This is a genomic window from Microbacterium daqui, assembly GCF_050408675.1.
Taxonomy (GTDB): Bacteria; Actinomycetota; Actinomycetes; order Actinomycetales; family Microbacteriaceae; genus Microbacterium.
Map to the genome: position 1 here is coordinate 1 of NZ_JBNTKF010000014.1, position 57671 is coordinate 57671.

The following is a 57671-nucleotide window of genomic DNA, read 5'->3' on the forward strand; positions in this document are numbered from 1 at the left end:
GCGGCTCGAGCACCTCCGCGGCTCCGCACTCGGCTTCCGCAACCTCACGAACTATGTCGCCAGATCACTACTCGAAGCCGGAGGCTTCAGACCCCAACTACACCCTCGTTCGTGAAGAGCCGCTTTGGCGTGAAACCCGTATGTTTTGGCGCGATTGACACGGGTACCGCGTTGTTTTACGGGTTTCACGACGTGGCGGCGCGAGCCGCAGCCGCGCCCCACACCCGCACAACGAAGGGCCCACCGCGTCGAAACGCGATGGGCCCCGAGCGCGAGCGAATCAGCCCGCAACGAACTCAGCTGAACTGGTTCATCGTGTTTTCTTTGCCGCCTGCCTTGAGGGCGGCGTCGCCGGCGAAGTACTCCTTGTGGTTGTCGCCGATGTCACTACCAGCCATGTTCTGGTGCTTGACCGTCGCGATGCCCTCGCGGATTTCGCGGCGCTGAACGTCGCGAACGTAGGTGAGCATGCCTTCGTCGCCGAAGTAGCCCTTCGCGAGGTTGTCGGTCGACAGCGCAGCCGTGTGGTACGTCGGCAGCGTGATGAGGTGGTGGAAGATTCCGGCGCGGGCGGAACCATCGCGCTGGAACGAGCGGATCATCTCGTCGGCCTTGGCAGCGAGCTCGGTGTTGTCGTACTCGACGCTCATGAGTGCCGCGCGGTCGTATGCCGAGACGTCCTGACCCTGCTCTGCGAGCAGGTCGTAGGCCTGCTGGCGGAAGTTGAGGGTCCAGTTGAACGACGGGCTGTTGTTGTAAACGAGCTTGGCGTTCGGGATGACCTCGCGAATGCGGTCAACCATGCCAGCGATCTGCTCGACGTGCGGCTTCTCGGTCTCAATCCAGAGCAGGTCGGCGCCGTTCTGCAGCGACGTGATGCAGTCGAGCACGCAGCGGTCTTCACCCGTTCCCTGACGGAACTGGTAGAGGTTGCTGGCGAGGCGACGCGGACGCAGCAGCTTGCCGTCGCGCTTGATGATGACGTCGCCGTTGCCGAGCTCGGCCTCAGAAATCTCTTCAACGTCGAGGAACGAGTTGTACTGGTCGCCCAGGTCGCCGGGGGTGTTGCTGACGGCGAGCTTCTGCGTGAGGCCGGCTCCGAGCGAGTCGGTGCGGGCGACGATGATGCCGTTGTCGATGCCCAGCTCAAGGAAGGCGTAGCGCACAGCGTTGATCTTCGCGATGAAGTCTTCGTGCGGAACCGTAACCTTGCCGTCCTGGTGACCGCACTGCTTCTCGTCAGAAACCTGGTTCTCGATCTGGATCGCGCAGGCACCCGCCTCGATCATCTTCTTGGCGAGCAGGTAGGTTGCCTCGGGGTTACCGAAACCAGCGTCGATGTCGGCGATGATCGGAACCACGTGGGTTTCGTAGTTGTCGATCTGCGACTGAACGAATTCGATTGCGGTCTCGTCGCCGGCGGCGCGTGCGTTGTCAAGCTGCGTGAAGAGCAGGTCGAGCTCACGGGCGTCTGCCTGGCGGAGGAACGTGTAGAGCTCTTCGATGAGCGCCGGAACCGAGGTCTTCTCGTGCATCGACTGGTCGGGCAGCGGGCCGAACTCGGAGCGGAGTGCGGCAACCATCCAGCCGGAAAGGTAGAGGTAACGCTTGTTCGTCGTCTTAAGGTGCTTCTTGATCGAGATCAGCTTCTGCTGACCGATGAAGCCGTGCCAAACACCGAGCGACTGCGTGTAGACCGAGGAGTCGTTGTCGTACTCGGCCATGTCACGGCGCATGATGTCTGCGGTGTACTGGGCAATCTCCAGACCCGTCTTGAAACGGTTCTGGGCACGCATGCGGGCGACGTATTCCGGGTTAATGCTGTCCCAGCTGGAACCGTTCTGCTGCTTGAGCGAATCCACGGCTTCTTTGTCGTTCTGGAATGCAGTCACGATGACTCCTTCGGCGGGTGGTGACTCAGTCACTCATTGGCGTTTGCTTATTCTCACAATGGGGCTGTGAGAAGGCTTCTTCTGGCCAATCCGGGGGAGAAGTTTCGCGAAATTTTTACTGTTGTGCAGAATCCGGTGCTCGGAGGGCACAAATGCGCCCGGAGGCGCGATTCAAGCACACAGAGATTTTACGGGCGACCGGAGCGCTTCACGACGTCATATGCCGCCAACGCCGCCTTGCGCGTGAGCCCGAGATCAACGATCTGCAATGGAGACGCGTCGGCGGCCCACTGCTGCACATACACGCCGTGCGGGTCGAACTTCTTCGCCTGCAATTCGGGGTTGAAGATGCGGAAGTAGGGGGCGGCGTCTGCTCCGGAACCAGCAACCCACTGCCAGCTGAAGGGGTTGCTGGCAGCGTCGGCATCGACGAGCGTGTCCCAGAACCACTGCTCGCCGATGCGCCAATCGATCATCAGGTTCTTGATGAGAAACGACGCCGTGATCATGCGCACCCGGTTGTGCATATGGCCGGTGTGCCAGAGCTCGCGCATACCGGCGTCGACGATGCCGAAGCCGGTGTTGCCCTTGCGCCATGCGGCCAACGCGCCGTCGTCAACATCGGGCCACGGAAACGCGTCGAACTCTGGCCGCAGGTTCTTCGTCGCAAGGTTGGGAAAGTGAAACAGCGTATGCCACGCGAATTCGCGCCAGCCCAGCTCAGTCAAGAATCGCGCGGATTCACCCGCATCAACCGCCGCATGCCACGCCGTGAACGGACTGATCTCACCCCAACGCAACCGCGGCGACAGCATCGATGTCGCTCCAGCTGATGGTTCATCACGCGCCCGGTCGTAGTCGGCTAAGTCTCCCGAGACGAACTGGTGCAACCGCGCGAGACCGGCCGGTTCGCCCGGTTCCCACGTCTCCCGCAATCCCGCAGCCCAATCTGGCGATGTCGGTAGCAGGTTCCACTCGCTCAATTCATCAGAGGGGAGAGCGGAACCACCGTGCAGGTTTTCGGGTTCGGGGAGCGGCTGGCGCGGGGCGGGCAGTGACTGGCACGCGCGCCAAAACGGCGTGAACACGGAGTAGTGGGTGCCCGACCCGGTCTGTACCGTCCAGGGCTCGAAGAGGAGTGACGCCGCAAACGACTGCACCTCGATTTCGGCCGCTCGCAGGCCCGACTTGAGTTCTGTATCAACCGCACGTTCTGCACTCGCGTAGCGACGGTTCCACATCACCGCACCGGCTCCCAGCGAAGCCGCGATCTCACGCACCACGGCTCCGGCAGCCCCGCGCCGCAACACGAGCGGCACCCCGTGCGCCGCGAGCCGGGCCTGTAGTGACGCCAGCGAGTGGTGCAGCCACCACCGCGCCGCACCGCCCAGCGGGCGGATGCCGGGCGACTCTTCATCGAGCACAAACAACGCCACGACCGGCCCCCGCGCGGCGGCAGCCGTCAGCGCCGGGTTGTCGGCAAGGCGCAGGTCATCGCGGAACCATACAACCGTTGGTGAGGCGTCTGAAGTCATCCCCTCCAGGGTAAGTGAGGGCCACGCCATGGTGCCCTTACCCGGCGATGGCAACCCCGATCGGGCACACGAGGGAGCCGAAGAATACGGCCGCACTGAATATTGCGTGAAACGTGATGAGCGGGGGCAGTTGGCCGGCGAAAGCACTACGAATCGCCAGTCCGTACGCCGCCATGCCGGTCGCGTTGCTGTGACGGGCTCGTCGAGCGCGGGCGACCATTTGCGTTTCACCGAGCGGAATGCCGAGCGCGAGTACGACCCATGCCAGCCAGCCCCAGAGGATGGCGTCCGTGAAAACGAACACGGTCCATGAGGCCAGGTGGAACCATGGGCAATCGTCGGTCGACGCTCAGCGGCGCTACAGGGTCTTAAAGCTCCTGGGGGAGTAATGCACCCTGCTCCTCGCCATCAGCCGCTTCCGCTCCTCCCAACAGCTAGTCCGCTCAACGGAAGGAATCCGCGTGCCCGCGCGCGCGAGAACGCGCCCGCGTAAATATCACCCGCCCGAGGGAATCTCAAGGATGGCGGTAGGTTTACCGCATTATGGAATCGCTTTGACGCATCGTGGAATGCAGAAGTAGAAAGGAGCCAACCTACACACAGCGCGGCGAGGCGATTCAGGAGGAATCACTTGGGGTACTACATCGGGAGAAGGCTCCTTGAAGTCATTCCGACCCTCTTCCTGATCGTGACGATCGTGTTCTTCCTCGTCTACATCGTGGGTGACCCTGTCACGCTCATGCTCGGCGAGAACGCGACGCCGGAACAGGTCAAGGCGATTCGCGATTCGATGGGCCTGAACGATCCGCTCCTCGTTCAGTACTGGAACTACATAACGCACGCATTCGTCGGCGATTTTGGTGACTCATATCAATACCGCGAGCCTGCGATGGCCATCGTGCTTGAGCGCCTCCCGCTGACTCTCACACTCGCAGTCGGGTCGATCATCCTGGCCCTTGTCATTGCAATTCCCCTCGGCGTATGGGCTGCGACGCACCGCGGCGGTGTCATTGACAACGTCGTCTCGTCGCTGTCAGTTCTCGCCAAGGCGATGCCCAACTTTTGGCTCGGCATCATGCTCATCCTGCTCTTCGCCGTCACCCTGAGCTGGTTCCCCGTCTCTGGTTCCGGCACCTGGGCGCACCTTGTTCTGCCCGTAATCACGCTGGGAACGGGAACGGCGGCCGAGATCACTCGCCTCGTTCGCTCTTCCATGGTCGAAATCCTGAGCCAGGATTACGTGCGCACAGCGCATGGAAAGGGCCTGCGCGAATCTGTTGTGGTTTTCAAACACGCGCTCAGCAATGCCTTCATCCCCGTCGCGTCAATCACCGTGCTCCAGTTCTCCACCCTCCTTGGCGGAGCGCTCGTGACTGAGGCTGTATTCGCGTGGCCCGGTCTCGGTCAGCTTCTCGTCAAATCGGTGACCCAGCGCGATATGCCCGTCGTTCAAGCAGCGGTGTTTGTCATCGCGCTGATGGTCATCGCGTTGAGCATCCTGTCTGACATTTCGTTCAAACTCGTTGATAGGCGGATCAAACTTGACTGAGTTCATTACGCTGCCCCGTCAGCGCGCCCCGTTCCGCCTGATCACCACAGTGAAGCGCATTCCGGCGCCGGCGATGTTTGGGCTCGTGCTCATCATCGTTCCCGCACTCGTGGCTATCCTGGCGCCGTGGATCATGCCGCACGATCCTTCGCAGATTGATCCGTCTCGCTCACTGCTTCCTCCTTTCCCGTTCGAAGGCAGCGAGGCCGCGTACCTTCTGGGCACCGACAACCTCGGTCGTGACATGTTGAGCCGCCTCATTGAGGGTTCGCGCATTTCACTGCTCGTCGGAGTCTTGGGTGTCGTGCTGGCCGGAACCATTGGTCTCATCGCTGGGCTCGCTGCGGGGTACTACGGCGGCGCAACTGACGCGATCATCATGCGTATCGTCGATGCGCTGCTCGCGATCCCCGGAATTCTGCTCGTGCTGGTGATTCTCGGCGTCGTCAAACCCGGCGTGATGACGCTGGTCGTCGTTCTGGGATTCACCAACTGGGTGATCTACGCGCGTCAGATTCGCGCCGAGGTTCTCGAAATTCGTGAGCGACTGTTCGTCGAAGCGGCACGCAACTTCGGCGTGCCAAGCGTCAAAATCATCGCGCGACACATTGCACCCAACGTGATGCCGACCTTCATCGTGCTCTCCACACTGAGCGTGGCGACCATCATCATCACCGAGTCCTCGTTGAGCTTCCTGGGTCTTGGCGTGCAGCCCCCGAACATTTCGTGGGGCCTCATGCTGACGGCCGGACGCGACTACATCACGAGTGCGTGGTGGCTGAGCACCCTGCCCGGCGTTGCGATCACCGCCACAGTTCTCGGCATTTTGCTGCTCGGCGATTGGCTGCGCGACGCACTCGACCCGCGACTGGGGGCCTGACATGGCGAATCAACCGATGCTGAGTATCCGCGACCTTGAGGTCAAGGCCGCGAAGAAGAACCTCACGCTTGTTGACGGTGTCTCTCTCGACATCGACGCCGGCCAACGCGTAGCCCTCGTCGGCGAGTCCGGGTCGGGAAAGAGCCTGACCTGCATGTCGATCATCAGTCTGCTGGCGAAAGGGCTGGCCGTTACGGGCGGCGAGATTCGCTGGAACGGCACGAACATCGCACAAGCGTCGTCATCGCGCTTGCGCCAATTGCGCGGGCGCGAGATCTCAATGATCTATCAGGAGCCGTTGACCTCGTTGAACCCGATTCTGTCGATCGGCAACCAGTTGGGTGAAGCGGCCAGGCACGTACGGGCGACGAAGGGTGATGTCCTGGCCATGCTCGACCGTGTCGGTTTTCACCAGCCCGAGCGGGTTTTGCGTCAGCGCCCGCATGAGCTGTCGGGCGGTATGCGCCAACGCATCATGATCGCGATGGCCCTTCTCGGCAAGCCGCGACTCCTTCTCGCAGACGAGCCCACGACTGCGCTTGATGTCACGGTTCAGGATCAGGTTCTGAAGCTGATTTACGATATCACCGTTGAGACGGGCACTGCGCTGCTGCTGGTGAGCCACGACCTCAACGTCGTGCGCCGCATCGCCGATGACGTCGCGGTGATGTACACGGGGCGCATTGCTGAGAGTGGAACCACGGATCAGGTACTTTCGAATCCGCAGCATCCGTACACCGCCGCACTTATGCGTTCCGCTCCATCTTTGGAATCCAAACCCGAGCGATTGCTCGCGATCGCGGGTCGAGTCCCTACGCCGAGTGAGTGGACGGACGGCTGTCGATTCGCGGCACGGTGCCAGTTTGCTACTGAACAGTGCGCTTCGAAGCCACCCGTGGTTGATGTCGACGGCCAGCAGGCAGCCTGCTGGCACACAGACCGCGTTCGTGAGTGGAGGCAAGCATCATGAGTGAGCTGAAGAGCGCCGCGGCAGTATCCGTCACTGGGCTGTCCAAGACCTTCCAGATTCCGGAGGGATTCTTCGGGAAGAAACGTGATTTCCCAGCCGTGCGCGATGTGAACTTTACTGTTCCGCCAGCGACAACACTGGGGATCATTGGCGAATCAGGGTCAGGTAAGACGACCGTCGCGCGAATGATCGCCGGATTGCTCGCACCGACTACGGGTGACATTACTGTCGCGGGTTCCCCGGTCTTTGACGCCAAGGGGCGGACGACGGTTGCTGGCCGAACTGCCGCACAGATGGTTTTCCAAGACCCCTACTCGGCGTTGAACCCGCGCATGCGGGTTCGCTCGATCCTGGCAGAACCCCTCACCGTTTCGCCGCGTGAATCTCGACAGGCTATCGACGCGCGCGTCACTGAACTGATCGATCAGGTCGGTTTGTCAACATCGGCACTCGACAAATTTCCGCACGAGTTCTCCGGGGGCCAGCGTCAGCGTCTCGTCATTGCTCGCGCGCTCGCACGAAAACCCCCTGTTCTGGTGTGCGATGAACCGGTTTCTGCTCTGGATGTATCGATTCAGAGTCAGATTCTCAACCTGCTGAAAGAACTGCAGGAAGAGCTCGGTCTGACCTATGTGTTTATCGGTCATGGCCTGGAAAGCGTCTACTTCATGAGCGACACAATCAGCGTCATGTACAAGGGCGAAGTCGTCGAACACGGCACCGCTGACGAGATTCTGCATCACCCCACCCACCAGTACACGAAACAGCTCATCGAGTCGTCTCGTGCACAGCCCTTTAAAGAACGCACCGGCGCGCGCACAGCATGAGCGTCGCCGGTGGCGCAGGGCCCTCACCCACATAAGTGTGAAAGGAAAGTCATGAAAAAGGCTCTCAAAGCGATTGCCGTCGTTGGTGCGGCAGCGCTGTTGTTGACCGGTTGCGTCCCCGGCACCGGATCTGACTCAAACGCAGGCGGCGACTCCGGTGCGACCAAGGACACGCTGGTGTTCGCCCAGACCGTCGACCCCCGCAACCTCGATCCGCAGAACGCTCTTCAGACCTCGGCCGACCGCATCAACCGAAACGTCTACGACCGCCTGTTTACCCGCAATGGCGAGTCAGAGATCGTTCCGCAGTTGGTCACGGAATACGAGCAGATCGATGACACGACGTGGACGATGACGATTCGCGACGATGTGACCTTTCACGATGGTTCGGCGCTGACGGCAGCCGATGTCGAGTTCACGCTTGACCGCCTGAAGGACCCGGCGCTCCTCGAGTCGCGTTGGTACTCACAGATCACCGAAGTAACGGCGACGAGCGAGTACGACGTCGAGATCACGACCGACGGGCCGATGCCGACACTGTTGGCAGCACTGTCGAAGAGCGGTGCCGACATCATGCCGGCCGCCTACATCGAAGAGCACGGCATCGAAGAGTTCATCAAGTCGCCGATCGGCTCCGGCCCCTACAAGTTCGTCGAGTGGCGACGCGACGACCGCGTCGTACTCGAGCGCAACGACGACTATTGGGGTGGCACCCCGAAGTGGGCATCTGTTGAGGTGCGCACGATTCCCGAGAACTCGACCCGCGTCTCAGAGTTGCTGACCGGTGGCGTCGACATCGCGACCGACATTCCCGTCGTTGATTGGGAGCGTGTCGGATCTGGCGACACCACGATGGCATTCGGCGAAACGTCGCGCACGATGATGCTGATGCTTCGCGTCAACGAGCCGCACGCCACGCAGGATGTGCGCCTGCGCGAAGCAATCGACCTGGCCATCGACAAGCAGGCCATTATCGACACGCTCTTTAACGGCAACGCCGTTCCGGTGCGTACGCGAGCGCCGCACGGCATCGTGTTTGGCGGTGACCCCGACCTGTACAACACGTCGCTGTTTGACCTCGATCGTGCCAAGGAGCTCGTGGCTGAGGTTGTCGCTGAAGGCGGCGACGTTGAACTGCACTACAGCGCGTCACGTGGTAGCTACCCGATGGATGCCGAACTGGCTGAAATGGTGAGCGCGATGCTGACCGAGGCTGGCTTCACCGTCAACCTTGAGATTCTTGAAGGCGGCGCCTTCGGTGACATCTACAGCGACTACTCGAACCAGGAGGTCTACCAGGTTGCCCTGGCCGACGGTCTCCTCGACGCGTCGTACGCACTGCAGGGCTATGCGACCGAGCTGGGCATGCCCCGCCTCGGGTACAGCAACGCAAAGGTTGATGAACTCCTGATTGCGGCCAACCGCACGCTGGACAGTGCCGAGCGCGAAAACTTGTACGCGCAGGTTCAGAAGATCATCGCTGAGGAAGACCGCCCGCAGGTCATGTTGTATCTGCAGCCGTCCGCCTACGGCGTGAATGCCGACCTGAAGTTCTCGCCGCGTGCAGACGATGGTGTGGTGTTCGACGCGGTCGAACTGACAAAGTGATCCTGTAGTTGGGGTGGGCGATGGTTGCCATCGCCCACCCCAACGCACACGGATCAAATATGAAGGAGTAACCGTGGAGAGCACCTTTGCCTCAGAGCCAAACGCTAAATCGCGCGGTGCTGTGCAGTCCATCAGCCGCGGTTTTGCCGTGCTCGAAGCGGTTGTTGCGCATGATCTACCTGTCGGCGTGACAGAGCTCGCTCGCCAGTGCGACCTACCCGTCGGAACCATTCACCGCTTGGTGCAGTCTCTGTACGAGCTGGGATATGTGGACAAAGACGAAAGCAGCAAGTACTTCGCCGGACCACGGTTGACTAAACTGACCGGAACGCGTCAGAAAACTGTCGCCGCGATCGCTCAACCCTATTTGGATCGCATTGCGCAAGAGCTCGGTGAGACTGTTGCCGTCGGCACCCTCAAGGGCGGATTCGTCGTCGGTATCGCGCGCACTCCGGGCACCCGATCGATTCGCATTCACACCAGTATTGGGGTGCCCTCGCATCCACATGCCTCAGCGTTAGGCAAGCTCCTGCTCGGCACCATGCCGGTCGAACAGGTGCATCACATTCTTGACCACACGCATATGCCCCGTTTCACTCCGGCGACGATCACTGACCGTCCCACTTTGCTGGATGCGATCGCAACAGCACAGGAGCGCGGTTATGCAGTAAACGAAGGCGAGCAGGAAGAGGGCATGCGTTGCGTTGCGGTAGCCATTGCTTGCGACTTGGCACCCATCGGTTTCTCTCTCTCCGCTCCCACCCTTCGTATGCCTGACAACGTCTTAATGACAACCGTCGACACTCTCCGCAATGCTGCCGTTGCACTCGCAGACGATCTGCGCGGAGTCCGCTACCTCACATCCCACGATTAGGAGTTCTGATCCACGCCATGAGCACGACAAACATCGCCGTTATCGGCGGCGGTATCGCCGGAGTTACAACCGCTTTCCACCTCGCTCGTCGAGGCGCAACGGTCACGGTTATCGACGACGGTGGCTTCGGACAGGCGACAGCGGCCAGCGCTGGCATCATCGCGCCATGGGTGTCGAAGTCTGATGGCGACTTCTATGCAGCGTACGCCGCTGGTGGCAACTACTACCCCGAATTTCTGTCTCAGCTCGAGGCCTTGGGAATCCCTGAACTCGGTTACCGTCGTTCGGGCGCACTCATGGTCGACGCCGATGCCGAAGGGATCGAAGCCGAGTATGAGCGCATCGTTTCCCGCGTGCGTGATGCCGGTGACGTTGCTGGTGAGGTTAAACGTGTTGCTGGCGATGACGTGCAGAGCCTTTTCCCCGCACTCGCTTCTGGCCTGACGGGTTTACTGGTCACCGGTGGTGGGCGAGTTGACGGTCGCATCCTACGAGATGCCGCGCTGACCGGTGCCATTGCGCACGGTGCGCGCCACCTCGTCGACGCGGTGATCGGGTTGGAGCAAACGAAAACGGGCTGGAGTGTCAAGACAACCACGAGCACGACGATGTTCGATGCCGTTGTGGTCGCTGCGGGCGCCCGCGTGATGGACATTTTTGATCGACTTGACATGCGCATCGGGGTCACGCCGCAGCGCGGTCAGATCGTGCACCTGCACCTGCGCGGCGTGAACACATCGCCGTGGCCGACCGTTCACCCTCTCGGAGACCACTACATGACACCGTTTGATGGCGGCCGCATCGCCGTCGGCGCTACGCGCGAAACGGGAAGCGGATTTGACCCCCGCGTTACCGCGGCTGGTCAGATGTCGGTGTTGCAGAAGGCGTTGGAGCTCGCACCCGGTCTCGGCGAGGCAACCCTCGTGGAAACCCGCGTCGGCATTCGACCGATGGGCGACGACCACATGCCCGTTGTCGGACGAGTACCCGGACGCGATGGCCTGTGGGTTGCTTCTGGCTACGGCGCCGGTGGACTCACCATGGGTCCGCTCCTCGGCGACGCCGTTGCTCGTGACGTGATGGGCGATGCCGCACCCGAACTGGCGCCGTTCGCTATGCCCGCTGAATCCGTTTCATAGTTTTTCAGACACCACGTCGTTCTCGCGGTTCCCTGTGCGTTGAGCGGTCGACGTGGTACGCCCTGTGCGCACTCCCCCTGCGCACAGGGCGCTCGTTGCGCCACCGCGGCGCCGCGCTACGCACTTTCGTGTCGAACCTCTCGGTTCCGCACTCCTCCCGAACCGCCGGTTCTGCGACGACTGAACCTTCGAGTTCTCTAATGAAAGGCACATATCGTGACCCTCTTTGACCCCGCCACCACGGCAATTGTTTCCATTGACCTGCAGGAAGCAAACCTGACCAGCCACCACGAGCCCCACAGCCCTCGCGACGTTCTCGAGCGTTCGCTGCGTTTGTTCACTGCAGCACGCGCCGCAGGGTCGCTCATCGTGCACGTTCGTACGAGCTTCCTTCCGAATGAGAAGGACTCCCTCGCGCCGATGCAGATTGAGAAGATGCGCCCGCTGAACCCGGTGCGTGAGCCGCGCTGGGATGAGCTGGTCGCCGAGGTTGCGCCGCTTCCTAACGAACCGGTCATGATCAAGCGCTCGTGGAATGCCTTCCACGGTTCTGACCTTGACGTGCAGTTGCGACGCCACGCTATCAAGACGGTCGTCATGGTTGGTATGTCCACGAACTACGGCGTCGAAGGTACTGCTCGCGCGGCTTACGAGAACTACTACAACGTCGTCTTCGCCAACGAGGCGATGTCGGCCATTACGACGGCCGGTCACGACTACAGCGTCTCGACGATCTTCCCCCTGATCGGACGCGTGCGTCCTGTCGACGAGATCGAAGCGGCGTTCGCCGGAACCGCCGCGTAAGCAGACATGAGCGGGGGCACGGGGGAGACCCGGTGCCCCCGCTTTGTCGTTCCGCTACGGTTGCTGCGAGAGAGCCGCTGCTCGAAGTTCGGCGGCGGCTTCGGTAAGAGCCTTGACGACGCGTGGAACGATCGCGCTTGTGATGCGAGTGATCGGGCCGGAAACAGAGAGTGCCGTTGGTTGCTCGAGCCCGGTGACAGCGACCGCGATACAGCGCACGCCGACCTCTTGCTCGCTGTCATCGGCGGCGAATCCCCGCCCCTTGGAGACACGAAGATCTGCGATGAAGTCTTCGGCAGTGACGAGTGTCGCTGGGGTGAAGCGGGGGAGGCCTGTTCGTTCGACCAAAGCTCGAACGCGATCTTCGGGCATCGTCGAAAGCATCGCTTTGCCAACGCCGGTGGAGTGCGGGAGAACGCGCCGGCCAATTTCGGTGAACATGCGCATGCGGTGACGCGACGGCATTTGTGCCACGTAGAGCACGAGGTCGCCGTCGAGCACGGCAAGGTTCGCCGTTTCGTGAAAGGCACCCTCGAGTCGCTCGAGGAGGGGGTTTGCGACCTCCGCCAGCGGTGGGACAGCGCGGCGGCCGAGACCGATGAGGCCAGCGCCGAGGGCGTACCGACGCTTGTCGGTCTGGCGCACGTAGCCGAGCTTCTGCATGGTTCCGAGAATGCGGTGCGCGGTCGGCACCGCTAACCCGGCGGATTCTGCCGCAACGGCGAGCGGGAGGCCGTCTTCGGCATCTGCGATTGCTTCAAGAAGTGCGAACGCACGAGAGACAGATTGAACGGAACCAGCCGGGGACGTCGACGCCATAATTCCACCATACAAAATTTAGACTCCAAGAAGCGGAATATTTCGTACCGTATGGGAAGCAATATCCGCTTGACCCAGGAATGACATGACGCCGTATCGCCAGACCGCAACAATCTCCTACGAAACCGCAGCGCGAGCCGTCGCAATTGCGATGGAAGTGGGGGCACAAGCAGGCATCCGCCCGGTTGTCTCGGTCGCAGACCCCAGCATGACGCTTGTGGCGTACGGCATGGCCGACGGTGCAACGCCGCACAGCGCCGAGACCAGCCGCCGCAAGGCTGCAACGTCAGCATCGATGCGCAAGCGTTCCGCACTTATTCCCGAGCCGCTCGTAACGAAGCTTGCCCTCGGAACCGGCAGTCTCCTGACTGCTGTTGACGGTGGCATGCCGATCTTCTTCGAAGACGTTCACGTGGGCGGGCTCGGGGTTGCCGGCGGAACACCCGCGCAAGATGCTGACGTTGCACTAGAAACCCTTCGCCGCTTGGGCGCCCGAACTGAAGGAGAAATGCTGTGACCGAATCCACCACCCGCACCGAATACCTGACGCGCGCCGACCTCGCCGTAGCGCCAGAGATTGCCGACTTCGCCGAGTCGACGCTCGCGTCGTTCGGTCTCGATGTCGAGGCATTCTGGCAGGGTGCTGCCGCGATCGTGCGGGATCTCACTCCGCGCAATGTCGAGCTGCTTGCGAAGCGCGATGAGCTGCAGCAGCAGATCGATGACTTCCACCGCGCGAACCCGGGTCAGCCTGACCCCGCGGCGTATCGCGAATTTCTGACGAGCATCGGCTACCTCGTCGAGCAGCCTGCTGATGCCCAGATCTCGACCGAGAATGTTGACCCCGAGATCGCAACGACCGCTGGTCCGCAGCTCGTGGTTCCGCTTCTCAATGCCCGCTTCGCTCTCAACGCCGCCAACGCTCGCTGGGGTTCGCTCTACGACGCGCTGTACGGCACCGATGCGATTTCGCAGGACGGAGACCTGGCCCCCGGTGCCGCGTACAACGTTGTGCGTGGTGCTGCGGTTATCGCTCGCGGTCGCGAACTTCTCGACCTGGCGGCGCCGCTCGCTCAGGGGTCGCACGCCGACGCCACGGGCTATGCGGTTGACTCAACCGGCGCGCTGGTTGTGCAGACGGCTGGCGGAACCACGGGGCTGGCAGATGCTGCGGCATTCGTTGGGTATGGGGGTGAGCCGACGGCTCCGTCTGCGTTGTTGTTGAAGCACAACGGTTTGCACCTGGAGATCGTGATTGATCGTGCGGGTGGCATCGGCTCGACCGATGCTGCTGGTGTGCAAGACATCGTTGTGGAGTCGGCGATCACCACGATCATCGACCTGGAGGACTCGGTCGCCGCGGTTGACGCTGAAGACAAGTCGCTCGGGTATCGCAACTGGCGTGGGCTGATGGATGGCACGCTGAGTGAGACAGTCGAAAAGGGCGGGCGCACGATCACGCGTGTGATGGCGGCAGATCGTTCGTATGTCACGCCTGACGGTGGTTCATTGACGCTGCCGGGTCGTTCAGTGCTGTTCATTCGTAACGTCGGACACCTGATGCGCACCGACGCTGTGCTTGATGCTCAGGGTGCGCCGGTGTTTGAGGGTGTGCTCGACGCGATCATGACGGTGCTCGGTGCACTGCCTGACCTGCGCGGCGAGCGTGCGGGTGCGAACTCGCGCACCGGTTCGGTCTACATCGTGAAGCCGAAGATGCACGGACCCGCGGAGGCGGCGTTTGCTTCGACGCTGTTTGGTCGCGTCGAAGAGCTTTTGGGCCTCGCGCCGAACACCGTGAAGATCGGCATCATGGACGAAGAGCGTCGCACGTCGGCAAACCTTGCCGCGTGCATCGCCGCCGCGTCGGAGCGGGTCGTATTCATCAACACCGGGTTCTTGGACCGCACGGGTGATGAGATTCACACGTCGATTCACGCGGGCGTCTTCCCGCCGAAGTCGGTGATTAAGTCGCGTCCGTTCATGCAGACGTACGAGGACCGCAACGTGGCGATTGGCCTCGAGGCCGGTCTCGATGGTCGCGCGCAGATCGGTAAGGGTATGTGGGCGATGCCCGATCTCATGCACGACATGGTCGAGCAGAAGATCGGCCATGTGCGTTCGGGTGCTTCGACCGCATGGGTGCCATCGCCGACCGCCGCGACGTTGCACGCGCTGCACTACCACCAGGTAGACGCCTTCGCGCAGCGTGCCGGCATCACCTCTGACCCAGCTTCTCTCGAGTCGCTGCTGACGGTTCCGCTCGCTTCCGCGTCAGATCTTTCGGACAAGGTCGTCGCGACCGAACTCGACAACAATGTGCAGTCGATCCTCGGCTACGTCGTGCGCTGGATTGACCAGGGCGTCGGCTGCTCGAAGGTGCCCGACATCAACGGTGTCGCGCTGATGGAAGACCGCGCGACGCTGCGCATTTCGAGCCAACTGCTCGCGAACTGGCTGACGCACGGTGTGATTTCTGAGGCTGACGTCGACGCAAGCCTGCGTCGTCTGGCGCCGGTTGTTGACGGCCAGAACGCCGGAGATGCGTCGTATGAGGCGCTGATCGCCGGCGATGAGCCCGGTATCGCGTTTGCGGCGGCTCGTCGGTTGATCATCGAGGGCGCAGCACAGCCCAACGGTTACACCGAGCCGATTCTGCACGAAATGCGCAAGGTAAAGAAGTCGCGCGGCTGACAGGCACGCGCTGACCCGCTGCGTCGCCCAGTGTCCTGTGCGGCGCAGCATGCCCCCGGAGGAGTTTCTTCTCCGGGGGTTTTGCGTTGCCTCGTTCAGTACAACTGGAACGCCGATGCTTGACCGCGTTGGGTGCGGGTCGCTTGTGGGTTGAGTTCGGTGCACCAGCTCGGGTAGACACGAAATCCGCGCTTGCCAGCGCGGCCGGGAGCTGATGTGATTCCGAGTTCTGCGAGGCGCTCGAGAGTGAAGCGAAACACGCCGCGGTGTGCGCCCTGCGTCACGAAGACGAGCAAGCCGGCTGATGCGTCGGTGCTCGGAAATGGCGCCGTCTCGCCGCCGTCCTCACGTCGCCAGAATGCGACGAAGGCACCGAGTTTGGTGGGAGTGGTTCGGGCGGTGCGAATGTGCCACACCTCGCCATCAATCACAGCCGAGCCCGACTCGTAGTCGCTGTCTTGTGGTTCCGGAGTCACCTGCACGGGCGTCCCAGTTACGGCGGCATATGCCTCAAATGACTCGAACTGCACACCACACGCTATCGTGCGGCGGGAGTCTTGCCTGACCCGGTTAGGTCACGCGAAGAGCATGACGCCGGCGAAGGCTGTGCCGGCGACGATGCGACGATGACGGCGGACAGCGCCACGCTGGCGCAAGCTGACGATCGCCCTGACAGATGCGAGCAACAGCGCACGGCCGAGCTTCACGATGACGTCGGCAAAACGCCGACACCGCTCGTTCGGATTTTTGCAGGTGGTGGCGGAGGCTTCGGCGTAGACCCCGACTTTTTCACATTCGCCGTCTCTTTTCACGTTCGCCTGACTTCGGTGCGGAACGACGGTGGCGGGTGTGGCCGCCGCCAGACCTGTTCGCGATCGATCCAGCGGGGTGCTCGAACCTCCGGAACGCCGGTATTCATGCGTACCGACCACCCGTTCTTGTCGAGGAAGCGGTGGTGGTTCCAGCACAGGAGTACGCCGTTGTCTGTGTGCGTGGCTCCACCTCGGGCATGTTCGGTGACGTGATGCACTTCGCACCACGCGGCACCCACAGTGCAGCCGGGAATGACACAACCGCCATCGCGGAGCGCAATGGCTCGACGCTGATGGCGGTTAAAGAGTCGTTCTTCTGTGCCGATCGATGTGATTCGACCGGAAGAATTGGTGGTCACGCGTTGCAAGGAACCCGAGCACCCGGCGTGACGCGCCACCGCAACCGACACCATGGTTCCGTCGACCCCTGCCCAACCACGACCGGTGACCAGGTCGTGCTCGCTGACGTGCACCACGAGCGTGGGCGCGGCCCCGCCGACGGTGGGAAGCGTCTCCGACGCTGCGGCCACATTGAGGGCGGTCGCGAAGGCGTCGTGCCGCCGCTGTTGTGGGGTGCGGGTGTCTTTGTCGACCGGGGCGGCGTCGGGGTCAGACTCCACGAACCGCACGCGCCGCGGCGTATCGATTGCGTCGAAGATTCGTTGCATGACTGATGCGACTTCGGGGAGAAGCCATCCGTTGAGTCGCACGAGCCCGTCTTGCGGGGTGCCGAGACTCACGCCACGCTTGCGGAGCGCCCGGTCTTCGAGCGGCTCGGCGCCGTCTTGGTCGAGCGCGCACGCCCACGCGGTCGCGTGAATCTTGAGCTCCGCGACAGAGATCGGAACCATCAGCACGTTGCCGTTGCCGTTGCCGTTGCCGTTGCCGTTGCCGTTGCCGGAGCCGTCGTTTGTGTCGTCGTCGGGAAAGGTGTCGTCGCTGGCTTCATCGCCAGCATCAGGCTCGGGCGCATCGCCGCGAATGGCCTCGCCGAACGCGGGATTGGATTCGAGCGCGACCGCTCCAACGGCGGCATCAGCCGCAGCAAAGTTAGCCGGAATCGCCCGCGGCTCCGCATCGAGCAGCGGATCAGCCGCCGCCAACAGTCCGTCGACGCCGATCGCGCTCGCGGCAAGTGCCTGACGTAGCCCGGGCAGTGACGGCTCAAGCGTCGCTCCGGTCGTCATACACGTGCGGCCATGGAGTCCGCGTGACGCCCGAAGCCAACGCCCGGCGGTCGCCGGAGCGACACCGGTGGCCCGCTGCAGAAACTCGTTCGTATTGTGGCACCCGTGCCGCACTGAGAACCGCTCGTCACGCACCGCGCTCTCCGACCGCCCCTCGACCTCGCCGGCGACCTCGATCAGCACAGCCTCGGCACCGCGCAGCGCGGCACCCGCCTCAATCGCAACGGCCACGAGCTCGGCATCCGTCGCGAGGCGAGCACCGTAAGCCCCCACGAATTCAGCCGCGACCGACCGCAGCAGGCGGGTTGCCTCTGCGAGATCTACGACTGTCTTGGTCATAGAACTATTGTTCCAGGGGCCTCCGACATTGGGCGGGGTAAAAGAGCAGATGGGGGTATATTTAACTGAAAGCCAGCTGTGGAGGAGGGTCTGAACCGTTGGGCGGGCGTGGCGTGGGAGATTAGTTGATCTGTTCTAGTAAACCAAGTGGAACCACGGAGTGCGGTAGAGGCCCGCGGACGGGGCGGCGCGTTTCGTCTCGGAATCCCTCGCCAGCCCCAAAGAAAAAGGCCCCGGAACCTCCCCGCGAACCGCGCGGGAATGTTCCGGGGCCAAACTGAGAACCCAGAGAACCCAACCTCAGTCGGCGATAGCCCGCCCCAGCATCGAAATCGCCGTCTGGCGGGCGATGCGGCCGCGCTCACCGCGGCGCTCGACGAACAGGTCGACGAGTTCCTCCAAGAACAGCATCAGCGCACCGCGCGACGTGTGGATCAGTTCATCGTGGAACGTCTCCTCCGTCGGCGGCATCACCAGCGGCACATCGGCGAGCTTCGCCACCGCAGACCGTGCGAACGACGTCACCGCGATCACCCGCGCACCACTCTCCTGCGCGGCATTCATCACCTCGAGCGTCGGCCGGCTAGCTCCCGACCCCGACAGCACAAAGAGAGCGGAACCAGCACCCAGTTGCTTGGCTGCGATCTGCTGGGCGATGGGGTCGGCGAAGTATTCCACCGAGCGTCCGGCAGCGTTCAACCGCATCACCAGTGCCATCGCCAACGGGCCAGAAAGTCCGTTGCCAACGACCAGTACGCGGTCGGCGGTGTCCAGCGTGTCGAGCACCGAGTCAATCGCCTCGGGCGTCAGCACCGCGAGCGTGTGCTCGAGTCGCGAGCCCACCTGCAGCATGCGCCCACGAATCACACCGAGCGACGACGCGTCAGATTCCACGACAGGAGCAGAAGACTCCGAAGCGAGCTCCTGAACCAGCGCCACCCGCAACTGCGAGTACCCCTCGTACCCGAGTGCCTGCGCCGCGCGAATCACGGTGGTGCGGCCAACGCCCGCCCACTCCGCAAGTTCTTGCGCGGTCAACTCCGTTGCCTTGCCCCGGTCTTGCGCGATTGCATCGACGACGAGTCGTTCGGTGCGCAGCAGGTCGGGCGCGAGCGCGGCCATACGCACGCTCGGCTTGGCATCGATGGCACCGGTCCAGCTCACGTTACTTGCCCCCGTTCATGAGACGCCGGCGAATCGCACCCGAGATCGCGTCGATGATCATCGTAGCGACGATCACCACGATCAAGAGCATGCCCACGGTGTCCCACTGACGGAAGTTCGTGTAGTTCGACAACATGCTTCCGATACCGCCCGCACCCACGAGGCCGAGCACGGCCGAGGTACGGATGTTGATCTCGAAACGGTACAGCGCGAACGACATGAGTGTCGGTGCCACCGCTGGCCACAGCGCCCAGCGCGTGACTTCAGCCGTGGTTCCGCCCGCGGCACGCACAGCTTCAGCCGCACCATCATTCGCCGACTCAACCGTCTCGTACACCCACTTGCCCTGGGTTCCGATCCCCGCGATGCCGAGCGCAAGCGCACCCGTCAGCGGCGTCAGGCCCGTCACCGTCAGCAGAATGAGGGCGATAACAACCTCAGGCACCGCACGAATCACGGCAAACAAGCCACGCAACGGCAAGCGCAGCCACGCCGGGCCGACGCCTTTCGCGGCGAGCATGCCGAGCGGAATCGACGCGACAACACACAGAATTGCACCGATCCAGGCCATCGAAATCGAGCGCCACGTCTCAAACAGCGCACGCGGCAGCTTCTCCCAGTTCGGGTCGCCAAACATGAGCACGAGGTAGTCCCAAATACGCGCGGGTAGCGACGGCAGGTCATCCCACGAGATCTGCAGGCCACCGGCCGCCACGAGGAAGACGGAACCAGCGAGCAGCGCCCAGAGGGTCGCCGCGCGCTTCGAAGGCTTCGCCGGAACCTCGGCGCTCAACCCCGCAAACGAAGCGGCAGGCTTCACAGTAGAAAGACTCATACCAACCTCCGGCGCAGCACGTTCGAGAGAACTTCGATCGCAATGACGACCACGAGAATTTCAATGATGATGACCGAAACGTCGGAGTACGCGTAGAACTGGCGACGCTCGTCGAGCAGGCGACCGATACCACCGGCGCCCACGATTCCGAGGATCGCCGAGATACGCACGTTGAGCTCGAGCGCATACAGCCACTGGTTCATGAACAGCGGTCGGGTCTGCGGCAGCGCGGTCAGACGGTTGATCTGGAACTGCGAGCCACCAGCCGCACGCCCGGCCTCCATGTAGCTGTGGTCAGAAGCGTCAATCGCCTCCGAAACCAGCTTCACGACGATGCCGAGGTTGAACAAGAACAGCGTCACCACACCGGGCAGCGCACCTACACCGAGCATCGCGACCAGCACGGTCGCGAACACGAGGTCAGGCACCGCGCGGTTGATGTTGATGATCGTGCGCACGATGAAACGGCTCACCGCGTTGGGGTTCGTGGTGGACGCCGCCCACAGCGTGAGCGGAATCGACACGACCGCCGACAGCACAGCCGCAACAACGGCCATCTGCAGGGTCTCCAGCATCGGACCCCACGTGCGCGGCAAGAACTCCCAGTTCGGAGCCAGCAACTGGGCGATCTTGTTCGCGCCGTTCTGCCAGTTCTTGATGATCGACGCGATGTCGATCTCAATGCCACCGATCGCCGGAATACACGTCAGCACCGTGAACGCAACAACGGCCGCCGCGATCAACGCCTTCTTGAAGCGGTTGGAGGGCTTAGGCGGAACCACGAGCTCCTTTTCAGAGCCGGCTGCAGGTTGGGTGAGGGTCGTCATTCCCCCGAACCCAACTGGTCTTTCGCCTGAATCGGACGACCATAGATCTCTTCGAAATCAGCGTCGGTCGCACCGGCTGCCGGGCCGTCGTAAACCACTTCGCCGGCACGCAGGCCAATCATGCGGGTGGTGTACTGGCGGGCCAGATCCATCAGGTGAATGTTGATCAGCACAGTCAGGCCCTGCTCCGCGTTGATGCGTCGCAGGTCTGCCATCACCGAGTGCGCGGTCGGCGGATCGAGGCTCGCGACCGGCTCATCGGCGAGCATGACGCTCGGCTGCTGCGACAGCGCACGCGCAATCGCAACGCGCTGCTTCTGACCCCCCGAGAGCGAGCCCGCGCGGGTCCACACCTTGTCGAGAATGCCAACCGAGTCGAGGGCACGCAGGGCGATCTCGCGGTCAGCGGCGGTCGGAATGCCGAGGAGGGTGCGCACTGACGACGTGTGCGCAAAGCGGCCGACGAGGGTGTTGTGAAAGACGTCGGCACGCTCTGCCAGGTTGAACGCCTGGAAGATCATGCCGATGTGGCCGCGGGCTTCGCGCAACTTGCGCCCCCGCAGACTCGAGACTTCGTACGGACCGACATTTACGGTTCCGCTCGTCGCCTGCACCAAGCCGTTGATCGTACGAATCAGCGTCGACTTGCCGGAACCAGAAAGGCCGACGATCGACACCATCTCACCGGGCGCGATGCCGAGTGAGACATCGCGCAGGGCTTTGGTGCCGTTGCCGTACGTGACCGAAACATTATCGAGCGCAATGCGCCACGAGGCGGCACCCGACTGCTGTCGGGCGTCCGCCTCGTGGGCCGCGTTAGCGGGAGCTGACATTTACTTCGAGAACTCCGCGAGGATCTCGCCGTAGCGCGTGATCTCTTCTTCAGCGGTCTCGTTGGTCCAGTCCGAAAGGCCAACGAGGTCGAACATGATCGACTTTGCTTCTTCCGACGAGTCGGCGTAGCCGTCCATCAGCTCAGCGATCTTGTCGGTGAGGTCTGCCGGCAGCGACTTAGCTGCGACAACGCCACCGTTGGGGATCATGTCGGAATAGGCGAAAGCGACAACCTTCTCAGCGACATCCGGAACCTCGGAGATGACCGATGCGCGGGCATCCCAGAAGCCGAAGCTAACCTCAGCGTCACCGTTGTAGACCGAGAGGATCGCGTTGTTGTTGCCCTCGATCGGCACCTGAACGAAGTCAGCGTCGGTGTCGATGCCGAGGTCGCGCATGGCGACGATCGGGTACTGGTAACCGGCGGGCGACGTGACAGCCTGCAGCGCGACCTTCGTGTTCTTGTCGATGTTCTTCAGAGCGTCGAGGCCTGCGGGGCCCGTTCCGGTTGCGGCAGCTTCGGGCTCAATGCCGTTGCAATACGAGAACTCAGCGCCGTTGGCTGCGTACGTTGCGGTGGTGACGTCGTTTTCGCAGAACTTCTCGGGGTTGTTCGTGTAGGCAACCGATGCGTAGCTGGTCGCACCGAAGCGCACATCGCGGAGGATGAGCTTCGCGTCGTACTGCTGAATAGCGTTGTACATCGAGCCCGCGTCGGTGATGACGATCTGAGCCTGGTCGGCGCCGAGGGCCTCAACCGTGGCTGCGTAGTCGTTGGCGACAACACCGTTGACCTTGATGCCGAGGTTCTCCGACAGGTAGGTGGTCAGCGGGTCGAGAGCCTCAGCGAGGTCTTCACCTTCGACCGACGGAACCAGCGAGATCGTGATCTCTTCGGGCCACGACTGGTCTGCGCCGCCGTCTGCCGAACCGGAGTCCGGAGCCGAGCAACCAGCGAGGGCGAGCGCTGCGACCGCGAGGGTGCCAGCAGCGATGAGGGGTTTACGCATTCTTAGACCTTTCAAAGTTCGGCGCTTATGCGGCCGGAGTCGTGCCCGCGGCCGCGGATGCGACCCAGGCTTCAATGTCGGAACGAAGCGCGCCGAGTGACGCACCCCGCATGGTTGCGGTCATGGGGCTCGTTTGCGCGGTGGCGCCAACGAGGGCTGTGTCTGCGCCCAGAGCGTGGGCGGGCAGAAGATCGTTGATGGCGATGTCGCCAATAGAGAGGACGGGGCCGTCGGCGAGCAGGCGCGAAACCAGGGCGCCGAGGCCATCGGGCTTGCCGACCGTGAAGTGCTTCTCGTCAAAGAGGTCGGTGACCCCCCAGGCTTCGAGCACGCGGTCGACACCCGTCTCAGGGGCGTTCGTTGCGAGCACGAGGCGAGCCGTGGTTCCGATCGTCTTCAGGAATCCGTCGAGGTCGTCCATCGTGCCGACAGAACCCGCGTCGGTGCCGAGCGATTCGCGGCTCACGTTGTAGGCGTTCTGCAGGGCTTCGGCGCTGACGCCGTCAGCCTTCGCGAGCTGAGTGACGATGTCGTATCCGTCACGGTGGTCGGTCGAGCCCGCGTCATAGGCCGCGAGACCCGCGTCGACGCGAGCGAGGTAGTCGGTGCCCGCCTGGTCAGCGATGGCGCGAGCGAAAGCCAGAACCGGGCCGTGGCCGAGGGCCAACGTTCCGTCGAAGTCGAAGACGATACTGGGCGTCATATGTGCTCGCTTTCCGCTCTGGACTGTTGATCCAAAGGTATCAGCGAGTTTGGACGAAAAGTTCGCGCTCTGGTGACGATTGGGTGAACGATCAGTACTTCTGGCAGGGGTTTGGGGTGCGCCTTCGGGGTTGCGAGCGAGCGGAGCGAGACGAAACGTGCTGTCGCCGTTCGGGTGCTGGTGCGTGGGCGTCGCGGTCGCGAGGGGAGGTGATTGTCGCGAGGGGAGGTGATTTTCGGGGTAGAAACCTCCTGCCAGCGCACTCTCCTCCTCCCGTGACGAGGCGAGCGGAACCACGGGGTGCGGGCGCGGGAAAGAGCGGAACCACGCGCGGCGGGCGCGGAGGGCGCGGGAGGTTCAGAGGGCGATGGCGTTGAAGTGCAGGCGCGGGTCGGTGATGCACTCGGCGACCATGACGGCCGGGTCGCTCGCCACCGGAAACGTCGTCACCAGACGGAAGTTCATCGGCGCCGCAATCGGCGCGATGCCGTAGACCAGCGCAGACGGGGTGCCTTCGAGCGGCGCAAGCGCGATAACCCGCGTGCGGTACTCACCGACCACAACGTCCGCCGTGATCGCATCGGCGGGCGGTGCCAGAAGTGCGGGGAGAACAGCTTTCGTCACTCGCTCGAGCAGCGTGCTTGCGCTCGAACCCAACTCCGTGGTTCCGCTCTCACTCTCTGCCTCGAGCAGAAATGCGTCGGCGTCGAACCCGAGGGCCTGGGCGAGCTGGCCGTCGGCCCAGCGGTCGCGCTTGTAGCCGAACGGGGTCGGAACCTCGGAGAACCAGTATCCGTAAACGTGCAGCACGCCCGCGTTGCCGATCGGGAACTCCGCGGCGATGCCGGCGGCGCGGTGCAGGGTGTCGAAGAGGTCCTTCTCGATCGAAGGCACACCGGTGAACTCGTCGATCAGGGTCGAGAGCCCCCACTGTGCGAATCGTCCGGCTGCGGCGTCACGTCGAATGTGAGCGAGAGCAGTGTCGACGGACGGAAGGCGCATGACGCCAGCCTAGGTCGCCCATCTGAGCGGTTGCTCAGCGGTTGCCCACCCGCCGACATCCGCCGCGTACGCTGGATACAGCCGAGCCCCGCAACAGAGAGCAGCCCCGTGAACATCACCCAGCTTCGCAACTTCGTCATGGTTGCTGAAGAGCTGCACTTTCCGCGGGCGGCCGAGCGTCTCGGCATTCCGCTCGCGTCGCTGTATTCGTCGATCGAAAAGCTTGAAGAAGAGGTCGGCCACCCGATCATCACGCGCGGCAAAAACACTACCGTGACGCGTGCCGGCAATGTGCTGCTGGAAGAAGCGCGCGAGCGTATTGCCGCGGCTCCGGAACCAGCGGTGCAGAAGAAAGCGCCAGCCGGTGGCAAGGCGAAGGCTAACAAGGGCAAGGGCCGCGCCCCTGCCGTCAAGGGCCAGCCGAAGCCCTACAAGAAGCGCCAGGGCCGCTAGCGAACCCGCAACCCGTCGAGGCCGATCGCGACGACGTCACGAGCGAGGCCGTCGGCGTCGTCGCCGCGGTACCACTCGACGACGGAGTTGACCGTGCCAAATAGCAGACGCGCGGCGGTGCGGGCGTCGACATCGCGACGCACGGAACCAGAAGCCTGCGCCGCACTCACCAGTGCCGCCACGCGCGCGTCGAAGTCGCGACGACGCTCCAGCGCCGCCCGCTCGGTCGCGCTATTACCGCGCACCCGCAGGAGCAGCGTCACCGACGCCTTCTCCAGAACCAGCAGTCGCACGGCTCCCGTGATGGCGTGGGTGAGGCGGTCGAGAGCGGAACCAGGGGCTGATTCCGCGGCGGCAATCACGTTGTCGAGGCCGTCGAGCGCGACGCCCAGGGCGGCCGCGAGGATCGCCTCTTTCGAATCGAAGTGGTGGTACAAAGCCGACTTCGTCACACCCATGCGATCGGCAAGCGCCGCAATCGAGGTTCCGTCGTATCCCTGCTCGTTGAACACCGCGACGGCGGCGTCGAGCGCCTGGGTGCGGTCGTAGCCGGGGCGTCCGCGGCGGGGCGAGTCGGTCATGACGTGGCCTTTGGTTGGTGGTCTTCGAAGATGAGGAACGTTTGCGTGCTCGTGACGCCGTCGATGGACTGGATTTCTTCCAGCACGATGCGGCGCAGGTCGCGGTTGTCGCGGGCTCGCACCAACACCATCACATCAAAGTCACCGCCGACCAGCGCGACATGCTCGATTTCGGGCAGGGCGTCGAGGGCCGCACGAATCTCTTGCCATCGGCGCTGATCGACCGACATTGACACGTACGCCGACGAGCGAAAACCCGCGCTGACCGGGTCGGTGACCACGCGATAGCCGAGAATCACGCGGTCGTCGGTCATGCGTTTGATGCGCGCGTAGGCGTTGGCGCGCGAAATGTGCACCTGCTGCGCGATGACGTTGACGGAGGTGCGGGCATCAGCGCGGAGGATGTCGAGGATGGCGTGATCGAGAGCGTCCACGATTCTCCTGATGATCGGGGCGAATCACCGCCGTTGGTGAGACGCACTGCTGAACGTCGTGGCCTCAGCATACAGAACGTCTAGCGCGCGGGGCCATACCGTGACTATTCATTCACACAAGCGCATGCTGGGTGGACGAAACGTCTACGGAACCACGTGGGCGTACAAAGACAAACACGACCCAAAGGCGGGATGCGTGAATACCTCTGTTGAACACGCGCAGGCGCTGTTGCCGCGCGAGATTCCGGTGCAGCTGATCGACCAGACCGGCACCGCACACCCCGATGACGTCTACGCGATGCCTGACGCGCAGCGCCTGACAGACGCCTACCGCGCCCTCGTTCACGGCCGCCGCCTCAACGACCAGTGCTCGGCGCTCGTGCGGCAGGGGCGCCTCGCGGTGTATCCGTCGTCGCACGGGCAGGAGGCCTGCCAGGTGGCGGCCGCCCTCGCGCTCGGCGAGAACGACTGGCTCTTTCCCACCTACCGCGACACCGTCGCCGTCGTGAACCGCGGCGTCACGCCCGAAGAGGCGCTCGTGCTCCTCCGCGGTGACTGGCACAGCGGGTACGACCCGAAGCGCACCCGCGTCGCTCCACAGGCAACGCCCCTCGCAACGCAGTTGTTGCACGCCGTCGGTCTCGCGCACGCCGCCACCCTGCGCGGCGAAGACACCGTCGTGATGGCGCTCTGCGGCGATGGGGCAACCAGCGAAGGCGACTTTCACGAGGCCCTTAACTTTGCCGCTGTCTTTATGGTTCCGGTCGTCTTCTTCGTGCAGAACAACGAGTTTGCGATCTCTGTGCCGCTCGCGAAGCAGACGCATGCGCCGTCACTCGCGCACAAGGCGGTTGGCTACGGCATGCCCGGCCAGCGCGTCGACGGCAATGACGTCGCCGCGGTGATGGCGGTGCTCGACGAGGCAGTCGAGCGGGCGCGGAGCGGCGGTGGACCAACCCTCATCGAAGCCCACACGTACCGCATGCAGGCCCACACGAACGCCGACGACGATACCCGGTATCGCGAGCGCGATGAGGTCAAGGCGTGGGTCGATCGCGACCCGCTCACCCGCATGCGCGCGTACCTGTCGACCGCTGGCCTGCTGAGTGCCGACGACGAGGAGGCGCTCGCGGCAGAGGCCGAGGCGATGGCGTCAGACTTGCGCGACGCGCTCAATCGCGAGGTCGAGGTCGACCCCGAAGACCTGTTTCGGTACGTGTATGCCTCCCGGCCCGCGCACCTGGAGAAGCAGTGGAACCAGCTGAAAGACGAAATGGCGCGGAGCGCTGCGTACGCGGCTGGTTCTGGTGCCGCGGTTGACTCTGCGACGGACGGAACCATGGAGGTGCGGTCATGACGCTGATTGATCACCCAGTTGAGGCGCGGGCCACGACGAACGTTGAGACGATGACCATGGCCGCGGCCCTCAACCGGGCGCTCGCCGATGCGATGGCGGCCGACGAATCGGTGCTCATGTTTGGTGAAGACGTGGGCGCGCTCGGTGGCGTGTTTCGCATCACCGACGGGCTGACCGCGCGCTTCGGTGAGAAGCGGTGCTTCGATACGCCGCTCGCCGAGTCGGGAATCATGGGCTTCGCCGTTGGGCTTGCGATGAACGGCATGCGCCCGGTGGTGGAGATGCAGTTTGACGCGTTCGCCTACCCCGCGTTTGAGCAGGTGGTGTCGCACGTTGCAAAGCTCGGCAACCGCACGCGGGGCGCGCTGCGGATGCCGATTGTGATTCGGGTTCCGTTTGGTGGCGGCATCGGTGGCGTTGAGCATCACTGTGACTCGTCTGAGGCGTATTACGCGCACACACCGGGGCTCACGGTAGTGTGCCCGGCGACCCCGCAGGATGCGTATTCGATGCTGCGCGCGGCCATCGATTCGCCCGATCCCGTCGTGTTCTTGGAGCCGAAGAAGCTGTACTGGTCGAAGGGGCCGGTCGATACCTCCGTGCGCGAAACTCTCGGCCACGCGCGCACCGTGCGTGATGGTTCCGATGTCACTTTGATCAGTTACGGATCCAGCGTGCAGATCGCCCTCGACGCCGCCTCTGTCGCTTCGACTGAGGCGCGAAGTGTGCGGGTTGTTGACGTGCGCACCCTCACGCCGTGCGATGACGACACGATTTTCGCCGCGGTGCGCGCGACGGGTCGTGCGGTTGTTGTGGCGGAGGCGGCTGGGTTCGCGTCGGTGGCGGCTGAGCTCGTCGCGCGCATTCAGGAGAACTGCTTCTCTTTCTTGGAGGCTCCGGTACTTCGGGTGACGGGATTCGATGTTCCGTTCGCCCCGCCAAAGCTCGAAAAGTACTACCTGGCTGACGTTGATCGGGTGCTCGATGCGATCGACGCGCTGGGGTGGGACTCATGACTCGCACGTTTTTGCTGCCGGATCTCGGGGAGGGGTTGACCGAGGCCGCGATCGTCGCATGGCACGTTGCCGTGGGCGACACGGTCTCGGTCGACCAAGTCATTGCCGAGGTTGAGACCGCGAAGAGCATCGTCGAGCTGCCGTCACCGTTCGCCGGGGTGGTTGTGGAGCTGCACGGTGATGTTGGTGACGAAGTGAGGGTCGGGGCGCCGTTTATTGAGGTGGCTGCGGAGGCTCGGGGTGGTGCTCGTGTTTCGGGCCCCACGACTGCGGAGATCGCGACCGTGCGCGTGCCCGATGACGCCCGCGAGTTAGAGGGCTACCGCCACGAAGAGCGCGCCGGCATTAAGGAGCCGGTGGCTGCGTCGTCGGGGTCGGGCAACGTGTTGATCGGGTACGGAACCTCGTCACACGGCGGTGCGCCGCAGCGGCGACGGGTGCGGGTTACGTCAGTAGCTGGGGCAACGGAACCGATTGCTCGCGTCGGCGGGCCGGTTGCGGTCAAGTCGCCGATCGTCCGCCAGCTCGCGCGTGACCTGGGCGTGGATGTCGCGCGCGTGCGCGGCACGGGCGTCGACGGCGTTGTGACGCGGGCGGACGTTCTTGCCGCTTCGGCAGCCGCCCCCTCACTTGCCAACGCGGGTAGTGGTTCCGCCGCACCTTCCGTTGCCAACGTGAGTGCTGGTTCCGCTCTCCCGACGATGCCCGCTGGCCTCGCGGTTGCCGCGCGGGAGCCGATGTCGATGCTGCGGCGTGCGGTGGCGGCGAAGATGTCGGTGTCGCGGGCGGAGATTCCTGAGGCGACGGTGTGGGTTGATGTCGACGTGACCGACCTGTGGGCGATGCGCGCGCAGATGGCGGACGGCGACGTGCCGGCGCCGAGTTTCACGGCGCTCGCGGCGAGGTTTGTGCTGATGGCGCTTGCGGAGTTTCCGTTGCTGGCGTCGCGGGTTGACGGTTCCGATCTCGTGACGTTTGACGGCGTGAATCTCGGGGTCGCGGCGGACACTGATCGGGGGCTGTTGGTTCCGGTGATTTCGCGGGCCGATGCGCTGTCGGTGGGGGAGTTGGATGCGGCGCTACGGTCGATGTCGGCTGCTGCGCGCGCGGGCACGCTGGGGCCGGCGGAGCTGACCGGTTCGACGATCACGTTCAACAACTATGGGGCGCTGGGTGTGGACGGATCGGCCGCGATCATCAACCACCCTGAGGTCGCGATTGTGGGTATGGGGCGTGCGATCGAGCGTCCGTGGGTTGTCGACGGCGAGATCGTCGCCCGCCGCATCGTGCAGGTGTCGCTCGTCTTCGACCACCGCGTGTGCGACGGCGGTTATGCCGCTGGTTTCTTGCGTCACCTCGTGACGTCACTCGAGCGCCCGATGGTGCGGTTTCGCGAGGTTTAGTGTCGTGCCCGTTGAGCGAGCGGAGCGAGACGAAACGCGCCGCCCCGGCCCTCCGGCTGACCGCTGACCGCCCGGAGGCGAAGCCGATTGGGGCCACCGTCGACCTATCGCGGGTCGGTCACCCATGTGCGGATGCGCGAAACGAGAGCCCGGGAATCCACGGCGCCCCCTGGAGGCCGGGCGTCCCACAGGTCGGCAAGGTCGTGCAATATGGCCGCCGCGTCGCGCCGAAACCCGATGAGGCCGGGTTTTCTGAGCTGCCAGGTCTCCGCGATTTCACTCTCCCTGTGGTGCTGGAGAACCGCAAAGAGGTTGCCTAGGTCGACGCCGTCTTTGCTCTGATTATGGTGGCGATCGCGCCACGCAATTGACTTTAGAATGACCGCGCCTTCGAGGTGAGGCACCTTTGCGATGGCGACAGTCGTGGTTCCGTATTGGAGCGTGAGCTCAGCGCGGACGGTGAATGTCGGGCTCGCGCCAACGCCGAGCCCGGGCATTTCATTGAAGCCTCGTCCGCCCAGAACGACCTGACCAAATCGAGCACGCGTCGTTGGTACCAGTAAGTCAATCGTGGGCTGCGGAGCATGGTCACCTTTGACGTACCTGTTGCCCTCCGCTGCGGAGTAACCTCTGGCCAATAGCGCAGCATGCATCTGGCCGGACGACGCCAGAGCGGTAGGGATGCCCGCGTCAGCGTCTTGAGTTCGCCGGGATACGAGTCCTGGAGCCGGAAAAGCTGCAGTGATGAGCTCAACCATGTGACCGCCAATGATGACAGCACCTTCTTCGTCAGCGATGATCTCGGATAGATCGACGAGCGCTTCAAATGCCGCGTCGTCGGCGTTGGATGTCGCAATCAGGTGCGCTGTGTATTGCGTCAATTCATGCCCTTTATGACGTACTCGCGCAATGCGTTGATGGCCTCATGTTCATCACCCGTCGTGCTCGTTATACGTACGTCGTATGCAGCGATTATGGGGTCGACTGCGTGAGGGCGGAACCATGCTCGTGCGGTGCTCTCAATGGTCGGGTCTTTGGGGTGGATCAGCATGAGCGTGTAGTCGTTGGCCTCAGCTGTTGCGTAACCAAGGGGCCGAACGTCCATGGGTTGGGTGGAGTAGATCACGGCATGTTCAGGCTTGCGCCAAGCGGTGACTTGATCGGCAAATACGTCGCCGGAGTAACGCGCAGAGGCGAACTCGGCGGTCACCTCTCGAACCTGTTGCGTGGCGGGGGCTTCCTTCCACCAGTAGGTGGTGATTCCGCCGGGGCCGGGGTACTCGTCAAGGACTCGATCGAAGAGTTCACCCCGCGCGGCGGGCTTGACGGATATGGCAGCCCGGCTTTGGAGGAGATCGTCTCGGAACCACGTGGACTGCAGCGCCTTCGCGACAGCCCCTTGGCTGACACCCGCGTGAATGGCGAGCTGTGCCTGCGTAAGTGACTGCGTTCGTGTTGCAAGTAGCGCCCGCGCAATCGCGAGGCGTGCGTATGGTGCCGGCCCACGTTTGCCGGTGGGAGTGGGCGTGGAGGGCGCCGTGAGGTTGGTGGCGGTGCGGTTGAAGATCACAACGTCGGGTGCGGCAACCGCCACGCGGGCATCCTCCAAGGCCAGGTTGCGCAAACTCGGTGTGAGACTTTGCGGGATGACGAGCACACGCGTTCCTGCCGCGAGGAAGCGCTCAACGTCTGATCGAGTTGGTGCCGCGCGTAGCTTGGGCAGCGTAAACGGTTCGTCACCGATGAAGACGCGACTTGCACCGTCAACGACGATTCGCGCCCCTGATGCGCGTAAGTTTCGCAACCCGTCGCTGGTCGCGTTCATGGCGGCTCCTCGCCCGATTATTCCTATAAGCAGGATATTCGCTTATAGGAATTATTCCAATAGGCAAAACCCCCGCCCGTTGGAATAGTCACCCTTGCGCACGCGGCAGCCGAAAGCGGTCGAACTCCTTTTGCAGGCGCGGCCGGCGGCGGTGCTCCTCCCGTAGCTCCAAAATCAGCGCGTCTACGCGCGCCGCTTCACTGGTTCCGCTCGCTATCAAGCGCATGCGCTCCAAGCGATGCGCCGCAGAACCATAGAACTCGGCGCCTGTGCTTTCCAGGTCAAGCCTGACGAGGCGCTCGTGCACGGGTAGGGTCGCGAGCTTGTCAACGCTCACGTAGGCGCGAGCGAGGTCGTTCCACACCAGCGGATCGTCGAGCTTGAGATCGTGCGCGAGCTGCCACGCGCGTTGCGGGTCATTCAACGGCATGATCGCGAAGGCGACGGCCTCGGCGGGCTTGGCAGACAGTGCTGCCATGACCTTCTCGTCGTAGGCCGCCCACCGCGACTTGTTCACTTTGCGCAGTGCCGTCGCCGTCGCCGCGAGCGGCCAGCGCCAAAACACGTGCTCGCGGGCGGCGGCGTACTCGGGGTGGCGGTGAAGCTTCACGAGCGTGCACCAATACTCGGCGGCCTCGAACGCCTGCATACCGTCGTCAAAATCGACTGCCCGCTTCGCCCAGTCGATGGCGAGGTCGTATTCGCCAATCTCTTCGAGGGCTTTCGCCGTGTCGTGGAACCATCGCGCGGCTTTGCGGTCGCGGGCGTGTGTGCGAATGATTTCGTCGATGTCGCGGTCGAACACTGCGAGGCGCTGGTCGTTCCACTCGAGTGTGAAGCGGGGGCCATAGTCAGGGTCGTCGGCGAACGGAACCTCGGGTTTGGGGGAAAGCTGGTGGCGCATGTCGTCGAGTCTGGCGCGGTAGGAGGCGAGCCCCTTCTCGCCGAGCGCGGGCGCGTAGGCTGCGGGGTCGAGCTCGAAGAAGCCGACTTCGGAGTCGAATTGAAACTTCATCATCCACGCGATGAGCTTCGCCGGCGGAACCTGGGCTCGGGCGGCAAACTTCGGGTGTAGTTCCAGGAGGTCTCGGCAGGCGTCGCCGATGATGCCGCTGGAGTCGTCGGCGCGGAGGACGACGGTCATGGCGGAAGCCACGGCCTTGTGTGCGACGGCGTATGCCTCAGCTGGGTCTGTGTGCCAGAGGGCGCGCTCCAGAATGCGAACCGCTTCGCGCATTTGGTGGCCATGATGATTCGCCTCACGCCAGCTCGAGAGATCGGCACGCGTGCGGATCAGCGGGAGTACGGCCTCGGCTAATGAACTCACCCGCCCAGTCTGGCGGACGGTGGTGGGTATGTCACTCGTCCCCCGCCCGTTGAGCGAGCGGAGCGAGACGAAACGCACCGCCCACCCCTTGCGTCTTCGGTGCGTTTCGACTCGGTCGCTTCGCGTCCTCGCTCGACGACCGGAGTCGCGCGCCCACAAAACCGCCCGTTGAGCGAGCGTAGCGAGACGAAACGTGCCGCCCACGGCCCTCTGACTGACCGCTCATCGCAATAAACTCACCCCATGGCTTGGGGACGCATAACGCTGCATCTTGACCGCGACGATGTGGCGATGGGCGACTCCATGCCGAAGCGCGTCGCGAAAGAGGCACCGGCCGGCATTCTCGTGAGCGCTGCGATCGCGAAGTATTCGATCACCGTCGGCGGGCCCGACTGGGTTTGGGTTGCACTGGTCGACGGCGAGGTGGCGGCCGTGTGGTCGACGGGTGAGGGCGTGAAGCTACTCGTGCCCGATCGAAAGCTCGAGCACGGGCCAGTCGAGATCTTCTACCGCTATTTCACGCAGATGGATGCGACGTGGCTCTATAACCAGCTCGCGTCCGGCACCCCCGCGAACCGGTGGGACCTCCGCCAGGCATACGCCGATCACATAGAGCGGAACCATTTTCGCCCGTTGAGCGAGGACGCGTAGCGCCCGAGACGAAACGCTTCGACCGCCTGAAGTAGACCGACCGCGTACCTAGCAGTGACCTCAGTCTGTCAGGAGCGTGCGAATCATGACCCCGTCAGCTTCGCCGCCCGGCACATCTCGGAACCCTTCGCAGCGGTAGAGCACCTTGGCATAGTTGTCGGCTTCAACCGACAAGCTGATCTGCTTGAGTCCGCGCTCCTTCGCTTCGTCGATTAGCGCTCGCAGCAGGTCTCGCCCAAGCCCGATCCCACGTTGCTCGGCCGCGACCCAAAGGCTCAATTCGGGCGTGGTTTCGTCAACGAACCCGTACCCGGCGTCCGAGGTGGGCAAGAACACCGCCCACGCAACCCCAACCGCTTCACCGCCGATCTCGGCGACCACTCCAAAGTCCCCACGCTCCGGCACGATGTACGTATAGTGCGAATACTCCGGTCTCGAGCGGATCGCTTCAATCGTGAGGCGATCGCCACACCAATTCATGTTCCCCAGCGTTGCGAGCTCGAGGAGTTCTACGTCTGCACTCCGGAGCGCGCGGAAATGGGTTCTGGGCCAGGTTTCTATTCGTCGCCAGCTTTCGGGGTAGCCGTAAGGGTCATCGGGGAGTTTCCGAAACCCTGTACCTCGCAGCAATTTGGCGGCGACCTCTGCGTCCACACCATACTGGCGCTCGATGTCGCCAAGAAAGTGGCTTCGTTGTCGGCGCAATTGTCGTTGCAGTGTTAACCCCGGCGGGTTATCAGTCCCGCCCTCGTCGGCCATCCAGTCACGCACAGCCTGACGTTTCGGTGCGTTTACCACCCCGCTCATAGCTTTGGCCCCCAAGCCTACAAGAGTGCTCACTCCGGCAACTTGGAGAGATGCTTCCAACAGTTCGGATACCAATGGAATCGGGCCGCCACCACGCCCGCCCGTATCGATCAGGAGACGTTCGCCTGCGGCAAAGGCGTGGAGTTGGCTGACCGTAAGATCGGTATCAATTCGCCACGACCCAGATCCACCCTGATCCCCTTTGACGGCCAGGAACACATAGGTGTTCTTCTTCTCCCATGGTCTCTGGGTCAAAAGGCAGAATTCTTGCACGAAGATCGCTTCAGGGCGCGCTCTGATGGTCGCCAACGAAGGCGGAGTCGCGGCATTGGCGCGATAGGCAACCTGAATCTCGATCATGCCCTCGACGATATCGACCAGGTCCGACATGCTGACAGGCGTATTTTTAGCCCACGCTTGTGGCGACGTTGAGAGAGTCTGACTGCGACGGTCCACCATCGCAGGAATGCGGCAAATATCGCCGGCTTCTCCGTGAGCTACGAGCGATTACCCCACCCGCCGGTACATCTCCGCCGGTCTACCGCGCCCCTCACTAGAGAACTGCCCGGTAGCTTCCAACCCCGGCAGCATCGTCCGTCGAAACGTATCGGGCAGAATCCGCTCGCCACTCACGGCCTCGTGAACCTCACGCAGCTCCCGCAGTGTGAATGGTTCCGCTAGCAACCCCCGCGGGTCGGGTGCCGACACATACGACTCCCGCACAATCTCAGCCGCAAACGCCACGATCTGATCGTGGTCAAACGCCAACCCGCTGACCGAATCAACCGGCTCCACCAGCGCATCAGCGGGCAGCGCCGACGACCGCACCACGTCAACGAACGCCACGCTCAGCACGCGTGTCCGGCTGTCCCGGTTGACGTCGTCAAACACCTTCACCTGCTGCGGTTGTAGTCCGCGCACGCCAGCCTTCGAGCTCAGCGATCGCAGCACCGCCTCTTCGAGCGTCTCGCCCTCGTGAAGAAACGTTCCCGGCAGTCGCTTCGCAAACGTGTCAGACGCGGGAAGGAGGAGAACCGAAAGCCTGCCATCCGCCACAGTGAGTACAGCCGTATCAACGGCCACGGCCGGGCGGGGGAATCCATCAAGCGAACTCGTCACGCCATCCACTTTACGCACATTTGCGTAATGTCGGAACCATGGTGCATACTCCAATTAACGCAGAACTGATTTAAACCAGGGAGTCGCCATGAACCTCACCAGCATTCAGCTTGACCGGACCGTCGGCGCCGTGCTCGCATCGGCCTCCGCAGACGCTCTCGGCTCGCAGTACGAGTTCGGCCCCGAGCTCGCCGACGACTTCACCCCGGTGTTCGGCCGCGGCATCTTCGGCCACGCCCCGGGTGAGTACACCGACGACACCAGCATGGCGATTCCGATTCTCGACGCGCTCGCCGCCGGCGCCGACCTCAACGACGCGCACACCCGTGAAGAGGTCGTCGCACGCTGGATCGACTGGTCGCGCACCGCCAAAGACGTCGGCGCCCAGACCCGTTCGGTGCTCTCGCGCATTCCGCAGTCATTCACCGAGGCCGACGTGCGCCAGGCATCGCGCGCGCAGCACGACAGCAACGGACGAAGCGGTGGCAACGGCTCCCTCATGCGCACCGGCCCGCTCGCGCTCGGTTACCTCAACGCACCGCGCGAAGAGTCGGCGAGCGCCGCCCGCGCCGTCTCCGAACTCACGCACTGGGAGGCCGACAACGCCTCCGCCTGCATCCTGTGGACGGTCGCGATTCGCCACGCCATCCTCACTGGCGAGTTCGACATCGCGCGCGGCCTCGACCTCCTGCCCGCTGACGACGCGGCGCGCTGGGCTGAGATCGTCGACGAAGCGCTCGCGCCGGGCGCGCACCCCCGCTACTTCAGCGCGCAAAACGGCTGGGTTGTTCGGGCGTTTCAGGGTGCGCTCGCGGCAATCACCGGGGCAACGTCGCTGGTCGATGCGATCGAGCGCGCCATCCGCGGCGGCAACGACACTGACACGGTCGCGGCGATCGCGGGCTCGCTTGCTGGCGCGTTGTGGGGTGGAACCGCGGTGCCGCTGAGCTGGAAGCGCAAGATTCACGGGTGGCCCGGCTACAACGCCGACGACCTCGTGCGCCAAGCCGCACTTGCCGCGCGCAATGGCCGCACCGATGGTTCCGGCTGGCCCCTCGAGAAGATGGCGCAGCCTGGTGTTCGGCGCCCCGGAACCCTCGAGCAACACCCGGTCGACCCGGGCGTGCTGCTGGGTTCGGTCGCGACGCTCGACGCCCTGCCGATCGAGGTGGATGCGGTGGTTTCGCTCTGTCGGGTGGGCGCGGAGCAGGTGCCTGCGCGCGTCGAGAGCATTCAGGTGTGGCTCGTTGATCAGCCTGACCGCAACGCGAATCTTGACTTCACGCTCGCCGAGGCCGCCGACATGATCGCCGCGCTGCGTGCCGAAGACAAGACGGTGTTCGTGCACTGCGCGGAGGCGCGCAGCCGCAGGTCTGCGGTTGCTGCGCTGTACAGCGCGCGGAACCTCGGGGTTGCGCTGGACGAGGCCTGGGCCGGCATTCGCAACACGCTTCCCGACTACGACCCCAAGCGCTTCCTGCGCGACGCCGTCGCCCGCATTGTCCGCGGCGAGTAGAGATCGGAACCATGATGACTGCATACGAATCAGCTGCGAACCAGGATCCGTCGCTGGCGCGAAGCTAGCGCGGATGAACTCCTGGGCAACCTCCCGCCCGTCGCCGATCGCATGCGGGTCGATAGAAGCCGGAAGGTAAGCACTATCGAGCGCATTGAGCGAGCTCGCACTGAAGCGATACCCGATCACGATTCCAAAACGTAGGGGCTCGCCCGTCGCGAGAAGGCACCTAGCACCTGCGAAAGGACCGGATGTCCGACCGTGGGGATACTGTCGAGGTGCGCGGAGCTGCAGGCAACGCTCGAAGGTTCATGAATCGATCTGAAGGAAACCGATGCCACTCCACACCGTAGGACTCGTAGACGTCCGAATCATTCATAACCAGTCGGCGCAAGAAGTTCACCCATCAAATTTCGGGCCAGCTCAGGCTGACTTCTTCACTGAATGGGATTCATACCTTGAGCACGTCGTGCGCAGCCGGGGAGTTCGCTCGCGTGAGAGATACTTCACGGTTGAGCGAAAGAGCCAGGACGACGATCTGCGGGAGCATCGGTGCGAACTCGACTACGGACACTTCGGTACTCGGCGCAGAGTTAGAGATGCGAGGAGCGGCGATCATGTGAGCGATATCGAAACTGATGAGGTGCCGAGTGACCCCCTGCGTTGGGTCGTGCGCTCGCCCGCAACAGGCACGCGCGCATTCATTGCGCACGAAGTGGTCGGGCGATCTAGCGTTATGGGCGTCCTCTCACCTGATCTTAAGAAGTGGTTCCAGGAACGTCACCCCGGGTATCGGATCGAGGTCGACTACGTTGAGGATGCAGCAGCGTGGAACGAGTTCCTCGACGGTTCCTCACTACGGGAGCTCACCTTCATTGCGCACCGGCCCGCCCAGGGTAACCGTGCTGGACGGCCAACCACCGAATACTATGATGTACGTCCCGGGCGCCGCGGGGAGGCCCTGCCGCAAAGCTGGCTTAACCGATTGCGTGCAGATGGCTCGCTTCCAGCCTCAGACGTATTGAGCGTTCCGGTCGACGATGCCGATGTTGACGAGACGCGAATCGTGGTGCAGAAAGATGGGCGCCGACGCACGATCGCAATCGGTGTCGAATGGCCGCGCTTTACTTGGGAGATCGACCCGGGAAGTGTGGAACGCCCCTTGGATCAGCGCTTTTATGAGGTTGCCCGCGGCATCATCGGTGACCTAATGTCTCGTCTCGATATTGATGGTTGAGCATCATGAGCCGAAAGATAAATCTTCTGGAGCTGGCCCGAGCTCAGGTTGCGACCTTTAGTGGTTACAGCATCGGTGTGAGAGTGGCGGACGTGTGTACGTTTGTCATCTTGCCATTGGCTCTGGGTTTCGCCGCTTGGCTTTTCGCGCCGCCGGTCTTTAACGTCGCTGGGCTATTGACCGGTGCGTCCGTATTCGCCGGTCTTCTCGTGGCCCTGCTGGTGAATGTCTTCAATTTCAGTGTGAAGATTCGCCGTGACGAACGGATCCGCCCCGAGGAGCGACTAGCGCGCTCTGTCGATGAGTTAATGGCGAATGCGGCCTGGACCGCAATCAGCGCGCTCACGTTGGTAGTCGTGATGGCTTCCGCGACCGCCGCACAAGCGCCGCAGTCTCCCATCGAGCAATACTGGGTTGGAATACTCGTCGGGCTTGCGAGTTACGTCATGCTGAACGTCTTGATGGTTCTGAGCCGGATCTGGACAGTTCACGGCGACATAAAGGATCTCCCGCCGAAACGGTAACTTACGACTTGGCGGCAAATCCAGCCGAGCAAGAGCGGCAGGGAACCAGTTACGTGAGGTGTCGCATGGAGGCTCACGAAGCTGCTGCAACGTGAATGCCTGAAACCGCACGGTGGCCTTCGCGCGCGTCGAATTTCCCGGCTCGGTCCCATGGCGATCTGTATCAAGGAAATAGAGGGCATCTCGCTCAAGCGATAGGCAATTCCTGAAGGCCATGATGCTCGCCACGCGTCTCGTCATCCGTTGTATCGTCGCCGTCCGTCCGCATTCTCAACGAGAGAAGTATGTTGTCAAGCCGCCTGAGGAGGTCATCGTACGTGATGATGTCGACCAAATTTGAGTACTTCCTGCGGACAAACTCAAAGTCGAAGGCTTGTTGATCCGTGAAATTAGTGTCCCGCCCTGAAAGTACATATGCCTTCGGGTTGGTGATCTGAACGTGTAATCCGTCCGGCAGCTCTGTCGCATGCTTCGCTGTGATCGTCTGCTCTCCATCTGGTCCCGACTTATTGAGATAGAAAAGATACTTCTCGACTTGGACGATTGTGCCGGAGAGCTCCCGAACAGGGACGTGATTGTCACGATATGTACGCGCTGACATTAGGCCGTTGGAGAAAGGCTTCTTGATTTCGAGGACATCCACGGTTCCGTTCGCCGCTACCAGAACGAGATCAAGTTCCCGTGTGCTACCGACGCCATTCCGCGAGTAGTTCTCCCTAACCCGTACTTTTTGCAGCACCGCGACGTATTGCGGGAAGACCAAGAGGAAGAGATCGGCGACCGTGCGCTGCCACTCTGCCTCGGAGTATGACTCGGCGTCATCAAGCATCTCTGCCATACGCTCCCGGACAAAAGTAAACTTCTCCATTTCGAGTTGGTTTGCCGCCGGGAGTCTCTCACTCATTACTGTGGGGGCTTTCGTGCGAGAACGGCGGCGCTCGAAATGCTCTTCGAGCTGCGCCTCCGCGTCGCTCATCGTTCCCATGTGTTCCTTTAGGATCCGGGTGACTCGCGAGTGCGAATAGTGACGCATCTCCGTTGTCGTCGGAAAAGCGTTGAGCAGCTGGAAGAACGTTTCAGTGGGTATTGCTCCTTCCCGGTCGCCACCAATAGTGATTTCTTCGTCAGATAGTTCTCCAATGCGCGAGAAGATCGAGATGTTCTGCTGCGCGATGAACATGCTCCGGGTGAGGGGGACGCCGCGGTCGATCAATACGTCGTGTTTCAGCCCCAATGAGTTCGCCCGAATCCGACGGTATTCGCCATCACGTACGCCAATGACGAAGCGACGAACGTCTGAGCCGTCCTCCTTCTCCTCATCACCCTTCGGTAGCAGATCCTGCTTCCGGAGGGTGAAGGTGAAGGCGAGGCGGTGGCTACCGTCCTTATCCAGTTTCGCATCGAGCCAATCCGCTGGGCTCTGATCAGGACTGTACGCCAAGACCACGCGGTTGCCGTGGTCCTCAAACTTGATCACGTGTTACCCACCCTCAAAATCAAAGACAAGTCGTGTTCGTGGTTCAAGCAATGCCGGTGGACGCCGCAGATTTCATCTGTCGAGCGCGGGGTGCCGGACTGGCCGTCGTGCCCGGCGGCCATGGTCATGAATTCTTGCCCTTCAAGAACTCGTAAAGCATCGCAGGCAGCGCCTTGCTCAGCGCAGTGAACAGGCCGCTGTCGCTTAGCATGTCGTCTACCAGCAACGGGGTCTCGTCCCGCACCTCGATGATGGCTTTCGCGAACGCCTTCGGCAGCGCGGGCGACTCCGCGAACTGCTGCGGAGTGTTCACTTCAGCTTGTTGGGCGAGATCGTAGTCGACGGCCAGCTTGCCCATGATGTGGTTGACGGTAAGGTCGACAGCACCGATTCCGTACTTGTCGCCGAAGCGTTCGTTGAGCTTGCCGATGATCTCCTCGAGGGCACTTCGGTGCTTCTCGTGGATCGCTCCGGAACCGATGGCAGTGATCGGGTCGAGCCCCGGCCCCTGCTCCAGGTTGAGTTTCACGGCCTCACCGGGCGCAATGCTGTATTCGGTGAGTTGCACTTTCGAGATGTCGACCGGCTCCTCGTAGGTCGCTGTCGACAGCTGCGGCAAAATGCGCCGCAGGAAGTAGTGCCGCCGAGGTAGATCGGTGTCTTCGAGGTTCCGCGCCTGCGAGATGAAGTCGTAGAACTTCACGTACTGTCCGGCGTCGCTCTTGAACAGCTTGAGCTCGTCTTGCTCCGCGGTATCCCCGTCGAGCACCGCGTTCACCCAGCGCTTCGAGAAGCGATCGACCGCCGGCGCGGTCGCGGCACTCACCGCACTGTTCGCGTTGACGCCACCGACGAGGGCGGCATCGAACGCCTGCTCGACTTCAGCCATCGTGTAGACGCCAGCGCCGTCGAGCTTCGTGACCAGGTCATAGATCAAGTTCGGATCGGTCGTCGCCGTCAGGGCCGCCTTGCGGTAGTAGCCCTTGAAGGCATCCAAGATCTCGAGCGGCTCGTTTACGAAGTCGAGCACGAACGTCTTGTCCTTGCCCGGGTAGGTGCGATTGAGGCGCGACAGCGTCTGCACGGCCTGAATTCCGCCAAGTTTGCGATCCACGTACATCGCGACGAGCCGTGGCTGGTCGAATCCGGTCTGGAACTTCTCCGCGACTATCATCACGTTGTACGTCGATGGCTTGAACGCTGCCGCGAGGTCGGAGGTCCACAATCCCGGGTTCTGGGTCTTCTCCGTCAAGCCCTCGCCGAGGTCCTCAGGGTCTTCGACCGTGCCTGAGAACGCGACGAGCGCCTTGACGCCTTCGATGTGTGAGTCGGACAGGTACGTGTCGAGGTACTTCTTCCATCGGACGGCCTCCTTGCGGGAGCCGGTGACTACCATCGCTTTCGCTTTGCCGTCCAGCAGTGGTTGCGCGAAAGCCCGGAAGTGATCGACGACGATTTTCGCTTTACGGCTGATGTTCGTCGAATGCAGCCGTACGTACTGCACGAGCGCCTTCACCGCTGTTGACTCGTCGACCTCACCCGGCCCGTCATAGTCAGATCCCGGATGTTGCAGCTGCCAAGCGACCTTGTAAGGCGTGTAGTTCTGTAGCACGTCGAGGATAAAGCTTTCTTCGATTGCCTGCTGCATCGAGTACAGGTCGAAGGGCTCTGGCTTCTCCGCGCCCGCGGGAATCCTGCCAAACAGCTCCAACGTCTTCGCCTTCGGCGTCGCTGTGAACGCGAAGTACGAGATGTTCGATGCGTTGGCGGTGACCTCCATCGCCCATTGCAGATAGGCCTCTGAATCGATCGGGGCCCCTTCTGCCACTGCCGTCTGTTCCTGCGGCGAGAGCACCTTTGTGAGCGCGCCGGCCGTCGAGCCGGTCTGTGAGGAGTGTGCTTCATCGGCGATCACGGCGAATCGGCGACCCTGCAGTTCCGGCTTTGACTGGATGACGGTGATTAGTGCCTCGAACGTTTGGATCGTAACGATCACGATCTGCTTGCCGCCCGACAGCGCGGCCGCGAGCTCGGTCGATTTCGACTCGCCGCTCTCGCGAGTGATCGACTGCACGACGCCGGCGTGCTTCTCAAACTGGCCGATCGCGTCTTGCAGTTGTTTGTCGAGCACGGTGCGGTCGGTGACGACGACGACAGTGTCGAAAACCTTCTCGTTCTGCTCGTCGTGCAGTTGCGACAGCCGGTGCGCGAGCCATGCGATCGAGTTCGTTTTCCCCGAACCTGCGGAGTGCTGCACCAGGTAGCGGTTGCCCGCTCCCTCCGACCGTGCCGCCTCCACCAGTCGGTTGACGGCACGCCATTGGTGGTAGCGGGGGAACAGAATCTTCTCGGTGCGGGTCTTCTTGCCCGTATCGGGATCGACGTCGACCTCGACCTGGAGATGCACGAATGATCCGAGCACCTGCAGCCACGCGTCGCGTTGGAGCAGCTCTTCCCAGAAGTATGAGGATGCTGACCCTGTCGGGTTCAGCGGATTGCCCGCACCCTCGTCATGACCTTTATTGAACGGGAGGAAGCGCGTTCCCGCGCCCGCCAACTTCGTGGTCATGCGCACCTCGTTGTTCGAGACGACGAAGTGCACAAGCGACCGCTTCGCGAACGCGAACAGCGGCTCACCTGCCGGGTTGCGGTCGAACCGGTACTGCTCGACCGCGTTGTTGATCGGCTGGGTGAAGTCGGTCTTCAGCTCGACTGTTGCGACGGGGATGCCGTTGACGAAGAGCACCAGATCGAGTGCTTTGTTCGGATGCTTCGCCGAGTAGTGCACCTGCCGCATGACCCGCACGCGCATCTTCGCGTAGTCCGCGAGCGTGTCGGGGTTGTTCGAGGTCGCTGGTCGGAACTGCGCCATCCGCAACTTCACCGCACCACCGTGCATTGGCACCATCGAGAATCCCTCATGGAGGATACGGATGGTTCCGCCGTTCTTCAGGGGGTCGTTGTCGAGGGCTTTCGCCAGGCGGGTGAGGATACTACGCGCTGCCGTCCCTCGTTGGGCCTCCGTGTCGTCGGAGCGCACCACCTTCGCGAAGTCCATCGGCTGGGAGTCGGCGAGCCAGCCGAACACGTCTTCGGGGAAGAGCGCAAGCTCGCGGTCGTACCCCGCATCGGACGGCGAATACAGCCATCCGTTGACGGCGAGATGTTCGGCGATCTCCGTCTCGAGAACAGATTCCAGATGCGCCCCTGTCACCCCACTCATGACGCCTTCCTTACGTTGATCTTCCCTGTCACCGTCGCCGAGATTAGCGCGGCACGGCGCTCTCGAGACAGCTTGATTGCTTCGCTGGCGAGATTAATGCCCACGTCGAGAGCTCCCGTTACGCGTTCGATCTCGGTCACGATCGCCAGCGTTTCATGCATAGGAGGTACTGGACTCCGAAGGTAGCGAACTACGCTCTGCGCAAGCCCAACGCGCGTCACGCCGGGAGTCCGGCGCAAAAAGTAGTCCTTAACATATGTGGTGTCGAGAAGGTACTTAATGTACTTGCCGCTCCTCATGTCCGCGGGGCGGTATATGCCGAGGTGGTAACCGTAAACCACCCCCGGGAGATCGCGGGAGACATAAGATGAGATCCCAATATCGTCCGAAGACTCGGAGTCCTTGGTGAACGGCACGTCTCCTTCGCGCACCGAAAACTTCTTGATCTGCTCGCGGGTGGCAGTGGCCGCCATGAACCCGACATCCGAGTTTATGGATTCAGAGTAGTAGACGTCTGTGTAGTTACACAGCCGCACCGGTTGCTCGCCGGGGTACGATTTCTTGTCAATCGTGCTTGTTAGCACTCGAGCCAATGTCACAATCGGTTGGACGCCCCAATGAATGGGTATGCGACCCATTCCTTCGACTCCGCTTTCGCGAAGAACGGCGGAGCGGTCCACGCCCCGCAAGATCAACTCGGTGATGGTTGCAGAGCGGCGCTCGGTGAGGAGGGCGATGAGTTCCTCGTTCTTCGCGATGAACGCGTCGATCTGTGCCGTCTCCCGGTCGAGATAGTCCGCAATCGCCCGCTGGTGGTCCACGGGCGGGACAGGCAACGGCAGCTCCGCGAGCGTATCCCAACGGCGAAAGTCAGCTCCACCTTCACGCACTCCTCGCGCGAGCGCCTTCGGGAAGCCTGATGCTGCCTGCAAACGCATCGCATAGGCGGCGTATCGCGGTTCAATCAGATGCGTCGGGAGACAGACCGTGCAAACAGGAGAGATGACTCCGTCCGAGTCGGAGACTCCCACCGACCCACGCATGATGTCAAGGCCGTGGACTACGAAGTCCCCCTTACGAACCCCAATATAGGTCGAGGTATCAGCGGCCTCGTGGTAGCCAACCTTGGCACGGTTGGACCGCAATGTGACCTGGCCGTCGGTATAGGCAGTAACGATATGGGCGCCCTGTGTGGGCGCGCGCTTGACTGGCGTGAACAGACGTTTGAAGGGCAGCTGGGGCAGCTCTGCCGCACCGGGCCAGATGATCGCGGTCACGCTTCGACCACCGTCAACATCGCACGGAGCTCGTCCATGACCTTTTCGAGGTCTCGGTCAATTTCCTGCAGCGGGCGCGGCGGCACGTACTGGTAGAAGTGGCGGGTGAAGAGAATCTCCGCGCCCTCCTTGGTCTTGGCGTGGTCGATCCAGGCGTCCGGCGCGTAGGGCAGCACCTCCCGGGTGACGTACTCGTCCACATCTTCGCCCCACGGAACGTTCTCCGTGTCTCGGAGCGATGCGTCAGGTTCAGGGTTGCCCATACTGTCGGAACACACATCTGCCGTGTCATCCCGCTCGCCGAGTTCGGTGGTGATCGCTTTCAGTAGCGGTGCAGCGAGAGAGAACCCCTCCGCCTTCGCGGCGGCTTTCAGCGCCTTATGGAACTTGGGGCGGTTCCGCCAGATGGGGTGCGGCGTTTCGTCTCGCGGCTCTCGCTCAACGACCGGAGAGGGTGGGGGCGCCAGGCGGCTCAGCGTCGCGCGCAGCGCGGAAGCATCCGCCTCAGTCAGCTTTTGTACTGCCTTCGTGGCAAAGACGGCGTCAACACGCTCGGGGGTCGCCTGCCAGTTGAGCTTCAGCGGGCGTTCCACCGTGATCGTGCGGTAAAGGAAGTCCTCATTGCGGAAGATCTTCGAGTTCGCGCTCTCCTCGAGCCCGGCGTACAGGCCGACGATGGTCTCGATGTCCTTCTCGGAAAGCTCATTGCGCTTCGATCCCAGCCCCTTGCGAAGCTTGGTGAACATCTCCCGGCCGTCGATGAGTTGCACGCGGCCCCTGCGCTCGTCAGTCTTGCGGTTGCTGAGCACCCAGACGTAGGTCGAGATGCCGGTGTTGTAGAACATGTCCTTTGGCAAGCCGATGATCGCCTCGACGAGGTCGTTGTCGAGCAGCCACTTGCGGATGTTCGATTCGCCTCCGCCCGCGCCACCCGAGAACAGCGGCGACCCATTCAACACAATCGCGACGCGCGATCCGCCCTCTTCCTTCTTGCGCATCTTCGACACCAGGTGCAGAAGAAACAGCATGGCACCATCACTGACCGCCGGCGTGCCGGGGCCGAATCGCCCATTAAAGCCGAGCTTGGCGTGCTCGTCGTCGACGTATGTGCGCTGATCCTTCCAGTCCACGCCGAAGGGTGGGTTGGAAAGCCCGTAGTCGAACTTCTTGTCGTCGAAAGCGTCTTCGGTGAGGGTGTCGCCCAGAGCGATGTTGTCGACATCCTGGCCCTTGATGACCATGTCGGCCTTGCAGATCGCGTAAGAGGCGTCGTTGTAGTCCTGCCCGTAGAGGGTGAGCTGAATCCCCGGGTTCATCTTGCGCAGGTACTCATCAGCGACGGAGAGCATGCCACCGGTACCAGCAGTCGGGTCGTAGATGGAGCGAACCACGCCCGACTTCGAGAGCGCATCGTCGTCGAGTGCGAACAACAGCTGCACCATCAGCGCGATCACCTCGCGCGGCGTGTAGTGATCGCCCGCGGTCTCATTCGAGCGCTCGTTCGCCCACCGAATGAGCTCCTCGAACACCTGGCCCATCTGAATGTTACTGACAACCTTCGGGTGGAAGTCCGCCTGCGCGAACTTCTCGGTCACGGCATAGAGTTTGTTCTTCTCGGCCAGCTTGTTGAGCATCTTGTCGAACTCAAAGCGTTCGAAAATGTCGCGCACGTTCTCTGAGAATCCGGCAAGGTAGGCCGAAAGATTCGCCCGAAGATCCTGCGGGTCGGCAACGAGCTTCGCGACGTCGAACGGGCTCGTGTTGTAGAACTGGTGCCCCGCGGCCTCGGTCAGACGGAGGTGCCGCAGCATGTCGGGCATCGATTCCGTGGCCTTCGCGACGTTCAGAACCTTCGACTTGGTCTCCGCGAGCACAGCATCCAGGCGTCGGAGTACTGTGAACGGCAATACTACTGACCCGTATTCCGACGGCTTGAACGGGCCCCGCAGCGACTCGGCAATGTTCCAGATGAAGTTGACGTGATTGACCAACGGCTGTTGCTCCTGACTGCTCGGTGAGGCCCACCGAGCCTCCCTTCTCATCCTGGTATATGAACCGTGAATCACGATGTGCCGCCCGGACGATGCCGCTAACTCAAAAGGGACGGCATGTCATTTCTGGACAGCGGCGAGGCCTCGGTGACGCTGGGATGTTCAGCGTCGCCCCACCTGCTCCACCCGAGTAGCTCACCGGCTACTTACTCAACCCGTCGTGCGCCCCCGCAAGCCACTCTTCGAACGTCACGTCGTCGAGTTTCGCTGATGAGCTCGGCAAGATCGTGCCGTCGCGAAGACCCTTGCCGAAACGGCCAGGCAGGGGCAGGTCGAGCACCCGACGCTTGTCGCCGCGCGCTGCGAGCAGCTCGCGCATGAGGTGGGCAATCTGACGTTCCTCGGGGCCTGCGATCTCGTGCACACCGTGCGCATCATTCGAGGAGTCTTGCGTTGCCGCCTCGGCGAGCCGCACGAGTTCGGCGGCGACTGACGCCGCCGCGATCGGCTGCGAGCGCACCTTTGGAGTCACCACCCACGGGCCGAAGGGCATCGAGACCTGATCGGCGAACTCAAAGAACTGGGTGGCGCGCAGAATCGTCCACGCAATCGCCCCGGCAGTCACCACATCTTCTTGGGCACGCTTGCCCGCGTAGTAGCCAGCATTGACCTGTGCCGCACCGATGATGGAAAGCGCGACGTGATGCCGAACGCCCGCGTCTACTTCTGCCTTGAGCAGGTTCGTCGAAACCCGCTCAAAGAACTCGACGACATTGCCGCGCTCGCCCTTCGACGGCCCGGAGGCATCGATAACGACGTCGACCCCGGCAAGGTTCAGCCCCTCACCACTGACGAGATCAACCCCTTGGGAGCGTGTGAGAACGAGGGTCTCGTGACCCGCTTCACGAGCGACCCGCTCGACATGGCGCCCGACAACTCCGGTTCCGCCCGCAATCGCGATTTTCACACCTTCACCCTACGCAGGCGCAACGATCGATAAAACCCCTGACGTCTAGCTAATAGGCCTGAATGCCGGAGCCCTTCTTCCCCTCGCCTCCCAACCCCGCTACCCTAATTACTGAACGATCGGTCTGTAATTAGGGAGTTCGACGATGACGTCGCAACCGGGGAGTGAGTCGGCCGATGCCGCGCGCTCAGACGTGCTGCTCGTCGAGCGCCACGATGACCGCGTCGTCGCGACCCTCAACCGGCCTGACCAGCGCAACGCCATCAACAAGGCGACCATCGACGCGCTGCACCTGCTCTGCGCGCAGCTTGAGGTGGTTCCGAAGACCCTCATCCTGACCGCAACCGGCGGTAACTTCGCAGGCGGAGCCGACATCGCCGAACTCCGCGACCGCCGCGCAAAAGAAGCCAAAGAGGGCATCAATCTCATGGCGTTCCGCCGCATCCACGCGCTGCCAATGCCGGTGATCGCCGCGCTCGACGGCTACGCGCTCGGCGGGGGAGCCGAACTCGCCTACGCGGCCGACATTCGCATCGCATCCGCCGGGCTCGTGATCGGCAACCCCGAACCGGGGCTCGGTATCGTCGCGGCCGCCGGTGCAACCCTGCGGCTACCGGCCATCGTTGGCCACGCACGCGCCGCCGAAATGTTGCTCACCGGACGCCTGCTCAACGCCGACGAAGCGTTCGCGTGCGGGCTCATCACCGCGATTGTCGACGACCCGTTCGCCGAGGCGCACGCCATCGCCGACCGCATCGCGAAGCTCGAACCCCGCGCCGTGCAGCACACGAAAACGCTGCTGCGCACGCCGCCGGTCGACCAGCCCGAGCTCATCGGCGAACTCCAGGCCGAACTCTTCGAAAGCGACGCCAAAATGCGGCGCATGACCGCCTTCCTCGAGAGGAAAAACCGATGACCACCCCCACCCGTGTTGGCGTGATTGGCGGCGGCCGCATGGGCGCCGGTATCGCGCACGCGTTCCTTCTCGCCGGCAGCCACGTCACCGTCATCGAACGAAACGAAGCGGCCGCCACCGTCGCCCACGAGCGCGTCGAATCGCTGCTCGCCCGCTCCTCCCAACGAGCTGCCCACGCCAGCCACCCCACACACGAATCCGCAGCGCACGTGCCCGTGGATGGTTCCGGAACCACGACAGCAGTCGCCACGGGAGGTCTCGTTGTAGGGGTGGACATTCACACCCTGCGCGAGGTGCAGCTGGTGATCGAAGCCGTGCCCGAATCGCGGGCGCTCAAGGCGGTCGCGCTCGCGCGGGTCAACGATGTTGTTGACCGGGCGGCCGTCATCGCGACGAATACGTCGTCGATCTCGATCGATGATCTCGCCGCGGCCATCGACAACCCACAGCGATTCTTGGGGCTGCACTTCTTCAACCCGGTGCCGTCGTCGGCGCTCGTGGAGATTGTGCGCGGTGCACACACCGGGCCCGAGGTGATCGAGCGCGCGCAGGCGTGGGTGGAGGCGCTCGGCAAGACGTCGATCACCGTCTCGAATGCGCCGGGCTTTGCGTCGAGCCGTCTCGGCGTCGCCCTCGCGTTGGAGGCGATGCGCATGCTCGAGGAGGGTGTCGCGACCGCCGCCGATATCGACACGGCGCTGGAACGCGGCTACCGGCATCCGGTTGGGCCGCTGCGCACCACCGACATCGTCGGACTCGACGTGCGCCTCGACATCGCTGTTGAACTACAGCGTGCGTTTGGCGACCGTTTCGCGCCGCCGGAGATTTTGCGAAGGCTGGTTGCGGAGGGCAATTTGGGCCGCAAAACCGGCCGCGGATTCTACGAATGGAGCACCGAATGACTGCCATCCTGCCGAGTTTTGTGCGTGGCGAGTGGGTGACGCCCGCTGGCGACGGCGGCGTTGACGTGCGTGACGCGTCGACCGGTGAGGTCATCACGCGGGTCTCGAGCGAGGGCATCGACCTCGGTGCCGCGCTCGACTACGCCCGCACGGTCGGGCAGGCGAGCCTGGGCGAGCTGACCTTTCCGCAGCGTGCGATGCTGCTGAAGCAAATGGGTCAGGTGCTCACCGAGCGCAAGGCGGAGCTCTACGAACTCTCCAAGCGTGCTGGCTCGACCGTGCGTGATTCGGGCGCCGACATCGACGGCGGCATCGGCGTGCTGTTCACCTATTCGGGCAAGGGGCGGCGCGAAATGCCGGCCTCGCAGGTCTACCTCGATGGCCCCGTCGAAGTGCTCGCGCGCGACGGCTCCTTCCTCGGCCGCCACGTGTACACGCGCCTGCCGGGCGTCGCCGTGCAGATCAACGCCTTCAACTTTCCGATGTGGGGTGCGCTCGAAAAGTTCGCGCCCGCCTTCCTCGCCGGCGTGCCGAGCGTCATCAAACCAGCCACCCCCACCGCCTACATTGCCGAGGCGTGGGTGCGGATTCTGCTCGACAGCGGGCTCGTTCCCGACGGCACGCTGCAGCTCATCAACGGCAGTATTCCCACCCTTTTCGACAACCTGCGCCTCGGCGATCTCGTCGCCTTCACTGGTTCCGCCTCCACCGCCGACCGCCTGCGCACGCACCCCAGCGTGCAGAACAAGACGGTGCGGTTCACGAGCGAGACCGACTCGATCAACGCCTCGGTGCTCGGCCCCGACGCCGTGCCCGGAACCCCCGAATTCGGCGCCTACGTATCGCAGTGGTTCGTGGAGATTTCGGCGAAGGCGGGGCAGAAGTGCACCGCGATTCGCCGTGCGATTGTGCCTTCGGGCGTCGTCGACGATGTGGTTGCCGCGCTGCGGGCGAAGATTGACCAGCGCATCGTGCTCGGCGACCCGCACGCCGAGGGTGTGACGATGGGTCCGCTCGTTTCTGTCGAGCAGCGCGATGACGTGCTCGCGCAGGTGTCGCGACTGGTTGAGGCTGGCGGCGAGATCGTGATCGGCGACGTTGCGACGCCTTCTGTTGTGAAGCGCGACGGAACCATTGGGCTGGCGCCCGAGGGAGCATTCATTGCACCGCTGGTGCTGCGGTTTGGTGGGTCTGGTGCTGGTTCTGGTGCTGGTGCTGGTGCTGGTGCTGAGCCTGACGCTGTGCACTCGGTTGAGGCGTTTGGGCCGGTGTCGTCCGTGATTGGGTATTCGTCTGCTGCTGAGGCTGCGTCGTTGGTTGCGCGGGGCGGCGGGTCGCTCGTCACGAGTGTTGTGACGCACGACCCGGCCTTCGCCGCAGACTTGCTCACTGGTTCCGCCGCCTATAACGGACGCCTGCTGTTTCTCGACCGCGACGACGCGAAGACGTCGACCGGGCATGGTGCGCCGGTTCCGCATTTGGTGCACGGTGGACCTGGCCGCGCCGGCGGTGGTGAGGAGCTCGGCGGAATCCGCGCGGTGCTCCACCACATGCAGCGCACCGCGATTCAGGGCTCACCCGACATCCTCACCGCGCTCACCGGCGTATGGCACGCGGGCGCCGCAGCCGTGAACGACGGCGTGCACCCGTTCAGAAAGTCGCTCGCCGAATTGCGCATCGGCGACCAGTTTGCGTCACCGTTGCGTGCGGTGTCGCTCGACGACATTGAGACGTTCGCGCACTTCACCGGTGACACGTTCTACGCGCACATGAATGAGGAGGATGCCGCCGCAAACCCGTTCTTCCCCGGACGCGTCGCCCACGGCTACCTGCTCGTTTCGTGGGCAGCCGGACTTTTCGTCGACCCGGACCCGGGCCCGGTGCTCGCCAACTACGGCCTCGAAAACCTCCGTTTCATCACGCCGGTTTCACCCGACGACTCGATTCGCGTCACGCTGACCGCGAAGCAGATTTCGCCCCGCGAGACGGACGAGTACGGCGAAGTGCGGTGGGACGCGGTCATTCACAACCAGAACGACGAGATCGTCGCCCAGTACGACGTGCTGACGCTCGTTGAGAAGCGCGTCGGCGCCGCGAAAGAGGCCGCGAAGGCCGAGCTCGGAGCATGACCAACGCGGAGCGCCTCATGCGCGACGACTACGCCTCGCAAGCCCTCGGCATCGAGATCATCAACGCCGAACCCGGAGACGTCACCCTGCGCATGACGGTGCGGCGCGACATGCTCAATGGCTTCGGCATCACTCACGGTGGCATGATCTTCTCCCTTGCTGACACGGCCTTCGCGTTTGCCTGCAACGAGACCGACACGGCCACCGTAGCTGCGGGCGCCGACATCGCCGTTCTCGCGCCCACGCGTGAGGGCGACACGCTCACCGCTCACGCGAAACGTGTGTCCCGCACCGGCCGCAACGGCATCTACGACATCATCGTGACCAACGAGGTTGGCGACACAATCGCCCTCTTCCGCGGACGCTCCCGCACCACCAACCTGCCCCTCGATTAGCGCGCCCCCTGGTTCCGGCGCCTGTCCCGACCCCTGGAGCGAGCGGAGCGAGGCGAAACGAGCCCTCGCCGTTTCGGTTCGTTCGATGCGTTTCTACTCAGTCGCTTCGCGTCTTCGCTCAACGACTCGTGTGTGGTGGTGGTACGTGCCCGAACCCCCGTTCCGCGAGCCTTCCTTCGGCCCGTACTGACGGTTCCGCTTTACGCAGTATTTTCTTGCGTACTGACCTCGTTATCGTTGGCGAGGAGGGCCCCGAGGATCGTCGCGTGCCGCACGAGAAACGCGCGCTCGTCGAGCTTTTTGCGCCGCAGCCACGAGGTGACCTCGCTGTTGCTTTTGCTGGCGTTGCACGATGCGCACGCCGCAACCACGTTGTCGAGTGTGTAGCGTCCGCCGCGGGAGATGGGCTGCACGCAGTCGCGCTGCAGCGGGATGTCGGTGGCCTGGCAGTAGGCGCAGCCGTTCCAGGCGGTGCGGATGGTGTCCCACTGCTCGGGCGTGAGGTCGTTGTCGACGCGCGCGAGGCGGTTTTGCCGGCGCTTGGCGTATCGCGCACTCATCGCCGCCGATCGCTTCGCGGGAAAATTGCGGCGCGTGGTCATGCGTCTAACGTAGCCCGGGGCGGTGGTGAATCTGGCCGTTGGGCGACGGCGCGAAGCGCCCGAGACGAAACGCTGCGACCATGCGTGCAAGATCGGTTCGTCGCGTCCGCCTCACAAGATTAGAAAGAAGTTACTAACAAGGTCACGCACGCCATTGTTAATGTCGTACGTACATGCGATAATTAAGCCATGACACTCCTCAACGACATCACGGCGCTGATGCCCACCATGTGTGGCCATCATGCCGATGTCGTTGCGCCCACTGGTGACGTGGGTGCGGATGCTTCTGGCACCGCAGTGGGTGGCGGAACCAGTGGCGCAGGTGGCGGCGGAACCATAGGAGCCGCTGGTGCCGCGGGTGCACATGGCGATGAAGCCGGGCGTGCCAGCGGTGCCACCAGCTCGGGAGCACGCTCGGCCGGAGCAGTCGACACCCGTGGTTCCGCGGCTTTCGAATCTGTAGATGTCGCCGCGGTGGCGCGCGAGCTGCAGTCGCAAATGCGTGCGATGAACGACGCCGAAATCGCGGCCGTCATGGTCGAGAGCGGTGCGGTCGAACAGTACGCGGCCCTTGTGCGACAGGTCGCGACCGGTATTGCGTCGGCGCGGTCGAGCCGCGAGTTTGGTCATGGCGGTTTTGCTGCGACACGTGGCCACAATTCCGCGACCTCGTTCGTGCAGTCGATCATGGGTGTCTCGAAGACTGAAGCGGCCAAGCAGGTGCGGGTCGGTGAATCAATCGTTGAGGTCTCTGGTGCTGCGGCGCTGCCTGACAGCGCGACATCCGACGCTGATCGCGCCGCGCAAGCGCAACTCGATGCAGAGTTGCAAGCCGAGACTGAGGCGCGTGCCCTCGATGACGAGGGTGTCGAAGGCTCCGAACCGGTGAAGTGCGTCGAGCAGCCCTGGTATCACCCGCTCACGACGGCCCGATACGCCAACGAGCTGACGGCCGATCAATTTGATGCGATCCGCAAGGGCCTCGGCGAGCCACCCCGCATGCCGCGCGATGCTGACGGCAACCCGCTGCCGGTCATGGTTCGCGCAGACGCCCTGCACGACGGTGAGGCGAGTACTGACACCGCGGCCGGTGGTGGCGTAGAGGGTGCCGATGGCCCCAACGGTGTCGCAGGCGATGGCGCGGCCGACGTCGATGTCGATGTCGACTCCGGCAACGCTGGCGATGAGCTCGTTGAGCACACGCCCACTATTGAAGAGGCCGACGCGTTCGATGCCGCGGCCCGCGAAGCGTGGAGCCTTGCCGCCGAACAACTCGTCGCCGAAGCGCGGGTGCGCAAGGTCAATGACCTTGCTGGGCACGCCCGCTACTTGCGAGACAAGCTTGATCCTGAGGGCGCCCGCCGCCGCTTTGATGAGCGGTATGAGGCTCGGTCGTTCCGAATTACCCAAACCGACAATGGTGCCGTCCGCATCACGTGGGTTCTCGACGACCAGACTGCCCTCATGGTCACGGCTGCGCACGACGCGGCACTCCGACCCCGCCGTGGTGGTCCGCGGTTTGCAGACTCCGCCGAAGCGGAGAAGGCGAAGGCTCTCTCCGACGATCCGCGTACCAACGAGCAACTCGCGAGCGACCTGATGGCCGACATTATTCGGGCTGGCATCCTCGCCGACGCGAGGAGCGTATTCGGAACACGTCAGGCAGGAGTGCGCCTCGTGCAGGTCATCGACGCCGACGGCCACCGGTCTGACGTGGCTCACGCGGAGGATCGCCTCGCAATACTCCCCGGCGCAGTCGCCGAACAGCACCTGTGCAACACCGAAAGCATTCACGCCATCGTTGACACCGACGGAAACCCCCTGAACCTGGGGCGTTCGAAGCGAATGTTCACCCCGGCGCAGAAAATCGCCCTTGCGATTCGTGACGGAGGCTGCCGGTGGACAGATTGCGACCGCCCAGCCTCATATGCCGAGGCTCATCACATCGATCCGTGGAAAGAGGGCGGGAAAACCGACATCGATCGCGGAATCCTGCTCTGCCACTACCATCACCTCCACGCCCATAACAACGGCTGGCGAATAACCCGCGAGGGCAAGGGCGAGTTCATGCTGACCCACCCCGATCATCCGCCGCAGCCGCTCCCTGTTCGAGCCCCACTCAAGTACGCCTGGAGTGACATCACCCTGCCTGAGCCGCGCTTCCGGCCGGTCGGGTCGCGTCCGTCGCGACAACCCGCCGCGGCCTGATTGCTGTACTCACCCTCGCGGCGCCCCCGCGCCCCCGCCGCGCGCTCACTCACCCTCGCGATGCCCCCGCCCTTCCCCAAACACGACACCGCACGTACACTAATTACTGACCGATCGTTCTGTAATTGGGAGTCAATGATGACGACACCAGCACCAACGGCAATCGAAGACCTCGACGAGCAAGCCAACTTCGACGCGCTCATCGCCGCAGAACAGCGCATTGAACCGCGTGACTGGATGCCCGCCGCGTATCGCAAGACACTGATCCGACAGATCTCCCAACACGCACACTCCGAAATCATCGGCATGCAGCCCGAGGGCAACTGGATCACCCGCGCACCCTCACTCAAGCGCAAGGCGATCCTGATGGCGAAGGTCCAAGACGAAGCCGGCCACGGCCTCTACCTCTACTCGGCGGCACAGACGCTCGGCATCACGCGCGACGAAATGACCGAACAACTCATCGAGGGCAAAGCCCGATACTCGTCGATCTTCAACTATCCGACACCCACGTGGGCCGACATGGGGGCGATCGGCTGGCTCGTCGACGGCGCTGCGATCTGCAACCAGGTTCCGCTCTGCCGCGCATCGTACGGACCGTACGGCCGCGCCATGGTGCGCATCTGTAAAGAAGAGTCGTTCCACCAACGACAAGGATTCGAAATCCTCCTGACGCTCATGCAGGGCACCGAAGCCCAGCGCGACATGGCGCAAGACGCAGTCAACCGCTGGTACTGGCCGAGCCTCATGATGTTCGGCCCGCCCGACGACGAATCACCCAACTCCGCGCAGTCCATGCAGTGGAAAATCAAGCGATTCTCCAACGACGAACTCCGCCAACGCTTCATCGGCATGCTCGTGCCGCAGGCCGAAATCCTCGGCATCACCCTGCCCGACCCCGAACTGCGGTGGAGTGGCGACCACTGGCACACGAGCGAGATCGACTGGACCGAATTCCACGAAGTCCTCTCCGGTCGCGGCCCCATGAACGCCACGCGACTCCAGAACCGACGAGCAGCACACGAAGAAGGCGCCTGGGTGCGCGAAGCCGCCGTCGCCTACGCCGCAAAGCAAGCCGCCAAGCAGGAGGCAGCAGCATGACATCGCCCGCGTCCAACAACAAAGACACCTGGCCCCTCTGGGAAGTCTTCGTGCGATCGAACCGCGGCCTCAGCCACGTGCACGCCGGCTCACTCCACGCGCCCGACGCCGAACTCGCCCTCCGCAACGCCCGCGACCTCTACACCCGCCGCAGCGAAGGCACCTCCATCTGGGTGGTGCCGGCCGACGCGATCACCACGAGCGACCCCGACTCCCGCGGCGCCTTCTTCGAGAGTCCCGCCGGCAAAAACTACCGCCACGCCATCTACTACACGGCGTCCGAGGGGGTGCCCCACCTATGACGAGCGCACAGAACGGAACCACAGAGCTGGCTCCCGACGATAGTGAATACCCGCACGGTGCCGTCACCGTTGACCAACTCGACCTCGAAGCAGAACTCACCGGCGATGCCGATGCCATCGCGACCCCCGAGACCGCCGAATACTTGCTCTGGCTCGCCGACGACGCGCTCATCCTCGCGCAACAACTCAGCCGGTGGATCGCCCATGCACCGGAGATCGAAGAAGATGTCGCGCTTGGAAACATCGCCCTCGACCTCCTCGGCCATGCACGATCACTCCTCCGCTACGCGGGATCCGCCAGCGGCCGCACCGAAGACGACCTCGCCTATTTCCGCAACGAACCCGAGTTCCGGTGTAGCTGGATGGTGCAGCAAGACAACGGCGACTTCGCCCACACGATCATCCGCCAACTCGTCATGGCCACCTACATGTTCGCCCTCTACACGCGCCTCGCAGACTCCACCGACACGACACTCGCCGCGATCGCCGCGAAGGCAGTCAAAGAGGTCGAATACCACCGTGACCACGCCGTGCAGTGGACGCTGAGACTCGCCGGCGGCACCGACGAATCCCGCACCCGCACCGAGCGTGCCCTTACCGACCTCTGGCCGTACGTCGGAGAACTCTTCCGTGACGACGAGGCCGTTGCAGCACTCGCCTCCGCGGGCATCGCCGTACTCCCGTCATCGCTCGAAGCCGAGTGCACCCAGATCTTCACGGCAGTCCTCGGCGAAGAACAACTCGAGATTCCGCAGCTCCAGCCGTCCAGTGCCGGTGGCCGCCAGGGTAGCCACTTCTCCGAACTCGGCTATATCCTCGCCGAAATGCAGGTTCTCGCCCGCCAGCACCCGGGGGCAACATGGTGACCACACTCGACCACGCACGTGCCGTTGCCAGCGCTGTTAACGATCCCGAGGTTCCGGTACTCACGATCGCCGACCTCGGCGTGCTCCGTGACGTGACGCTCAACACAGAAACCGACACCGTCACCGTCACGATCACCCCCACCTACTCGGGCTGCCCCGCGATGGAGACGATCCGCGACGACCTCCACCTCGCACTCGAAGAAGCAGGCTTCACAAACGTCATCATCAACTTCACGCTCACACCCGCGTGGACGACCGACTGGATGACCGCAGAAGGCAAACAAAAACTCACCGCCTACGGCATCGCCCCGCCCACCGGCAAAGCGGCCGTCAAGGGCCCGATCCCACTGACCCTCGCCGTAAAATGCCCACGCTGCTCGTCTCTGCACACGCGCGAACTCTCCCGCTTCGGGTCGACGTCGTGCAAGTCACTGTGGCAATGCGACGACTGCCTCGAACCCTTCGACCACTTCAAGAATCACTGACATGGCAACCGACGAAACAGCCGCCACACTCCTGCAAACTGCAGACGGAGGCGCCCCCGCCCGCCGCCGCGCCCGGTTCCACGCGCTCGAAGTTGCCGAGGTGCGTCCGCTGACGGAGAGCTCCGTCGAGGTGACGTTCGTGGTTCCGGAACCATTGGCTGACGAATACGACTACTTGCCGGGGCAATATGTCGCGTTACGCGCGCACTTCGAGGGCAAAGAGGTGCGGCGCTCCTATTCGCTGTGTCGTCCGCCGACACCCGGCAGCCTCTCCGT

At 63.1% G+C, this 57671-nt stretch carries 55 protein-coding genes (1 of these 55 running past the window's edge); 28 read left to right on the forward strand and 27 right to left on the reverse strand.

Annotated features, from left to right (window positions below; genetic code table 11):
- Positions 1-296 precede the first annotated feature (296 nt).
- From ACQUSY_RS09330 to ACQUSY_RS09340, 3 genes are all read right to left on the reverse strand, one after another.
- Positions 297-1892 carry an isocitrate lyase gene (locus ACQUSY_RS09330; protein WP_428904206.1) on the reverse strand — a complete coding sequence of 532 codons (1596 nt, stop codon included), beginning with the start codon at positions 1890-1892 and terminating at the stop codon, positions 297-299.
- Between the two features lie 188 nt (positions 1893-2080).
- Entirely contained in the window at positions 2081-3427 is a 1347-nt protein-coding gene (locus ACQUSY_RS09335) for a cryptochrome/photolyase family protein (RefSeq protein ID WP_428904207.1), read from the reverse strand.
- Between the two features lie 37 nt (positions 3428-3464).
- Entirely contained in the window at positions 3465-3731 is a 267-nt protein-coding gene (locus ACQUSY_RS09340; RefSeq protein WP_428904208.1) for a hypothetical protein, read from the reverse strand.
- 327 nt (positions 3732-4058) lie between these two features.
- Here ACQUSY_RS09340 and ACQUSY_RS09345 point away from each other — a divergent pair, with 327 nt between their 5' ends.
- From ACQUSY_RS09345 to ACQUSY_RS09380, 8 genes are all read left to right on the forward strand, one after another.
- Positions 4059-4976, forward strand: a complete 918-nt coding sequence (locus tag ACQUSY_RS09345) for an ABC transporter permease (protein ID WP_428904209.1) — start codon at positions 4059-4061, stop codon at positions 4974-4976.
- The gene (locus ACQUSY_RS09350) at positions 4969-5856 is read left to right on the forward strand and encodes an ABC transporter permease (RefSeq protein WP_428904210.1); all 888 of its coding nucleotides are present in this window, start codon (positions 4969-4971) and stop codon (positions 5854-5856) included. The genes ACQUSY_RS09345 and ACQUSY_RS09350 overlap by 8 nt, the downstream gene beginning before the upstream one ends.
- A gap of 1 nt (position 5857) precedes the next feature.
- On the forward strand, positions 5858-6826 hold the full coding sequence (locus ACQUSY_RS09355; protein ID WP_428904211.1) for an ABC transporter ATP-binding protein: 969 nt from the start codon (positions 5858-5860) through the stop codon (positions 6824-6826).
- Complete coding sequence (locus ACQUSY_RS09360) at positions 6823-7653, forward strand: ATP-binding cassette domain-containing protein (RefSeq protein ID WP_428904212.1); 831 nt, start codon at positions 6823-6825, stop codon at positions 7651-7653. Before ACQUSY_RS09355 ends, ACQUSY_RS09360 begins: the two co-directional genes overlap by 4 nt.
- A 51-nt stretch (positions 7654-7704) precedes the next feature.
- Entirely contained in the window at positions 7705-9261 is a 1557-nt protein-coding gene (locus ACQUSY_RS09365; RefSeq protein ID WP_428904213.1) for an ABC transporter substrate-binding protein, read from the forward strand.
- Between the two features lie 73 nt (positions 9262-9334).
- Entirely contained in the window at positions 9335-10135 is an 801-nt protein-coding gene (locus ACQUSY_RS09370; protein WP_428904214.1) for an IclR family transcriptional regulator, read from the forward strand.
- Between the two features lie 17 nt (positions 10136-10152).
- Positions 10153-11274, forward strand: coding sequence for an NAD(P)/FAD-dependent oxidoreductase (locus ACQUSY_RS09375; RefSeq protein WP_428904215.1), 1122 nt, complete (start codon positions 10153-10155; stop codon positions 11272-11274).
- 216 nt (positions 11275-11490) lie between these two features.
- Complete coding sequence (locus tag ACQUSY_RS09380; RefSeq protein ID WP_428904216.1) at positions 11491-12078, forward strand: isochorismatase family protein; 588 nt, start codon at positions 11491-11493, stop codon at positions 12076-12078.
- A 54-nt stretch (positions 12079-12132) separates the two neighbouring features.
- On the opposite strand, the gene ACQUSY_RS09385 is transcribed toward ACQUSY_RS09380, so the two are convergent.
- A complete protein-coding gene (locus ACQUSY_RS09385; RefSeq protein WP_428904217.1) occupies positions 12133-12897 on the reverse strand; it encodes an IclR family transcriptional regulator in 765 nt (254 codons plus the stop codon).
- Between the two features lie 85 nt (positions 12898-12982).
- Here ACQUSY_RS09385 and ACQUSY_RS09390 point away from each other — a divergent pair, with 85 nt between their 5' ends.
- Positions 12983-13414, forward strand: a complete 432-nt coding sequence (locus ACQUSY_RS09390; RefSeq protein ID WP_428904218.1) for a GlcG/HbpS family heme-binding protein — start codon at positions 12983-12985, stop codon at positions 13412-13414.
- On the forward strand, positions 13411-15591 hold the full coding sequence (locus ACQUSY_RS09395) for a malate synthase G (RefSeq protein ID WP_428904219.1): 2181 nt from the start codon (positions 13411-13413) through the stop codon (positions 15589-15591). Before ACQUSY_RS09390 ends, ACQUSY_RS09395 begins: the two co-directional genes overlap by 4 nt.
- A 95-nt stretch (positions 15592-15686) precedes the next feature.
- Here ACQUSY_RS09395 and ACQUSY_RS09400 read toward each other — a convergent pair whose 3' ends face one another.
- From ACQUSY_RS09400 to ACQUSY_RS09445, 10 genes are all read right to left on the reverse strand, one after another.
- On the reverse strand, positions 15687-16121 hold the full coding sequence (locus tag ACQUSY_RS09400; RefSeq protein ID WP_428904220.1) for a MepB family protein: 435 nt from the start codon (positions 16119-16121) through the stop codon (positions 15687-15689).
- A 45-nt stretch (positions 16122-16166) separates the two neighbouring features.
- On the reverse strand, positions 16167-16403 hold the full coding sequence (locus ACQUSY_RS09405) for a hypothetical protein (RefSeq protein WP_428904221.1): 237 nt from the start codon (positions 16401-16403) through the stop codon (positions 16167-16169).
- The gene (locus tag ACQUSY_RS09410) at positions 16400-17929 is read right to left on the reverse strand and encodes an HNH endonuclease signature motif containing protein (RefSeq protein WP_428904222.1); all 1530 of its coding nucleotides are present in this window, start codon (positions 17927-17929) and stop codon (positions 16400-16402) included. The genes ACQUSY_RS09405 and ACQUSY_RS09410 overlap by 4 nt, the downstream gene beginning before the upstream one ends.
- A 300-nt stretch (positions 17930-18229) precedes the next feature.
- The gene (locus ACQUSY_RS09415; protein ID WP_428904223.1) at positions 18230-19093 is read right to left on the reverse strand and encodes a MurR/RpiR family transcriptional regulator; all 864 of its coding nucleotides are present in this window, start codon (positions 19091-19093) and stop codon (positions 18230-18232) included.
- Between the two features lies 1 nt (position 19094).
- A complete protein-coding gene (gene phnE, locus ACQUSY_RS09420; protein WP_428904224.1) occupies positions 19095-19928 on the reverse strand; it encodes a phosphonate ABC transporter, permease protein PhnE in 834 nt (277 codons plus the stop codon).
- On the reverse strand, positions 19925-20755 hold the full coding sequence (gene phnE / locus ACQUSY_RS09425; RefSeq protein WP_428904225.1) for a phosphonate ABC transporter, permease protein PhnE: 831 nt from the start codon (positions 20753-20755) through the stop codon (positions 19925-19927). The genes phnE (ACQUSY_RS09420) and phnE (ACQUSY_RS09425) overlap by 4 nt, the downstream gene beginning before the upstream one ends.
- Positions 20752-21588 carry a phosphonate ABC transporter ATP-binding protein gene (gene phnC / locus ACQUSY_RS09430; RefSeq protein ID WP_428904226.1) on the reverse strand — a complete coding sequence of 279 codons (837 nt, stop codon included), beginning with the start codon at positions 21586-21588 and terminating at the stop codon, positions 20752-20754. Before phnC ends, phnE (ACQUSY_RS09425) begins: the two co-directional genes overlap by 4 nt.
- Positions 21589-22599 (reverse strand): phosphate/phosphite/phosphonate ABC transporter substrate-binding protein, encoded by a 1011-nt coding sequence (gene phnD / locus ACQUSY_RS09435; RefSeq protein WP_428904227.1) that lies wholly within the window; start codon positions 22597-22599, stop codon positions 21589-21591.
- A 25-nt stretch (positions 22600-22624) separates the two neighbouring features.
- On the reverse strand, positions 22625-23302 hold the full coding sequence (locus tag ACQUSY_RS09440) for an HAD family hydrolase (RefSeq protein WP_428904228.1): 678 nt from the start codon (positions 23300-23302) through the stop codon (positions 22625-22627).
- 357 nt (positions 23303-23659) lie between these two features.
- The gene (locus tag ACQUSY_RS09445) at positions 23660-24304 is read right to left on the reverse strand and encodes an amino acid deaminase (RefSeq protein ID WP_428904229.1); all 645 of its coding nucleotides are present in this window, start codon (positions 24302-24304) and stop codon (positions 23660-23662) included.
- A 108-nt stretch (positions 24305-24412) separates the two neighbouring features.
- Between ACQUSY_RS09445 and ACQUSY_RS09450 the strand changes: the two genes are divergently transcribed.
- A complete protein-coding gene (locus ACQUSY_RS09450) occupies positions 24413-24757 on the forward strand; it encodes a LysR family transcriptional regulator (RefSeq protein WP_428904230.1) in 345 nt (114 codons plus the stop codon).
- Here the strand turns inward: ACQUSY_RS09450 and ACQUSY_RS09455 are convergent.
- Together ACQUSY_RS09455 and ACQUSY_RS09460 are read right to left on the reverse strand one after the other, a co-directional pair.
- Positions 24754-25338: a TetR family transcriptional regulator gene (locus ACQUSY_RS09455; protein WP_428904231.1), complete on the reverse strand. Its 585-nt coding sequence runs from the start codon at positions 25336-25338 to the stop codon at positions 24754-24756. The genes ACQUSY_RS09450 and ACQUSY_RS09455 overlap by 4 nt on opposite strands.
- Positions 25335-25772 carry an Lrp/AsnC family transcriptional regulator gene (locus ACQUSY_RS09460; RefSeq protein ID WP_428904232.1) on the reverse strand — a complete coding sequence of 146 codons (438 nt, stop codon included), beginning with the start codon at positions 25770-25772 and terminating at the stop codon, positions 25335-25337. The genes ACQUSY_RS09455 and ACQUSY_RS09460 overlap by 4 nt, the downstream gene beginning before the upstream one ends.
- A gap of 196 nt (positions 25773-25968) precedes the next feature.
- Here ACQUSY_RS09460 and pdhA point away from each other — a divergent pair, with 196 nt between their 5' ends.
- Genes pdhA through ACQUSY_RS09475 form a run of 3 tightly spaced genes read left to right on the forward strand, consistent with a single transcriptional unit; the run spans position 25969 to position 29548 of the window.
- Positions 25969-27129 carry a pyruvate dehydrogenase (acetyl-transferring) E1 component subunit alpha gene (gene pdhA / locus ACQUSY_RS09465; RefSeq protein ID WP_428904233.1) on the forward strand — a complete coding sequence of 387 codons (1161 nt, stop codon included), beginning with the start codon at positions 25969-25971 and terminating at the stop codon, positions 27127-27129.
- Positions 27126-28145, forward strand: a complete 1020-nt coding sequence (locus ACQUSY_RS09470) for an alpha-ketoacid dehydrogenase subunit beta (RefSeq protein ID WP_428904234.1) — start codon at positions 27126-27128, stop codon at positions 28143-28145. The genes pdhA and ACQUSY_RS09470 overlap by 4 nt, the downstream gene beginning before the upstream one ends.
- Entirely contained in the window at positions 28142-29548 is a 1407-nt protein-coding gene (locus ACQUSY_RS09475; protein WP_428904235.1) for a dihydrolipoamide acetyltransferase family protein, read from the forward strand. The genes ACQUSY_RS09470 and ACQUSY_RS09475 overlap by 4 nt, the downstream gene beginning before the upstream one ends.
- Before the next feature lie 104 nt (positions 29549-29652).
- Here the strand turns inward: ACQUSY_RS09475 and ACQUSY_RS09480 are convergent, their stop codons facing one another.
- The 3 genes from ACQUSY_RS09480 to ACQUSY_RS09490 all read right to left on the reverse strand — a co-directional run bounded on the left by ACQUSY_RS09480 (position 29653) and on the right by ACQUSY_RS09490 (position 32700).
- On the reverse strand, positions 29653-30429 hold the full coding sequence (locus ACQUSY_RS09480) for a hypothetical protein (RefSeq protein ID WP_428904236.1): 777 nt from the start codon (positions 30427-30429) through the stop codon (positions 29653-29655).
- A complete protein-coding gene (locus ACQUSY_RS09485; protein ID WP_428904237.1) occupies positions 30426-31373 on the reverse strand; it encodes a hypothetical protein in 948 nt (315 codons plus the stop codon). The genes ACQUSY_RS09480 and ACQUSY_RS09485 overlap by 4 nt, the downstream gene beginning before the upstream one ends.
- 88 nt (positions 31374-31461) lie before the next feature.
- On the reverse strand, positions 31462-32700 hold the full coding sequence (locus tag ACQUSY_RS09490; RefSeq protein ID WP_428904238.1) for a DUF6880 family protein: 1239 nt from the start codon (positions 32698-32700) through the stop codon (positions 31462-31464).
- Positions 32701-32943: 243 nt separating this feature from the next.
- Between ACQUSY_RS09490 and ACQUSY_RS09495 the strand changes: the two genes are divergently transcribed.
- Positions 32944-33351 (forward strand): hypothetical protein, encoded by a 408-nt coding sequence (locus ACQUSY_RS09495; protein ID WP_428904239.1) that lies wholly within the window; start codon positions 32944-32946, stop codon positions 33349-33351.
- A gap of 60 nt (positions 33352-33411) precedes the next feature.
- Here ACQUSY_RS09495 and ACQUSY_RS09500 read toward each other — a convergent pair whose 3' ends face one another.
- Both ACQUSY_RS09500 and ACQUSY_RS09505 read right to left on the reverse strand, forming a co-directional pair.
- Complete coding sequence (locus tag ACQUSY_RS09500; RefSeq protein WP_428904240.1) at positions 33412-34548, reverse strand: GNAT family N-acetyltransferase; 1137 nt, start codon at positions 34546-34548, stop codon at positions 33412-33414.
- 117 nt (positions 34549-34665) lie between these two features.
- Complete coding sequence (locus tag ACQUSY_RS09505; protein WP_428904241.1) at positions 34666-35277, reverse strand: NUDIX hydrolase; 612 nt, start codon at positions 35275-35277, stop codon at positions 34666-34668.
- Between the two features lie 88 nt (positions 35278-35365).
- On the opposite strand from ACQUSY_RS09505, the gene ACQUSY_RS09510 reads away from it, so the two are divergent.
- The 3 genes from ACQUSY_RS09510 (at position 35366) to ACQUSY_RS09520 (ending at position 38554) form a co-directional block, all read left to right on the forward strand.
- Positions 35366-36793, forward strand: a complete 1428-nt coding sequence (locus ACQUSY_RS09510) for an ADP-ribosylglycohydrolase family protein (RefSeq protein WP_428904242.1) — start codon at positions 35366-35368, stop codon at positions 36791-36793.
- Positions 36794-37412: 619 nt separating this feature from the next.
- Entirely contained in the window at positions 37413-38030 is a 618-nt protein-coding gene (locus ACQUSY_RS09515) for a hypothetical protein (protein ID WP_428904243.1), read from the forward strand.
- Positions 38031-38035: 5 nt separating this feature from the next.
- Positions 38036-38554 (forward strand): hypothetical protein, encoded by a 519-nt coding sequence (locus ACQUSY_RS09520; protein ID WP_428904244.1) that lies wholly within the window; start codon positions 38036-38038, stop codon positions 38552-38554.
- A gap of 187 nt (positions 38555-38741) precedes the next feature.
- Here the strand turns inward: ACQUSY_RS09520 and ACQUSY_RS09525 are convergent, their stop codons facing one another.
- The 5 genes from ACQUSY_RS09525 to ACQUSY_RS09545 all read right to left on the reverse strand — a co-directional run bounded on the left by ACQUSY_RS09525 (position 38742) and on the right by ACQUSY_RS09545 (position 47489).
- Positions 38742-40031 (reverse strand): Shedu immune nuclease family protein, encoded by a 1290-nt coding sequence (locus ACQUSY_RS09525; protein ID WP_428904245.1) that lies wholly within the window; start codon positions 40029-40031, stop codon positions 38742-38744.
- Positions 40032-40155: 124 nt separating this feature from the next.
- On the reverse strand, positions 40156-43254 hold the full coding sequence (locus tag ACQUSY_RS09530; protein WP_428904246.1) for a type I restriction endonuclease subunit R: 3099 nt from the start codon (positions 43252-43254) through the stop codon (positions 40156-40158).
- A complete protein-coding gene (locus ACQUSY_RS09535) occupies positions 43251-44531 on the reverse strand; it encodes a restriction endonuclease subunit S (RefSeq protein WP_428904247.1) in 1281 nt (426 codons plus the stop codon). Before ACQUSY_RS09535 ends, ACQUSY_RS09530 begins: the two co-directional genes overlap by 4 nt.
- Entirely contained in the window at positions 44528-46522 is a 1995-nt protein-coding gene (locus ACQUSY_RS09540) for a type I restriction-modification system subunit M (RefSeq protein ID WP_428904248.1), read from the reverse strand. Before ACQUSY_RS09540 ends, ACQUSY_RS09535 begins: the two co-directional genes overlap by 4 nt.
- 202 nt (positions 46523-46724) lie before the next feature.
- A complete protein-coding gene (locus ACQUSY_RS09545; RefSeq protein ID WP_428904249.1) occupies positions 46725-47489 on the reverse strand; it encodes an SDR family oxidoreductase in 765 nt (254 codons plus the stop codon).
- Between the two features lie 145 nt (positions 47490-47634).
- Between ACQUSY_RS09545 and ACQUSY_RS09550 the strand changes: the two genes are divergently transcribed.
- The 4 genes from ACQUSY_RS09550 to paaI are packed head-to-tail and all read left to right on the forward strand — an operon-like array spanning position 47635 to position 51831.
- Positions 47635-48405 carry an enoyl-CoA hydratase/isomerase family protein gene (locus ACQUSY_RS09550; protein WP_428904250.1) on the forward strand — a complete coding sequence of 257 codons (771 nt, stop codon included), beginning with the start codon at positions 47635-47637 and terminating at the stop codon, positions 48403-48405.
- Entirely contained in the window at positions 48402-49307 is a 906-nt protein-coding gene (locus ACQUSY_RS09555) for a 3-hydroxyacyl-CoA dehydrogenase family protein (RefSeq protein ID WP_428904251.1), read from the forward strand. Before ACQUSY_RS09550 ends, ACQUSY_RS09555 begins: the two co-directional genes overlap by 4 nt.
- On the forward strand, positions 49304-51436 hold the full coding sequence (paaZ, locus tag ACQUSY_RS09560) for a phenylacetic acid degradation bifunctional protein PaaZ (protein WP_428904252.1): 2133 nt from the start codon (positions 49304-49306) through the stop codon (positions 51434-51436). Before ACQUSY_RS09555 ends, paaZ begins: the two co-directional genes overlap by 4 nt.
- Positions 51433-51831 (forward strand): hydroxyphenylacetyl-CoA thioesterase PaaI, encoded by a 399-nt coding sequence (gene paaI / locus ACQUSY_RS09565; RefSeq protein ID WP_428904253.1) that lies wholly within the window; start codon positions 51433-51435, stop codon positions 51829-51831. Before paaZ ends, paaI begins: the two co-directional genes overlap by 4 nt.
- A 200-nt stretch (positions 51832-52031) precedes the next feature.
- Here paaI and ACQUSY_RS09570 read toward each other — a convergent pair whose 3' ends face one another.
- Positions 52032-52433 (reverse strand): HNH endonuclease, encoded by a 402-nt coding sequence (locus tag ACQUSY_RS09570; RefSeq protein ID WP_428904254.1) that lies wholly within the window; start codon positions 52431-52433, stop codon positions 52032-52034.
- 189 nt (positions 52434-52622) lie between these two features.
- Between ACQUSY_RS09570 and ACQUSY_RS09575 the strand changes: the two genes are divergently transcribed.
- The 6 genes from ACQUSY_RS09575 to paaE all read left to right on the forward strand — a co-directional run.
- Positions 52623-54641 carry a DUF222 domain-containing protein gene (locus ACQUSY_RS09575; protein WP_428904255.1) on the forward strand — a complete coding sequence of 673 codons (2019 nt, stop codon included), beginning with the start codon at positions 52623-52625 and terminating at the stop codon, positions 54639-54641.
- 135 nt (positions 54642-54776) lie between these two features.
- Complete coding sequence (paaA, locus tag ACQUSY_RS09580) at positions 54777-55742, forward strand: 1,2-phenylacetyl-CoA epoxidase subunit PaaA (RefSeq protein WP_428904256.1); 966 nt, start codon at positions 54777-54779, stop codon at positions 55740-55742.
- Positions 55739-56044 carry a 1,2-phenylacetyl-CoA epoxidase subunit PaaB gene (paaB, locus tag ACQUSY_RS09585; protein ID WP_428904257.1) on the forward strand — a complete coding sequence of 102 codons (306 nt, stop codon included), beginning with the start codon at positions 55739-55741 and terminating at the stop codon, positions 56042-56044. Before paaA ends, paaB begins: the two co-directional genes overlap by 4 nt.
- Entirely contained in the window at positions 56041-56910 is an 870-nt protein-coding gene (paaC, locus tag ACQUSY_RS09590; protein ID WP_428904258.1) for a 1,2-phenylacetyl-CoA epoxidase subunit PaaC, read from the forward strand. Before paaB ends, paaC begins: the two co-directional genes overlap by 4 nt.
- Entirely contained in the window at positions 56904-57395 is a 492-nt protein-coding gene (paaD, locus tag ACQUSY_RS09595; protein ID WP_428904259.1) for a 1,2-phenylacetyl-CoA epoxidase subunit PaaD, read from the forward strand. Before paaC ends, paaD begins: the two co-directional genes overlap by 7 nt.
- Position 57396: 1 nt before the next feature.
- A protein-coding gene (paaE, locus tag ACQUSY_RS09600) for a 1,2-phenylacetyl-CoA epoxidase subunit PaaE (protein ID WP_428904260.1) crosses the window boundary here: on the forward strand, positions 57397-57671 show its start. The gene runs 862 nt beyond the window's last position; the window shows 275 of its 1137 coding nt (coding positions 1-275); its start codon is at positions 57397-57399; its stop codon lies beyond the right edge, outside the window.

Bases quoted from the DNA above. Each gene is read 5' to 3' on its own strand.
- phnC (WP_428904226.1), bottom strand. From the start codon at position 21,588: ATGTCAGCTCCCGCTAACGCGGCCCACGAGGCGGACGCCCGACAGCAG.
- ACQUSY_RS09375 (WP_428904215.1), top strand. From the start codon at position 10,153: ATGAGCACGACAAACATCGCCGTTATCGGCGGCGGTATCGCCGGAGTT.
- ACQUSY_RS09555 (WP_428904251.1), top strand. From the start codon at position 48,402: ATGACCACCCCCACCCGTGTTGGCGTGATTGGCGGCGGCCGCATGGGC.
- ACQUSY_RS09360 (WP_428904212.1), top strand. From the start codon at position 6,823: ATGAGTGAGCTGAAGAGCGCCGCGGCAGTATCCGTCACTGGGCTGTCC.
- ACQUSY_RS09530 (WP_428904246.1), bottom strand. From the start codon at position 43,254: ATGAGTGGGGTGACAGGGGCGCATCTGGAATCTGTTCTCGAGACGGAG.
- paaZ (WP_428904252.1), top strand. From the start codon at position 49,304: ATGACTGCCATCCTGCCGAGTTTTGTGCGTGGCGAGTGGGTGACGCCC.
- paaC (WP_428904258.1), top strand. From the start codon at position 56,041: ATGACGAGCGCACAGAACGGAACCACAGAGCTGGCTCCCGACGATAGT.
- ACQUSY_RS09570 (WP_428904254.1), bottom strand. From the start codon at position 52,433: ATGACCACGCGCCGCAATTTTCCCGCGAAGCGATCGGCGGCGATGAGT.
- ACQUSY_RS09445 (WP_428904229.1), bottom strand. From the start codon at position 24,304: ATGCGCCTTCCGTCCGTCGACACTGCTCTCGCTCACATTCGACGTGAC.
- ACQUSY_RS09440 (WP_428904228.1), bottom strand. From the start codon at position 23,302: ATGACGCCCAGTATCGTCTTCGACTTCGACGGAACGTTGGCCCTCGGC.
- ACQUSY_RS09510 (WP_428904242.1), top strand. From the start codon at position 35,366: ATGAACCTCACCAGCATTCAGCTTGACCGGACCGTCGGCGCCGTGCTC.
- ACQUSY_RS09410 (WP_428904222.1), bottom strand. From the start codon at position 17,929: ATGACCAAGACAGTCGTAGATCTCGCAGAGGCAACCCGCCTGCTGCGG.
- ACQUSY_RS09475 (WP_428904235.1), top strand. From the start codon at position 28,142: ATGACTCGCACGTTTTTGCTGCCGGATCTCGGGGAGGGGTTGACCGAG.
- paaB (WP_428904257.1), top strand. From the start codon at position 55,739: ATGACATCGCCCGCGTCCAACAACAAAGACACCTGGCCCCTCTGGGAA.
- phnE (WP_428904224.1), bottom strand. From the start codon at position 19,928: ATGAGTCTTTCTACTGTGAAGCCTGCCGCTTCGTTTGCGGGGTTGAGC.
- paaD (WP_428904259.1), top strand. From the start codon at position 56,904: ATGGTGACCACACTCGACCACGCACGTGCCGTTGCCAGCGCTGTTAAC.
- ACQUSY_RS09390 (WP_428904218.1), top strand. From the start codon at position 12,983: ATGACGCCGTATCGCCAGACCGCAACAATCTCCTACGAAACCGCAGCG.
- ACQUSY_RS09500 (WP_428904240.1), bottom strand. From the start codon at position 34,548: ATGTCGGACCTGGTCGATATCGTCGAGGGCATGATCGAGATTCAGGTT.
- ACQUSY_RS09335 (WP_428904207.1), bottom strand. From the start codon at position 3,427: ATGACTTCAGACGCCTCACCAACGGTTGTATGGTTCCGCGATGACCTG.
- ACQUSY_RS09575 (WP_428904255.1), top strand. From the start codon at position 52,623: ATGACACTCCTCAACGACATCACGGCGCTGATGCCCACCATGTGTGGC.
- paaA (WP_428904256.1), top strand. From the start codon at position 54,777: ATGATGACGACACCAGCACCAACGGCAATCGAAGACCTCGACGAGCAA.
- ACQUSY_RS09470 (WP_428904234.1), top strand. From the start codon at position 27,126: ATGACGCTGATTGATCACCCAGTTGAGGCGCGGGCCACGACGAACGTT.
- ACQUSY_RS09455 (WP_428904231.1), bottom strand. From the start codon at position 25,338: ATGACCGACTCGCCCCGCCGCGGACGCCCCGGCTACGACCGCACCCAG.
- ACQUSY_RS09550 (WP_428904250.1), top strand. From the start codon at position 47,635: ATGACGTCGCAACCGGGGAGTGAGTCGGCCGATGCCGCGCGCTCAGAC.
- ACQUSY_RS09495 (WP_428904239.1), top strand. From the start codon at position 32,944: ATGGCTTGGGGACGCATAACGCTGCATCTTGACCGCGACGATGTGGCG.
- ACQUSY_RS09355 (WP_428904211.1), top strand. From the start codon at position 5,858: ATGGCGAATCAACCGATGCTGAGTATCCGCGACCTTGAGGTCAAGGCC.
- phnD (WP_428904227.1), bottom strand. From the start codon at position 22,599: ATGCGTAAACCCCTCATCGCTGCTGGCACCCTCGCGGTCGCAGCGCTC.
- ACQUSY_RS09385 (WP_428904217.1), bottom strand. From the start codon at position 12,897: ATGGCGTCGACGTCCCCGGCTGGTTCCGTTCAATCTGTCTCTCGTGCG.
- paaI (WP_428904253.1), top strand. From the start codon at position 51,433: ATGACCAACGCGGAGCGCCTCATGCGCGACGACTACGCCTCGCAAGCC.
- phnE (WP_428904225.1), bottom strand. From the start codon at position 20,755: ATGACGACCCTCACCCAACCTGCAGCCGGCTCTGAAAAGGAGCTCGTG.
- ACQUSY_RS09485 (WP_428904237.1), bottom strand. From the start codon at position 31,373: ATGAACGCGACCAGCGACGGGTTGCGAAACTTACGCGCATCAGGGGCG.
- ACQUSY_RS09365 (WP_428904213.1), top strand. From the start codon at position 7,705: ATGAAAAAGGCTCTCAAAGCGATTGCCGTCGTTGGTGCGGCAGCGCTG.
- ACQUSY_RS09520 (WP_428904244.1), top strand. From the start codon at position 38,036: ATGAGCCGAAAGATAAATCTTCTGGAGCTGGCCCGAGCTCAGGTTGCG.